The organism is Streptomyces sp. NPDC001941 (genome assembly GCF_040296945.1).
Lineage (GTDB): Bacteria > Actinomycetota > Actinomycetes > Streptomycetales > Streptomycetaceae > Streptomyces.
Genome location: NZ_JBEOYE010000017.1, coordinates 56,115 through 113,785, shown reverse-complemented (window position 1 = coordinate 113,785; position 57,671 = coordinate 56,115). Strand labels below are relative to the sequence as shown.

Here is a 57,671-nt window from a genome sequence, read left to right as displayed (position 1 = left end):
GATCCCGGTGCACTCGGGTGACATCCGGGTGGACGTGCAGTCGGCGCTGGCGATGCTCGCCCCGGTGTGGGGCCTGAAGCCGCTGCTGGACATCGACGAGCGCCAGGCCCGTGACGACCTGGCGCGGGCGGCGGTGATGGCGCTGTCGTACGTGGCGCAGTCGGCGCGCGGCCAGGGGCTCCCGATGGTGCCGCAGGGCGAGATCGACAAGGCGCAGTCGGTGGTGGAGCGGTTCATGATCCGCTGGCGCGGCGAGCCGGACCCGAAGCACGTGAAGGCCGTGGACGCGTACTGGACGTCGGCCGCCGAGCACGGGATGAACGCGTCGACGTTCACCGCCCGGGTCATCGCGTCCACGGGCGCGGACGTGGCGGCGGCGCTGTCGGGCGCGGTGGGCGCGATGTCGGGTCCGCTGCACGGCGGTGCGCCGTCGCGGGTGCTGGGGATGATCGAGGAGATCGAGCGCACGGGTGACGCGACCGCGTACGTGCGCAAGGCCCTGGACAAGGGCGAGCGGCTGATGGGCTTCGGCCACCGGGTGTACCGGGCGGAGGACCCGCGCGCGCGGGTGCTGCGGCGGACGGCGCGGGAGCTGGCGGCGCCGCGCTTCGAGGTGGCGGAGGCGCTGGAGAAGGCGGCGCTGGAGGAGCTGCACGCGCGGCGTCCCGACCGGGTGCTGGCGACGAACGTGGAGTTCTGGGCGGCGATCGTGCTGGACTTCGCGGAGGTCCCGGCGCACATGTTCACGTCGATGTTCACGTGTGCGCGTACGGCGGGCTGGTCGGCGCACATCCTGGAGCAGAAGCGGACGGGGCGCCTGGTGCGTCCTTCGGCGCGCTACACGGGTCCGGGCACCCGGAGCCCGCGCGAGATCGAGGGCTTCGCCGACATCGCCGGCTGAGCGGGCTCGGCCGATCGGGCGCGGCGGGTCCCGCCGCGCCGGAACGATTCGCCATCGGGGTCCGTCGTACGTGGGCGTGCGACGGGCCCCGTTGGCGTTCCCGGCCCCGGGTTCCCGGGCGTCACGCGTCCGCGAGCTGCTCGTGGCGGGCCTCGGTGAGGATCAGGTCGGCGTGCTGGCGGGCGGTGGTGAGCGGGTGGGCCCGCAGCTTGCCCTTGAGCTCGTTGCGGCCGTACTCGGCGAAGAGCGGGTTCTCCGGGTCGGTGGTGACGCCGGGGGCGTGGGCGGCGTACGGGAAGGCGAGGGGTTCCACGCGGGCGTCCAGCCGGGGGTTGTAGAAGAACGGCACCGAGTAGCGCTCGGTGGCGCCGGGCGGGGAGACGACGCGGTGGTTGGTGGCGAGGAGGTAGCCGTCGGTGGCGACTTCGAGGAGCTCGCCGAGGTTGACGACGAACGCGCCGGGCAGCGGGGGCACGTCGTGGAACTCGCCGTCCTCGCGCTGGACCTGGAGCCCGCCGACGGTGTCCTGGTGCAGCAGGGTGAGGAAGCCGTAGTCCTTGTGGGCGCCGACGCCCTGGGCGCTGCCGTCGGCCGAGCTGCCGGGGTAGCGGACGAGCTTGAGGTGGGTGTGGGCGCGGTCGCCGAAGACGTCGTCGTAGAAGTCGGCGGGGGCGCCGATGGCGGCGAGGAGTTCGTGGAGCAGCTTCTCGGCGACGCCGGTGAGGGTGGCGATCCAGTCGAGGGCGGCGGTGCGCAGGGCGGGCAGGGCGGCGGGCCACTGGTTGGGGCCCTGGAGCCACCAGTAGGCGGGTTCGCCGGGGGCGGGGGCGCGGGCGGGGAGTTCGGGGCCGATGTCGAGCTGGTCGCGCCAGTCGCGGGAGCCGCCGGTGCGTTCGTCGCCGGTGCGCGTGTAGCCGCGGAAGTGGGGGGAGTTGACGTTGTCGAGGGCGAGCCGGTCGGCTTCGGGCAGGGCGAAGAAGGCCTTCATGGCGTCGGTGAGGGCGCGGGTGCGCTCCGGGGTGACGCCGTGGCCGGTGAGCTGGAAGAAGCCGACGCCGTGGGCCGCGCTGTGCAGCTGGGCGTGGAGCAGGCGGCGGGCCTGGGGGCCGCGGTCGGCCGCGGAGAGGTCGATGACGGGGAGCTGCGTGTACGACAGGGGCGTGTGCGACATGGGTGCGTCCGCTGGGTGAGTCCCCGGCCTGCGCGGTGTGTGCGCCCGCACCGGGTGCCCGCGCGGGGTGCGGCGGGGTGGGTGCGTGTGGGTCCGGAGTGGTGGAAGGGGTGGCCGGGGTCAGGCGTACGGCTGACAGGCCATGCTCGTGACGCGGACGTAGTCCACGTGGCGACGGCGTACGAGCGGAAGCATGGGGCCAGGATACTGCGCGGACGGCGGGCGCGGTGTGGCGTCCGTCACAGCGGTGGGCGGCCTCGCCGGCTCAGCTGCTCGGCTGCCGGGTCATGCCCCCGGGGGTCACGCCCCGGGTCACCTCCTCGGACGCCGGGTCACGCCCCCCGCATCACGCCCCCCGGTCCGGCTCCCCCAGCGCCCCGTCCAGGATCCGCGTCCACTGGGCGACGACCCGGCGGCGGCGGGCGCGGTCGTCGGTGAGGAGGTTGGCCAGGCCCAGTCCGCGGGCCATGTCGAGGAAGCCCTGGACGGTCTCGCGGGTGCCGGGGCGGGACTCGTCGGCCTTGAGCAGTTCCACGGCCATGCGGTGGGTCTCGCGGCCGACCCGGGCTTCCAGCTCGACGACCCGGGTGCGCAGCTGTTCCTCGTCGGAGGCGGCGACCCACAGGTGCAGGGCGGCGCGGAAGAGCGGGCCGGTGTAGAGGTCGACGAGCGCCTCGACGACGGCGGCGCGGTCGCGGGCCGGGAGGGTGCGCAGGGCCTGGGAGCGTTCCTCGGCGACGTACTCGACGGCGGCGGTGAACAGGCCCTCGCGGGTGGGGAAGTGGTGCTGGGCGGCGCCGCGGGAGACGCCGGCGCGCTCGGCGACCACGGACACCGTCGAGCCCGCCCAGCCGACCTCGGCCAGGCAGGCCACGGCCGCTTCGAGGAGGCGCTGCCGGGTGGCCCGGCTGCGGTCCTGCTTGGGCGACTTGGCGGGTGGTGTCACCACACCCATGCGGGGTCCCGTCGTTCGAGGAAGGCGGTCATCCCCTCGCGCGCCTCGGCGGAGGCGAACAGCGACGCCGACCGCTGTACGAGTTCCTCGGCGTCGCGCTCGAAGGTTTCCAGCACCTTAGCCGTGACCAGGCGCTTGCTGTGGGCCAGGCCCTGCGGGGAGCCGCGCCGCAGGGCGTCGAGGAGCGGGGCGAGGGCGGTGTCGACGTCGGGCGCGGTCTCGGTGACCAGGCCCATGGCGCGGGCCGTGGCGGCGTCGAAGGTCTCGCCGGTGAGGTAGTAGCGTCCGGCGGCGCGCGGGTCGAGGCGGGGCAGCAGCGGCAGGGAGATGACGGCCGGGGCGACCCCGATGCGTACTTCGGTGAACGCGAAGTCGGACTCCTCGGAGGCGATCACGACGTCGCAGGCGCCGAGCAGTCCCAGGCCACCGGCGCGGGTCTTGCCGGTGACGCGGGCGAGGACGGGCTTGGGCAGTTCCACGATCTGCCGCATCAGGTCCACGAAGGCGTACGGGCTGGGCGGCGCCTTGAGGTCGGCGCCCGCGCTGAACACAGCGCCGGTGTGGGTGAGGACGACGGCGCGCACGGCCGGATCCTTGCCGCACCGCTCCAGCGCCCCGGCCAGTTCGGCGACGAGGCGGGCGGAGAGTGCGTTGCGGGCGCGTGGCGCGTCCAGGGTGAGCGTGGTGATGCCCCGGTCCGGCTGGGGCGACACCAAGACCGCCGGTTCCTCCGTCATGCGTCCTCCCGGTCCCTGAGCCTGCGTCGCAGGATCTTTCCCGATGCCGCCCGGGGTACTCCCTGGACGAACTCGACGCGGCGGATCTTCTTGTACGGTGCGACCTTCGCCGCGACGAACGACATCACCGCGTCGGCGTCGAGGTCGGTGGCGCCGGGCTGGCGCACGACGTACGCCTTGGGCACCTCGTTGCCGTCGTCGTCGTAGACGCCGATGACGGCGGCGTCGGCGATGCCCTCGTGGGTGAGCAGCAGCGCCTCCAGTTCGGCGGGGGCGACCTGGAAGCCCTTGTACTTGATGAGTTCCTTGACCCGGTCGACGACGAAGAGCCAGCCGTCCTCGTCGACGCGGCCCACGTCGCCGGTGTGCACCCAGCCGTCGGGGTCGATCATGGCGGCGGTGGCGTCGGGGCGGCCCAGGTAGCCCTTCATCACCTGCGGTCCGCGGAAGGCGAGTTCGCCCTCCTCGCCGGGGGCGGCGTCCTTGCCGGGCGTCTCCAGGGAGAGGACGCGCATCTCGGTGCCGGGGACGAGCTTGCCGACGGTGCCGGGCGGCGGGTCCTGGGCGTCCAGGGGGACGGCGTGGGTGCCGGGAGAGAGTTCCGTCATGCCGTACGCCTGGCGCACGGGCGGCAGTCCGAGCCGGGCGGAGCAGGCCTGGGCGAGGCGCGCGTCGAGCGGCGCGGCGGCGCTGAGCAGGTACCGCAGGGAGCTGAGGTCGTAGCGGGCGACGGCGGGGTGCTTGGCGAGGGCGAGGACGATCGGCGGGGCGACGTACAGGCCGGTGACGCGGTGCTTCTCGATGGCGGCGAGGAACTGGTCGAGTTCGAAGCGGGGCAGGACGACGACGGTGGCACCGTGCCGCAGCGGGGCGTTGAGCAGCGCGGTCATGCCGTAGATGTGGAAGAACGGCAGGACGGCGAGGATGCGGTCGCCGGGGCCCATCGGGATCAGGGGCTGGAGCTGGGCGAGGTTGGTGGCCAGGGAGCGGTGGGTGAGCATGACGCCCTTGGGCTCGCCGGTGGTGCCGGAGGAGTACGGCAGGACGGCGACGTCCTCGGCGGGGTCGATGTCCACCTGCGGCTCGGGCCCGTCGAAGGCCAGCATGTCGAGGACCGAGCGGTGCCCCTCGGCCCGGTCACAGACGAACAACTCCTCGATGCCGCCGACGAGTTCGGCGGCGCGGCGGGCGACTTCCAGGAGCGGGGAGACGGTGACGATCCAGCGGGCCGAGGAGTCATTGAGCTGCTTGGCGAACTCCTCGGCCGTGGCCAGCGGGTGGACGGTGGTGACGCAGGCCCCGGCCCGGGTCGCGGCGTGGAACACGGCCGGGTAGACGACCGAGTTGGGGCTGTGCAGGGCGACCACGTCGCCCTTGCGCACGCCCGCGTCGGCCAGCGCCGCCGCGATGCGCCGGTGGTAGAGGTCCAGCTGGGCGTAGCTGACGGTGGTGCCGGTGATCCCGTCGACCAGTGCGGGCGCGTCACCGTAGTCGGCGGCGGCCCGGCCCAGCACGACGTCGTGGATGGGCTGGGAGACGGCCGGCACGTCCGCGTACTCGCTGTGGTGGATCCCTGACTGCACTGACGAACCTGACGAACCTGACGACCCGGAAGACCCAGACGACATGGCCGGTCCCTTCGACGCGACTCGGTGTGGTGGAGGTCAGAATCTCCCCTGCGCGGGCCGGTTGGGGAGACCCCGGATCCGGTCGGATCCGGGAACACCCCTTGTTCCGTGATGAATTGGGCCTCAGTAGGACTTGGGCAGGCCCAGCGACTGGTGCGAGACGAAGTTCAGGATCATCTCGCGGCTGACCGGGGCGATCCGCGCCACCCGGGCCGCCGTGATGAGCGACGCCAGGCCGAACTCGCGGGTCAGGCCGTTGCCGCCGAGCGTGTGCACCGCCTGGTCGACCGCCTTGACGCACGCCTCGCCCGCCGCGTACTTCGCCATGTTCGCGGCCTCGCCCGCGCCCATGTCGTCGCCCGCGTCGTACAGCAGTGCCGCCTTGCGCATCATCAGGGCCGCCAGTTCCAGGTCGATGTGCGCCTGGGCGAGCGGGTGGGCGATGGCCTGGTGGGCGCCGATGGGGGTCTTCCACACCTGGCGCTCCTTGGCGTACTCCACGGCCCGGCCCAGCGCGTAGCGCCCCATGCCGATCGCGAACGCGGCGGTCATGACGCGCTCGGGGTTGAGGCCGGCGAACAGCTGGAGCAGGCCCGCGTCCTCGTCGCCGACCAGCGCGTCGGCGGGCAGCCGCACCTCGTCCAGGGTCAGCTCCCACTGCTTCTCGTGGGCCTGGAGCTCCATGTCGATCTGGCGGCGCCCGAAGCCCTCGGCGTCGCGCGGGACGACGAACAGGCACGGCTTGAGCCGTCCGGTGCGGGAGTCCTCGGTGCGGCCCACGATCAGGGTGGCGTCGGCGATGTCGACGCCGGAGATGAACACCTTGCGGCCGGTCAGCAGCCAGTCGCCGGTGTCCGGGTCGCGGCGGGCGGTGGTGGTGATGCGGTGCGAGTTGGACCCGGCGTCGGGCTCGGTGATGCCGAACGCCATGGTGCGGGTGCCGTCCGCGAGGCCCGGCAGCCAGCGGCGCTTCTGCTCCTCGGTGCCGAACCGGGCGATGACGGTGCCGCAGATCGCGGGCGAGACGACCATCATCAGCAGCGGACAGCCCGCCGCCCCCAACTCCTCGAGGACGAGGGAGAGTTCGACCATGCCGGAGCCCCCGCCGCCGTACTCCTCGGGGAGGTTCACGCCCAGGTAGCCGAGCTTGCCGGCCTCCGCCCACAGCGCCTCGCGGTCGTAGCCGCGCCCGTGCCGGCGGCCCAGCGCGGCCACGGCGGCGCGCAGGGCCCGCTGCTCCTCGGTCTCGATGACGTTCGTGGTGACGCTGTTCATGGTGTGGCGTCCTCCTTGACGACGGCGAGCAGGGCGCCGACCTCGACCTGGCGGCCGGGGGCGGCGTGCAGTGCGTGGAGCGTGCCGGTGGCGGGAGCGGTGACGCGGTGCTCCATCTTCATCGCCTCCAGCCAGACGAGGGGCTGCCCGGCCGTCACGCGCTCGCCCACGGCGACCCCGGCGACCCGGACGACCGTGCCGGGCATCGGCGCGAGCAGGGAGCCCGGTTCGGCGCCGGACTCCGGCTCGGGGAAGCGGGGGGCCTCGGCCAGCGCCCAGGACCCGGCCGGGGAGTCGACGTGGACGCGCCCGTCCGGGTAGGCGGTGACGTCGTAGTGGCGTACGACGCCGTCGGCTTCGAGGGCCACCCGGTCCGGGGCGACGGCGACCGCGCGGACGCCCTGCGGGGCCCGTACGTCGTAGCCGTCGCGGGTGCGCAGGTAGCGCACCTCGTGCGCGCCGTAGGTCTTGGACTGCGCCGCGGACGGCACGTTGCGCCAGGCCCCGAACCGGCCGCCCCGGCGCGCCGCGTCCGCCAGCGCGGCGGCCACCGCCGCCCGCTCCTCCCCCGCCCCGGGGCCGGTCAGGGCGTCCAGGTGGCGGTCGAAGAAGCCGGTGTCGATCCGGGCCCCGGCGAAGTCGGGGTGGAGCAGGGTGCGGTGCAGCAGGTCGCGGTTGGTGGTCAGGCCGTGCACCCGGGTGCGGGCCAGCGCCCCGGCCAGCCGGCGCACCGCCTCGGCGCGGGTCGGGGCGTGCGCGACGACCTTGGCGAGCATCGGGTCGTAGTGCACGCCGACCGCGTCCCCGGCGGCGAAGCCGGTGTCCACGCGCACGGTGTCCGGCACGTCGAACCGGTCGAGGACCCCGGTCTGCGGCGCCCAGTCGCGCGCCGGGTCCTCCGCGTACAGCCGCACCTCCACCGCGTGGCCGCGCGCGGCCGGCGGCTCCGGGGCCAGGGCGGCCCCTTCGGCGATCCGGATCTGCTCGGCGACCAGGTCGAGGCCGAACACGGCCTCGGTGACGGGGTGTTCGACCTGGAGGCGGGTGTTCATCTCCAGGAAGTGCGCCCGCTCCCCCCGCACCAGGAACTCCACCGTCCCGGCGCCCAGGTAGCCGGTGGCGCGGGCGGCCCGCAGGGCGGAGCCGGCCAGTTCGGCCTGGAGCGCGGCCGAGAGCCCGGGGGCGGGCGCCTCCTCAACGACCTTCTGGTGGCGGCGCTGGAGGGAGCAGTCCCGGGTGCCCAGCGTCCACACCGTGCCGTGCGCGTCGGCGAGGACCTGCACCTCGACGTGGCGGCCGTCCTCCAGGTAGGGCTCGACGAAGACCTCCCCGTCACCGAACGCGCTCAGCGCCTCCGCCCGGGCCGCCGCCAACTCCTCTTCCAGGGCTCCCAGTTCACGTACCACGCGCATGCCGCGGCCGCCGCCGCCCGCCGCCGCCTTCACCAGCACCGGCAGGTCCGCCGCGGTGACCGAGGCGAGCGGGGCGACGCCCATCAGCTCCTTGGCGCGGGTCTTGGACGCCATCGCCTCGATCGCCTCCGGCGGCGGCCCGATCCAGGTCAGGCCCGCGTCCAGGACGGCCCGCGCGAAGCCGGCGTTCTCGGACAGGAAGCCGTAGCCGGGGTGGACCGCGTCCGCGCCCGCCGCGAGCGCCGCCTTCACCACCAGGTCGCCGCGCAGGTACGTGTCCGAGGGCGCCGACCCCGGCAGCCGCACGGCCGCGTCGGCCTCCCGCACGTGCAGCGCGCCCGCGTCGGCGTCCGCGTACACCGCGACCGTCGCGATGCCGAGCTCCCGGCAGGTGCGGAAGACGCGGCAGGCGATCTCGCCCCGGTTGGCGACCAGCAGGGTCCGGATCAGTGCCATGGGCGTACCGCCTCCGTCGTGTGGGTGTCCTTCGCCGCGTCCCGGGCCGCGCCGGGGCCCGTCACATCCGGAAGACGCCGAAGCCACCGCGCGTCCCCTCGACCGGGGCCGTGTGGATCGCCGACAGGCACATCCCCAGGACCGTGCGGGTGTCGCGGGGGTCGATGACCCCGTCGTCGTACAGCCGCCCCGACAGGAACACCGGCAGCGACTCCGCCTCGATCTGCTGCTCCACCACGGCGCGCAGTCCGGCGTCGGCCTCCTCGTCGTAGGGCTGCCCCTTGGCCGCGGCCGAGGCCCTGGCCACGATCGACAGGACGCCCGCGAGCTGCTGGGGGCCCATCACGGCCGACTTGGCGCTGGGCCAGGCGAAGAGGAAGCGGGGGTCGTAGGCGCGCCCGCACATGCCGTAGTGGCCCGCGCCGTAGGAGGCGCCCATCAGGACCGACAGGTGCGGGACCTTCGAGTTGGACACCGCGTTGATCATCATCGCGCCGTGCTTGATGATGCCGCCCTGCTCGTACTCCTTGCCGACCATGTAACCGGTGGTGTTGTGCAGGAAGAGCAGCGGGATGTCCCGCTGGTTGGCGAGCTGGATGAACTGGGCGGCCTTCTGCGACTCGGCGGAGAACAGCACGCCCTGGGCGTTGGCGAGGATGCCGACCGGGTAGCCGTGCAGCCGCGCCCAGCCGGTGGTCAGCGAGGTCCCGTACAGCGGCTTGAACTCGTCGAAGTCCGAGCCGTCGACGATCCGGGCGATCACCTCGCGCGGGTCGAAGGGCTCCTTGAGGTCGCCGGGGACGATGCCGAGCAGCTCCTCGGGGTCGTACTTCGGCGGCTCGGCCGGGCCCGGATCGGCGTGCGCCTTGCGGTGGTTGAGCCGGGCGACGATCCGGCGGGCGGTGCGCAGCGCGTCCCGCTCGTCCAGCGCGTAGTGGTCGGCCAGTCCGGAGGTGCGGGCGTGCATCTCGGCGCCGCCCAGGGACTCGTCGTCGCTCTCCTCGCCGGTGGCCATCTTCACCAGCGGCGGCCCGCCGAGGAAGACCTTGGACCGCTCCTTGATCATCACGGTGTGGTCGGACATCCCGGGGACGTACGCGCCTCCGGCGGTGGAGTTGCCGAACACCACCGCGACCGTGGGGATCCCGGCGGCCGAGAGCCGGGTGATGTCGCGGAAGATGGCGCCGCCCGGGATGAAGATCTCCTTCTGCGAGGGCAGGTCGGCGCCGCCGGACTCGACGAGGCTGACGCAGGGCAGCCGGTTGGCGAGCGCGATCTCGTTGGCGCGCAGGGCCTTCTTCAGGGTCCAGGGGTTGGAGGCGCCGCCGCGCACGGTCGGGTCGTTGGCGGTGACCAGGCACTCCACGCCCTCGATCACGCCGATGCCGGTGACCATGGACGCGCCGACCGGGTAGTCGCTGCCCCAGGCGGCCAGCGGCGACAGCTCCAGGAACGGCGAGTCGGGGTCGAGGAGCAGCTCGATCCGCTCGCGGGCCAGCAGCTTGCCGCGCCGGTGGTGGCGCTCGGTGTACTTCTCGCCGCCGCCCGCGAGGGCCTTGGCGTGCTCGGCCTCCAGGGCGGCGAGCTTGGCGAGCATGGCCTCGCGGTGGGCCAGGTGGTCGGCGTCCCGCGGGTCGAGGGCGCTGCTGAGCACGGTCACGTGAGGTCCTCCGGGGCGTCGTCGAGCAGGGACACCGGTATGTCGAGGTGGCGGGCGCGCAGCCATTCGCCCAGGGCCTTGGCCTGCGGGTCGAAGCGGGCCTGGGAGGCGACGCCCTCGCCGAGGAGCCCGTGGACGGTGAAGTTGAGGGCCCGCAGGTGGGGCAACTGATGACGGACGACTGACAGATGACGGATTTCAGGTAGCAGCTGACGAAGTTGGTCAACGGTCATCTGATGGACCAACCATCGCCATCCGTCATCCGTCCGCGCCCACACCCCCACGTTCGCGTCCCCGCCCTTGTCCCCGCTGCGGGCCCCCGCCACCCGGCCCAGCGGCGCCCGCCGCACCGGCCCCGGCGGCAGCGGCGCGGGCGGCTCGGGCTCCTCGACCGGCTCCAACACCCTTGTCCGTACGGGCTCCCGCACCGCCACCCGCGACCCGTCCGGCACCACCGCGACGTGCTCCACCGCGTCCCTGGGCACGTACCGCGCCTCGAACACCCCGTACGGCGCCCCGCGCCCCGGCGGCGCCGTCACGTGGAAGCCCGGGTAGGAGCCGAGCGCCAGCTCCACCGCCGCGCCGCTCACCGCCCGCCCCACCCGCCCGGCGTCCGCGTCCCGCACCACCAGCCGCAGCAGCGCGCTGGCCGTCTCCTCGGTGTCCGCGTCGGCCCGGTCGGTGCGCGCCAGCTCCCAGCGCACCTCGGCCGGGCGCGCCCCGGCCCGCCCGAAGGCGTCGTCCACCTGCGCCTTGACCAGCTCCGCCTTGGCGTCCACGTCCAGGCCGGTGAGCACGAACACCACCTCGTTGCGCCAGCCGCCGAGCCGGGTGACCCCGGCCTTGAGCGTGGGCGGCGGGGCCTCGCCGCGCACCGGGCCGATCCGCACCCGGTCCGGTCCCTCCCGGGACAGGCGCACCGTGTCCAGGCGGGCGGTGACGTCGGGCCCGGCGTAGCGGGCGCCGCCGGTCTCGTAGAGCAGTTGCGCGGTGACCGTGCCGAGGTCGACCGCGCCGCCGGTGCCGGGGTGCTTGGTGATGACGCAGGAGCCGTCGGCGTGGATCTCGGCGATCGGGAAGCCGGGGCGGCGCGCCCCCTCGCCGGGCAGTTCGCGGAAGAAGGAGTAGTTGCCGCCGGTGGCCTGGGTGCCGCACTCCAGGACGTGCCCGGCGACCACGGCCCCGGCGAGCGCGTCGAGGTCGTCGGGGCCCCAGTCGAAGTGGGCGGCGGCGGGCCCGGTGACCAGGGCGGCGTCGGTGACGCGGCCGGTGACCACGACGTCGGCGCCGGCCCGCAGGCAGGCGGCGATGCCGAAGCCGCCGAGGTAGGCGTTGGCGGTCAGCACGCCGTCCTCGGCGGGGAGCAGATCGCCCTCGACGTGCGCGACGCGCACCGGGACGCCCAGCTTGGCGGCGAGGTCGCGGACGGCGCCGGCCAGGGAAGCGGGGTTGAGGCCGCCCGCGTTGGCGACGATCTTCACGCCCTTGTCGTGGGCGAGGCCGAGGGTGTCCTCCAGCTGGCGCAGGAAGGTCTTGGCGTAGCCGAGGGAGGGGTCCTTGAGGCGGTCGCGGCCGAGGATGAGCAGGGTCAGCTCGGCCAGGTAGTCGCCGGTGAGGACGTCGAGGGGGCCTCCTTCCAGCATCTCGCGGACCGCGTCGAAGCGGTCGCCGTAGAAGCCGGAGGCGTTGCCGATCCGCAGCGGGCCGGTCATCGCTCCCCCTTGCGCGGGCGCCCGTTCCCGGCCGGTCCGGCGAAGGCCTGGGCGATGTCCAGCCAGCGGTCGGCGTCGGGTCCCTCGGCGAGCACGGCCAGGTCGGCGCGGTGGGCGCGCTGGGTGACCAGCAGGCAGAAGTCGAGGGCCGGTCCGGTGACCCGCTGGGCGGCGTCCCAGGGTCCGTACGTCCACAGCTGCCCGTCGGGGCCGGTCAGCTCGACGCGGAACTCCTGTGCGGGCGGCGTGAGTTCGCGTACGAAGTAGGCGTAGTCCCGGGCCCGCACGCCGATCCGGGCGACGTGCCGGAGCCGGTCGGTGGGGGTGCGTACGACTCCGAGGGCGTCGGCGACGTCCTGGCCGTGGGCCCAGGTCTCCATCAGCCGGGCGCTCGCCATGGAGGCGGCCGACATGGCCGGGCCGTACCAGGGCAGCCGGGTGCCCGCGGGGGCGTCGCGCAGGGTCTCCGCGAGCCGGTCCCGCCCGGTGCGCCAGCGGGCGAGCAGCTCGCGGGGCGGGAGCGCGGCGCCCGCAGCGGCGCCCTCGTCGACGAAGGAGTCCGGGGCCTTCAGCGCCTGCTCGACGTGCGCGGCGAAGGCGTCGGGCCGGTGCGCGGCGAGCAGCGCGGCCTCGTCGGTCCAGGCGAGGTGGGCGACCTGGTGGGCGACGCTCCAGCCGGCGGCCGGGGTGGGCGTGGCCCAGGCGGCGTCGGGCACTCCGGCGACCAGGGCGTCGAGCTGGGCGCCCTCGTCGCGGAGGTCGCCGAGCAGGCCGGTCAGGAGTGCGGTGGGGCGGCCGGGCGGGTGGGACACGTTGGTGCTCCCCTCGGGGGGCGGCGGTGTGTCGTTGCGTGGCGAGCATGGCAGCGCCGCGAGAAACAATCAAGCGTGCTTGCTTTGGTTTCCGCGCGGGGTGCGCGGCCGCAACTGTCCCGTGGCGCGGGGGTCTTGGGAGGTGACGAGCGGTCGATCGGCGGGGTCTTGAGGCGTACTGGGCGTACTAGCCGTCGATCGGCGCGGGCCTGCCCGCCTTGGTGGCCGAGCGCACCGCGCCCATGCTGGCCGCGATGACCAGCGCGATCGCCACCGCGTCCCGGGCCGAGAGCACCTGGTCCAGGAGCAGGAAGCCGGCCACCGCGGCGATCGCCGGCTCCAGGCTCATCAGGACCGCGAACGTGGGCGCGGGCAGCCTGCGCAGGGCCAGCAGCTCCAGGGTGTACGGCAGCACCGAGGACATCACGGCCACCCCGAGCGCCAGCAGCACCGTGGACGGGACCACCAGCCGGGAACCGGACTCCACCAGCCCCAGCGGCAGCGTCAGCAGCGCGCCGACCGCCATCGCCAGCGCCAGCCCGTCCGCCTGCGGGAAGCGCCGCCCGGTGCGGGCGCTGAAGACGATGTAGGCCGCCCACATCGCGCCCGCGCCCAGCGCGCACGCCGCGCCCACCGGGTCCAGGCCGCCGCCGAAGCCGCCGCCGCCCAGCAGGGCCACCCCGCCCAGGGCCAGGGCGGCCCAGAGCACGTTCACCAGACGGCGCGAGGCCGCCACCGAGAGGACCAGCGGGCCCAGCACCTCCAGGGTCACCGCGGCGCCCAGCGGGATGCGGTCCACCGCCTGGTAGAAGAGCGCGTTCATGGCGGCCATGGCGGCGCCGAAGACGACCACCGTGCCCCAGTCCGCGCGCGAGTGGCCGCGCAGCCGGGGGCGGCACACCACGAGCAGCACCAGCGCCGCGAGCACCAGGCGCAGGGTCACCACGCCGAAGGCGCCGGCCCTGGGCATCAGCAGGACCGCGACCGCCGCGCCGAACTGGACGGAGAGCCCGCCCGCGAGGACCAGCGCGACCGGCCCGAGCGCGCCGAGGGAACGGCCGGACCCGGGGACGGGGCCGCTTGCGGACGCCGCGGGGTCGGCGGGGTGCGCGGAGGCTGCGGGGCTGCCGTTCTCGGCCGTACGTGCGGTGGTCACCCGGTTCACGGTACGGATCGCGGCGCGCTCTGTGAAATGCGTTCTGCACTGCGGTTATGCTCCGCGCGCATGACATCGTCGATCGAGGTCCGCCACCTGCGCTGCTTCCTCGCCATCGCCCGCGAGGGCGGCGTGACCCGGGCCGCCGAACACCTCGGGATCACCCAGCCCGCCGCCTCCAGGACGCTGGCCGCACTCGAACGCCACCTGGGGACGCGGCTGGTCGACCGCTCCACCCACCACCTGGCCCTCACCGCCGAGGGGCGGGCGCTGCTCGGACCGGCGCGGGCCGCCGTCGCCGCGTTCGACGCGGCGGTCGACCCGGCGGCACTGGCGCACCGGCCGCTGCGGCTCGGGCACGCCTGGTCGGCCTTCGGCCCGTACACGACGCCGCTGCTGCGGCGCTGGCAGCGGGAGCACCCGGGGACGCCGCTGGAACTGCTGCGGGTGGACGACCGCACCGCGGGGCTGCTGCGCGGCGAGGTCGACGCGGCGCTGCTGCGGGGGCCGGTGGACGCGCCGGGCCTGGTGACGGAGGAGCTGCTGGTGGAGCGGCGGGTCGCGGCGGTCGCGGCCGACGGCCCGCTGGCCCGGCGCGCGACCCTGACGCTGGCCGACCTGGCGGCGGAGCCGGTGGTGCTGAACACGGTGTCGGGGACGACCACGGTGGAGCTGTGGCCCGAGGGCGGGCGGCCGTCGGCGACGCTGACGGTGGGCAACACCGACGACTGGCTGGCGGCGATCGCGGCGGGGCGCGGGGTGGGGGTGTCGGCGGCCTCGACGGCGGGGATGCACCCGTACCCGGGCGTGGAGTTCCGCCCCCTGACCGACGCCCCACCGCTCCGGGTGACCCTGGCCTGGCGCGACGGCGACACGCACCCGGCGGTGGGAGCACTGCTGGAGGTGGCGAGGGGGATCGTACGGGGGCGGTAGGGGGGTACGGGTGCGCTCCGGTACGGGGCGCTGGGGCCATTGGGGCGCGGGTGCGGGGCCTTCTACCCCCTCCACGCGCCTATCCCTTGAGTGCGGCCACCTGTCGAATGCGTGGCGCGAGTTCACGTACCGCGCGGACGTTCCTGTGCGGCTTCAGGCGCAGGCGCATGGTGTCGAAGTGCTCGTCTCCGCGGGAAGACGAAATGTGCTCGTAGTCCGCGAGGAAACGCGACCACGACTCGCACGCCGCATCCACATGACCGTGTTCCATTTGCCGTTGCGCCAATACGGCGTTGAAGTGCACACGCCCTTGGCGTTCATGAGGCGGCTGGACCCTGAGCGCCTGCTGCAGTGCGCTGATCGACCCCGGAAGGTCCTTTCCCTCGTGGAGCACGTGGGAGACGTGGAACGAGTAGGCCGCATGGTCGTACCCACCGATCGACTCACGCCTGTTGTCCGCCCGCATCAGGGCGGATTCGGTGGCGGCGAGCAGACCCCGTGCGCGGCGGTGATCCCCGACCATCGAAGCGGCATGCGCTTGTTGACCGGTGAGGAACGCTCGAAGTCGTGGACCCGCTTTCGGCGCCGCTTCGGCGGCGGAGTCCGCCAATTCCAGCGCGAGGGGCCCGTGACCGAGGTGGGAGGCCTGCAGGCTCATGCCCCGAAGCGTCCGGCAGTACGTCACGTGGTCTTCCGCCCGCCCCGCGAGCCGCAGCGCCTTGAGGTAGTAGGTCTGCGCGGTACCGTGGTCCCGCTCGTACATCGCCATCCAGCCGGTCAGGTACACAAAGTCGGACGCGGCGGCCCACATGTCCCTCCGGACGGCGGCTGTTGCTTCCGCGCGCAGCCACGGGACGACGGTGTTGACGAGGAAGGCGGCGGCCATCGGCCGGGCGTGCGCACCACCGAGTTCGTCAAGGATGTCCGCGATCTTGTCCGTCATCCTTCGTACGGACTCGACCTGACCCGCACCGATCCGTACCGTCTTCTTGCCCGACGCCACCGGCGGCTTTTCCGCGGCGTGGGCGATTTCAGCGAAGAGCGGCACGGCCAAGGTGGCGGAGAACAGGCCGGCTGCGGCGATCACACCCCGACGGGACGGGTCCATGTCAGCCCTTCCTAGATCGACGATTTCCTCGACAGTGGCGACCTCCGACGGCGCTTGACCGGACGGCACCATCGGCAGACCTGCTTCCGCGTGTGTGACGGTGCGGTGCAGCTTGCGCGAGAACGCTTCGACGATCAGACGCCTGACCGGCGCGTTCGGCATGGTGCCGCTCACCCAGTGCGACACGGCCGATTGGTCGTACCGAAGGTGCATCCCGGCTTCGGCGCCCATGCGGTTGATGATCGACGCGAACTGCGAGCGCGTCCACCCGGCCTGGTCGAGCAGGCGCGCCAGGTCGGGGTTCGGGGTGCGTGCTCGACTGGCCATGGCCTCAACTCCCGACCTCTGACGTGGCGTTCATGGCTTTCATACTCCGGCCGCCCTTCAACGGTACCGCCGAGTGCCTTCGTGCGGTTGCGTAGAAGAAGGACAGATCGCCAGCCGGACGAGGGCCCTCGTACCGCCGGGGGATCATGCGCCCGGGACGGGACCACTGGATCTCCGTTCGGGCGTTCGAAGAACGGGCTGACAACGGAGGTCGCGCAATGACGAAATGGTGGACCCTCTTCATGGCCGGTAACCCGCAGGACGACAGTGACTCCGGCAACAAGCACGGCGGCGGGGGCAGCGACGAGGGCGGCAATACCAGTGACGGGCAGAACCCGGCGGACGGCAAGTGACCGCGACGGACAACGATCCGGAGGAGGCGGGCCCGCCGCGGCTCGCCTCCGCGCTCATGGAGTCGGGCGCGCTCACGGGTGAATGGCTCCCCGCCTACCGGGCGGTGCCGCGCCACCTGTTCGTCCCCGACACCATCTGGCCCGGGCGCGCGGGGATGAACCGTCAGGACGACCGGGTCACCCTGGACGGCGATCCGGACCTCTGGTGGGACGCCGTGTACCGGGACGCGCCGATCACGACGCAGTGGGACGGCGGCCGGTACACCGGACCCCAGAGGGGGCGGACACCGACGAGTTCGAACAGCATGCCGACGATGGTGTTCACCATGCTCACCGCGCTCGACGTGGCCGAGGGACAGAAGGTGCTGGAGGTCGGCACGGGCACGGGCTGGAACGCCGGGCTCCTGGCACACCGGCTCGGCGGTGACAACATCATGTCGGTCGAGGTCGACCACACGACGGCCGCGGCCGCCCGCGACCGACTGCGTCTCGCGGGCCTGCACCCGAAGGTCATCACCGGGGACGGCGCGGAGGGCTACGCCGACGGCTCACCGTACGATCGCCTGATCGCTACGTGCTCGGTCGGCAGCGTCCCGGCAGCGTGGCGCGAACAGACCGTGGCGGGCGGTCTGATCGTCACTCCGTGGGGACCGGCGTACGGCGGCGAAGCCGTGGCCCGGCTCACCGTGGGCGAGGACGGCACGGCCGAAGGCCCGTTCGTGGCGTCGTCGGCGTTCATGCGCATCAGTACGCAACGCAAGTCGTTCCCCGCGACCGCCCGGTTCCCCAAGGCGGACCGGTGGCCGGACGTCGGCGTGCGCTCGGAGACGACCCTCTCGCCTGATGACGTGGGGGACTGGATCCACATGTTCGCCATCGGTGTTCAGGTACCGGACCTGTTCTGCCGCGTCGAGTGGCTCGACGGCGGCTCCTACCGCCTGTGGCTGCTGAACATGCGGGTCTCGGCCTGGGCGACGGCGGACTACGTCCCGGGACACGAGAAGTTCGGCGTCGTCCAGTTCGGCGCACGCCGGCTCTGGGACGAGCTGGAGCTCGCGTGGCGCTGGTGGGACGCCCAGGGGCGTCCGGGCTTCGAGCGCTTCGGGCTGACCGTGGACGACGACGGCGAACGCGTGTGGCTCGACTCGCCGACGTCCCTCGTGCCTGTCCGGAGGTGATGCGCCGGCCCGTCTGCCCCGGCCCCGGCCACCGGAAGCCCCCCTACCCCAGCCCCTCCGCCAGGACCTCCGCCAAGTGCCTCGCCCGGAGGCCCTCCAGTTGGGACAGTTGCGTGCGGCAGGAGTAGCCGTCCGCCAGGAGTTCCGTGGCCGGGGGTGACTTGCGTACCGACGGAAGCAGTTGGTCCTCCGCGCAGGCCACCGACACCTCGTGGTGGCCCTTCTCGAAGCCGAAGTTCCCCGCCAGGCCGCAGCAGCCGCCGCTGAGCGTGCCGGTGAGGCCCGCGCGGGCGCGCAGGCGGCGTTCGGCCGCGTCGCCCAGGACCGCGTGCTGGTGGCAGTGGGTCTGGCCGGCCACCGGGCGGTCCAGGCGCGGGGGCTGCCAGTGCGGGGCCAGTTCCTCCAGGGCCTGGGCGAAGGTGCGTACGGAGGCGGCCAGTTCACCGGCGCGCGGGTCGTCCCCGAGGAGTTCGGGCAGGTCCGTGCGCAGGGCCGCGGCGCAGCTGGGTTCGAGGACGACGACGGGGCGGCCGTCCAGCGGGCCGAGGGCGTCCAGGGTGCGGCGCATCACCCGGCGCGCGTGGTCGAGCTGGCCGGTGGAGACCAGGGTGAGGCCGCAGCAGACCCGGCCCTGGGGGACCGCCGCCGTGAGGCCCGCCGCGTCGAAGACGGCCAGGGCCGCGCCGCCCACCTGGGGCGACAGGTGCTCGGTGAAGGTGTCCGGCCACAGCAGCAGGTCGGGGGCCTCGGGCTGGGGGCCGCGCGCCGCGCAGGCGTCCCGGAAGGTCTCCGGGGCGAGGCGCGGCAGGTCGCGTTCGGGGGCGAGGCCCGCGGCGCGCTTGGCGAGGGCGGCGAGCGGGGGGACGCGCGCCGCGAGGTTGAGCAGCCGCGCGTGCGGCGCGGCGGCGCGCAGCCAGCGCGGGAGGTGGCCGAGCGCGTAGTGCGCGGCGGGGCGGCGGCGGCCCGCGTAGTGCTGGTGCAGGAACTCGGCCTTGTAGGTGGCCATGTCGACGCCGGTGGGGCAGTCGCTGCGGCACCCCTTGCAGGACAGGCACAGGTCGAGGGCGTCCAGCACCTCCCGCGACCGCCAGCCGTCGGTGACGACCTCGCCCGCGAGCATCTCGTGCAGCAGGCGCGCCCGCCCGCGCGTGGAGTGCGCCTCCTCGCCGGTGGCCCGGTAGGAGGGGCACATCACGGACGGGCCCGAAGCGGGGCCCTGCGTACGGCACTTGGCGACGCCCACGCAGCGGCGGACGGCCGCGCTGAAGTCGCCGCCGTCCTGCGGGTAGCCGAAGGCCACGTCGACGGGCGTACGGGGCAGGACCGCGAAGCGCAGGTCGGCGTCGAGGGGCGCGGGGCGGACCAGGACGCCGGGGTTGAGGCCGCCGTCCGGGTCCCACAGGTCCTTGAACCGGCCGAAGAGGCCGATGAGTTCGGGCCCGTAGATCCTCGGCAGGAGTTCGGCGCGGGCCAGCCCGTCGCCGTGTTCGCCGGACAGCGAGCCGCCGTGCGCGGCGACCAGCTCGGCGGCGTCCTCGGAGAACTCCCGGAAGCGGGCCACCCCCCGGGGCGTGACGAGGTCGAAGTCGACGCGCACGTGGACGCAGCCGTCGCCGAAGTGGCCGTAGGGCGTGCCGCTGAGGCCGTGCCGGGCCAGCAGGGCGCGGAAGTCGCGCAGGTAGGCGCCGAGCCGGGCGGGCGGCACGGCGCAGTCCTCCCAGCCGGGCCAGGCCTCGCCGCCGTCGGGCCCGCGGGTCGCGGTGCCCGCCGCGTCCTCGCGCAGCGCCCACAGGGCGCGCTGCCCGGCGGGGTCGGTGACCACCCGGGCGTCGAGCGGGTCGGCGGCGCGGGCCAGGGCGGCGGCGCGGGCCCGGGCCTCCTCGGGGGTGGCGCCGCCGGCCTCGGCGAACAGCCAGGCGGCGCCGCGCGGCAGGGCGGCCCGGGCGGCCGGGTCGCGCACCAGGTCGGCGGCCATGCCCTCGACGGTGAGCGGGTGGTGCGGCAGGAGTCCGGGGGCGGCGTCGGCGGCGGCGCCCTCGTCGGGGTAGCCGAGGACGGCGAGGGCCCGGGCGGGCGGGGCCTCGACGAGGCGCACGGTGGCCTCGGTGAGGACGGCGAGGGTGCCCTCGCTGCCGCAGTAGGCGCGGGCGAGGTCGGTGCCGTGCTCGGGCAGCAGGGCGTCGATCGCGTACCCGGAGATCCGCCGGGGCAGTCCCCGCGGGTAGCCGGTGCGCAGCGGGGCGAGGTGGGCGGCGACGAGGTCGCTCAGTCCCTCGGGGGCGCCGTCCCAGCCCCGGGCGAGGCGGCGCGGGGTGCCGTCGTAGCCGGTGACGGCGAGGGCGTGGACGTTGTCGGCGGTGGTGCCCCAGGCGACGGAGTGGGAGCCGCAGGCGTTGTTGCCGATCATGCCGCCGAGGGTGCAGCGGCTGTGGGTGGAGGGGTCGGGCCCGAAGGTGAGGCCGTGCGGGGCGGCGCGCTCGCGCAGCCGGTCCAGGACGAGGCCGGGCTGGACGACGGCGGTGCGGGCCTCGGGGTCCAGCTCCAGCAGGGCGTTCATGTGCCGGGTGAAGTCGAGGACGACCCCGGTGCCGGTGGCCTGGCCGGCGATGGAGGTGCCGCCGCCGCGCGGGACGACGGGCACGCCGTGGGCCCGGCAGGCGTCCAGGGCGGCGGCCACGTCGTCGGCGTCGCGCGGGGCGACCGTGCCCAGCGGCACCCGGCGGTAGTTGGAGGCGTCCATGGTGGTCAGGGCCCGGGCGGTGGACCCGAAGTCGACCTCGCCGCGCACAGCGGCGCGCAGGGCCGCCTCCACGGCACGGGCGCGCTCGCCCCCGTCCGCGTCCGGTACGGAACCGACGGGTCCGCCCCCGCCCGGCGGGGAACCACACGGCACGGAACCACCCCGCACGCCACCACCCGGCAGGGAACCACCCGGCACGGAACCAGCACGCCCGCCCCCGCCCGGCAGGGAACCACCCGGCACGGAACCACCCCCTCCGCCCCCGTCCCGCGCGCGCTGCCTCTTCTCCCGCCGTCCCGGCTCGCTCATGGGGGTCAGCATGCCCGACAGGTCCTGGGCGCCCCCGGCGTGCGCCCGTGCCGCTCCCGTCCGCGCGTCTCACCCGACGGACACGGTGCTCGGCCCGCCCCGGGAGGCACTAGGCTCCGGCCCGTGGCTGAGATCCGGATTCCCGCTGACATCAAGCCCGCCGACGGCCGTTTCGGCGCGGGCCCCTCCAAGGTGCGTACGGAGGCGCTGGACGCCCTCGCCGCCACCGGCACCTCCCTGCTGGGCACCTCCCACCGCCAGGCACCGGTCAAGAACCTGGTCGGCGAGGTACGCGACGGCGTGCGCGACCTGTTCTCGCTGCCCGAGGGCTACGAGGTGGTCCTGGGCAACGGCGGGTCCACCGCCTTCTGGGACGTGGCGACGCACGGCCTGATCGAGAACAAGTCCCAGCACCTGTCGTTCGGCGAGTTCTCGTCGAAGTTCGCCAAGGCCGCCAAGCAGGCGCCGTGGCTGGCCGACCCCTCGGTGATCTCCTCGGACCCGGGCACGCACCCGGAGCCGGTCGCCGAGGCCGGGGTGGACGCGTACGCGTTCACGCACAACGAGACCTCCACCGGCGTGGCCGCCCCGATCCGCCGGGTCGCGGGCGCCGACGAGGGCGCGCTGGTCCTGGTGGACGCGACGTCCGGCGCGGGCGGCCTGCCCGTGGACATCGCCGAGACCGACGTGTACTACTTCGCCCCGCAGAAGTCCTTCGCCTCCGACGGCGGCCTGTGGATCGGCGTGTTCTCGCCCGCCGCCCTGGAGCGCGCGGCGCGCGTGCACGCCTCGGGCCGGCACGTGCCGGAGTTCTTCAGCCTGCCGACCGCGATCGACAACTCGCTGAAGAACCAGACGTACAACACCCCGGCGCTGACCACGCTGTTCCTGCTGAACGAGCAGCTGAAGTGGATCAACGGGCAGGGCGGCCTGGCCTGGTCGACGGCCCGCACCAAGGAGTCCTCCCAGGCGCTGTACGGGTGGGCGGAGGAGTCCAAGTACGCCTCGCCGTTCGTCGCGGACGCCGACAAGCGCTCGCAGGTGATCGGCACGATCGACTTCGCGGACGAGGTGGACGCGGCGGCGGTCGCCAAGGTGCTGCGCGCCAACGGGATCGTGGACACCGAGCCGTACCGCAAGCTGGGCCGCAACCAGCTGCGGATCGCGATGTTCCCGGCGGTCGACCCGGCGGACGTGCGCGCGCTGACGGCGTGCGTGGACCACGTGATCGAGAACCTCTGACGGTACGCAGACCTCTGTACGCAGAGCTCTGACGGTACGTACGCGAGGGGCCCCGTCCGGTGTCGGACGGGGCCCCTCGCGCGTGCCCGCGGCCGATAACCGCTCTGGCCGGACGGCTCCGGGTTCCCTAGCATCGCTGGCGGCCCGGTCGCGTCTCCCCCTTCACGACTTGGCATGCACACGCCTCCCCCCGGCCGGGTGGGCCCGTTCTCCCCTCGCGGGCCCACCCTCCGGAAGGACGGCCCCGCCGTCAGTCCCGGCGCAGCATCCGCTTGATCCCCAGGGTCAGCGCCGTCGCCACCGCCAGGACGACCACGCCCAGCGTGAAGTTCCCCTTGCTCTGCCCCCCGCCGCCGTCGCCCTTGCCCGCCTCCCCCGACGGCGAGCCGCCGTCGTTCGAGGGCCGCTCCGCCCCCGGGCGGTCCACCGCGAGCCGTGTCACCCGGCTGCGCACGCCCTCCGCGCCGAACATCAGCGCCGAGCCGTCCGGGGTGTAGGTGACCGACTCCGACTGCCCCTCGAAGCCGATGGCCAGGGCCTCCTCCCCGCCCGGGCGGCCGTCCTTCCAGGGGTACTCCCAGGCGCCGAGGTAGCCGCGCAGCGCCAGGTGCGCGCCGTCGGGCGAGAACGCGCCGTCGGTGACCCAGGGCACCTCGGCCACCCTGCGGAAGGTGTTGGTGCCCCGGGCGGAGAGCTTCGCCGGGCCCTCGTACAGCCCGCCGCCCTGCTTGTTCTTGGAGGCGATGTAGGCCCGGCCGGTCTTCGGGTGGATCATCAGGGACTCGGCGTCGCGCGGCCCGTCGGCGTACTTCACGACGTACTGCACGGCCTTCACCGTCTGGTCGCGCAGCTCCGCCGGCTCCGGGAAGCGGTAGATCCACACGTGGTCCCAGCTGCCGTTGAGGTTGTCGCCGATGTCCCCGACGTACAGGTCGCCGTCCGGGCCGACGGAGACCGCCTCCATGTCGCGGGGCCTGCCGACGCCGCTGAAGGTGACCGTGGCGACCGTCTTCCCGGTACGGGAGTCGACCGCGAACACCCGTGGCTCGTCCTGGTCGTTGTGCGTCCAGTACACGCCGGGGTGGCGGCGGCTGGCCGCCAGGCCGCTGGACTCGTCGATCCTCGGGTCCTCGATGGTGAAGCCGCCGTCGTCCGCGACGGCCGGTGCCCCCGCCAGGAACACGGTCGCGGCGGCCAGGGCCAGGGTCGTCGAACGCAGCGCACGCATGGGTCCAGTGTCCATGGTCACATCGCACGGCAGGGCCCGGGTCGGGGATGATGGCCCCCATGCGCTTCATGTTCGTCGGCGACTCCATGACCATCGGGCGCGCCGGCGACTTCACCTGGCGCTACCGGATGTGGCAGCACCTCAACGCGACCTTCGGCGGCCCGTACCGGATCGTCGGTCCGCGCTGCGAGCTGTACGACACCTCGACGGGCGAGCCCGTCTCGCACCTGTACGGCGACCCCGGCTTCCCCGACCGGGCCCGCAAGCACCTGGCGGGCTGGGGCGAGGGCTGGCAGCACATGGCCCCGCTGATCCGCGGGACGGTGGCCCGGCACAAGCCGGACGTGCTGCTGATCTCGCTGGGCCTGATCGACCTGGGCTTCTACACGACGGCCGAGCAGACCGCCGCGAACGTACGGGAGTTCTTCGCCGAGGCCCGCGCCGCCGACCCGTACCTGCGCGCCGTGCTGCTGCCCGTGATCCCCAACGTGCGGGCCCACTCGGACGCCCCGTTCGCGGCCGAGTGCGAGCGCTTCAACGAACTGCTCGCCAAGGCGGTCGCCGACCTGGACGAGCCCAACTCCCCGGTGCTGCTGGCCTCGCCGCCGCGCGCGTACGACGTCGACACCGACACCTACGACGGCACGCACCCGGGGGTCAGCGGCGAGCACAAGCTGGCGGCGGCCTTCGCGGACGCGATGCACCAGGCGTGGGGGATCGGCGAGCCCTACCCCTTGCCTTGAGCGCACTCCAACCGGGTTCCATGGAACCCATGGAGTACACGCAGCTGGGACGTACGGGACTGAGGGTCAGCCGAGTGGTGCTCGGCACGATGAACTTCGGCGGCGGCGCCGACGAGGCCACGAGCCACGCGATCATGGACTCCGCGCTGGACGCGGGCGTCAACTTCTTCGACACGGCCAACGTGTACGGCGACACCGGGCGCCGGGGCTGGACCGAGGAGATCGTCGGCTCCTGGTTCGCGCGGGGCGGCGGTCGGCGGGACCGGACGGTGCTCGCCACCAAGGTGTACGGGAACATGGCCGAGGGCGAGGCCTGGCCCAACCACGACAAGCTGTCGGCGGTGAACATCCGCCGGGCCGTCGAGGCGAGCCTGAAGCGCCTGAACACCGACTACATCGATCTGTACCAGTTCCACCACGTGGACCGGGACACGCCCTTCGACGAGATCTGGCAGGCGGTCGACGTCCTGGTCCAGCAGGGCAAGGTGCTGTACGCGGGCTCGTCCAACTTCCCCGGGTACAAGATCGCCCAGGCCAACGAGACCGCCGCGCGCACCGGCCGGGTCGGCCTGGTCAGCGAGCAGTGCCTGTACAACCTGTTCGAGCGGCGCGCCGAGATGGAGGTCATCCCGGCCGCGCGGGAGTACGGCGTCGGGGTCATCCCCTGGTCGCCCCTCCAGCAGGGCCTGCTCGGCGGGGCGCTGCGCAAGGAGCGCGAGGGCACGTCGGGCTCGCGCACCTCGGGCGGCCGGGCGGCGCAGGCGCTGAAGGACCCGGTGGTGCGGGCCCAGGTGCAGGCGTACGAGGACCTGCTCGACGAGCACGGCCTGGAGCCGGGCGAGGTGGCGCTGGCCTGGCTGCTGACCCGGCCCGGGGTGACCGGCCCGATCGTCGGCCCGCGCACCCCCGAGCAGTTCGACTCGGCGCTGCGGGCGGCCGGCCTCGAACTGTCGCCCGAGCTGCTGGCGGCGCTGGACGAGGTCTTCCCGGGACCCGGCCCCTCGCCGGAGGCGTTCGCCTGGTGAGCCGCCCGGGGCGCGCCGTCAGACGACGGAGGCCACGGCGATGATGGCGAACATCAGCACGAGCACGCCGGCCATGATGCGGTTACGGGTCTTGGGGTCCACGTTTCGAGCGTAACGCGCCCCGGGACCGGCGCGTGCCCAGGGGCCACGTGCCGACGGCAGCGCGAAGGGCCCGCACCCCACCGGGGCGCGGGCCCTCCTCACGTACGCGCGTGTGCCTAGGCCGCCGTGGTCAGCCGGGCCCGCGGCGTCACCGACACCCGGGGGTGCCCGCCGCGCCAGGCCACCGACAGGCGCAGGCCGCCCGCCCGGGCGAGCACCAGGCCGATCGCGGCCGAGGCGGTCAGCGACACCAGGCCGCCGACGGCGAAGCCGACGCGCGCCCCGTACGTGTCCGTGATCCAACCCACCAGGGGCGCGCCCAGCGGCGTGCCGCCGGCGAACACCATCATGTAGAGGCTCATCACGCGCCCCCGCATCAGCGGGTCGGTCGCCATCTGCACCGTGGAGTTCGCGGTGATGTTGACCGTGAGGCCCACCACCCCGATCGGCACCAGCAGCAGGGCGAACAGCCAGAAGTACGGCGACATCGCCGCCGCCACCTCCAGGGCGCCGAACAGCACCGCGGCGGCCACCAGCATCCGCAGCCGCGAGGTGGCGCGGCGGGCGGCCAGCAGGGCGCCGGCCAGCGAGCCGAGCGCCATCAGCGTGTTCAGGAAGCCGTACACCCCCGGCCCGACGTGGAAGACGTCGGCGGAGAACGCGGTCAGCCAGATCGGGAAGTTGAACCCGAAGGTGCCGATGAAGCCCACCAGGACGATCGGCCAGATCAGGTCGGGACGGCCCGCCACGTACCGCAGGCCCTCCCGCAGCTGGCCCTTGCCGCGCGGCACCCGGGGCACCCGGTGCAGCTCGGCGGGGCGCATCAGGAGCAGTCCGGCCAGCGGCGCCAGGAACGACAGGCCGTTGATCAGGAACGACCAGCCGCTGCCGACCGAGGCGATCATGACGCCGGCGACGGCCGGGCCGACGAGCCGGGCGGACTGGAAGTTCGCCGAGTTCAGGCTCACCGCGTTGGCCAGCTGGGCGGGGCCGACCATCTCGGAGACGAACGACTGCCGGGTCGGGTTGTCGATGACCGTCACCATGCCGAGCAGGAAGGCGATCAGGTAGACGTGCCAGACCTGGACCTGTCCGGTCAGGGTCAGGGCGGCGAGCGCCAGGCCGCACAGTCCCATGGCGCCCTGGCTGATCAGCAGGATCCGGCGCTTGGGGTAGCGGTCGGCGAGCACGCCGCCGTACAGGCCGAACAGCAGCATGGGCAGGAACTGCAGCGCCGTGGTGACGCCGACGGCGGCCGAGGAGCCGGTGAGCTTGAGGACCAGCCAGTCCTGGGTGATGCGGGCCATCCAGGTGCCGGTGTTGGAGACGATGGCACCGGTGAAGAACAGCCGGTAGTTGCGGACCTTGAGCGAGGAGAACGTTCCGCGGTTCGCCTTGCCCGCCGAGGTGCGCGGGGTCTTGCGGTCGTGGTCGGGCTGATGTGCGGGGGCGGAGTCTGCTCCGGATCCCGAACTCAAAAGGGTCGCCTCCTCGGGCCTCGGTCTACAGGTGCGCGAGCTTCTCCAGTACGGGGGCGGCCGCGCGCAGCTTGGCCCACTCGTCCTCGTCCAGACCCTCGGCGAGGGCCGCCAGCCAGGCGTTCCGCTTGCGGCGGCTCTCCTCGAGCATGGCCTCGGCCCGCTCGGTCTGGCTGACGACCTTCTGGCGGCGGTCGTCGGGGTGCGGCTCGAGCCGGACCAGCCCCTTGGCCTCCAGCAGCGCCACGATGCGGGTCATCGACGGCGGCTGCACGTGCTCCTTGCGGGCCAGTTCGCCCGGGGTGGCGGAGCCACAGCGGGCCAGGGTGCCGAGCACCGACATCTCGGTGGGGCTCAGCGACTCGTCGACCCTCTGGTGCTTGAGTCGACGGCCCAGCCGCATGACGGCCGAGCGGAGGGAGTTCACGGCGGCGGCGTTCTGTGCGCTCGCGTCGACGTGGGGCAGGTCAGGCATGTTCGTTAGCATAACTCATTACCCATGCTAAATACCACTCGACCGAAACCGCGTCGGACACCTCACTCGAAGGAGTGAGAGGAATCCGGAAAGTGACACCCGTCGCGGCGGCCCGGGCGACCCTGCAGACATGGGATCGACAGTGCTCAGCCTGCGCATAGACGGTGAGCTGCTCGACCGGCTACGGGGGCATGCCGCCAAACGCGGAATGAGCGTCCAGGACTACGTGGTCCGGACGCTCATTCGCGACGACTTCGACGAACGGTTCAAGACAGCGGTCGACGAGACGGAGAAGTTCTACGGGATGGCGTGAGGCACCTCACGGGGCCCACGGGGGCGGTGCTCAGGTCAGGCCGAGGGCCGGCATCGCGTAGTAGAAGACGAACACCGCGGACACCGCGTACATCGCCACCGGGACCTCGCGGCCGCGGCCGGCGGCCAGGCGCAGCACGGTGAAGGCGATGAAGCCGATGCCGATGCCGTTGGTGATCGAGTAGGTGAACGGCATCATCACCATCGCCAGGAACGCCGGGATCGCGATGGTGAAGTCGCTCCAGTCGATGTCCCTGACCGAACCGGCCAGGATCAGGAAGCCCACCGCGAGCAGCGCGGGGGTGGCCGCCTGGGACGGGACCATCGTGGCGAGCGGCGTGAGGAACAGCGCCACGGAGAACAGCGCGCCGGTGACGACGGAGGCGAGACCCGTACGGGCCCCCTCGCCGACGCCCGCCGTCGACTCCACGAAGCAGGTGGTGGCCGAGGAGGAGGTGGCGCCGCCGGAGGCGACGGCGAGGCCGTCGACGAGCAGCACCTTGTTGATGCCGGGGAAGTTGCCGTCCTTGTCGATCAGCTTGGCCTCGTCGCCGACGCCCAGGATCGTGCCCATGGCGTCGAAGAAGCAGGACAGCAGCACGGTGAAGACGAACAGGACGCCGGTCAGCACGCCGACCTTCTCGAAGCCGCCGAACAGGCTGGCCTTGCCGAGCAGCCCGAAGTCGGGGCTGGAGACCGGGTTGCCGGGCCACTTCGGGGTGGTCAGGCCCCAGGAAGGGACCGTGGCGACGGCGTTGATGACCATCGCGACGACCGTCATCACGACGATGGAGATCAGGATCGCGCCGGGCACCTTGCGCACGAGCAGGGCCAGGGTCAGCAGCACGCCGAGCACGAAGACCAGCACCGGCCAGCCGTTGAGGTGGCCGTCGCCGCCGAGCTGCAGCGGGACGGTGGTGTGGGCGGCGTCCGGGATGCGGGAGACGAAGCCGGAGTCCACCAGGCCGATGAGCATGATGAACAGGCCGATGCCGATCGCGATGCCCTTGCGCAGGCCGACCGGGACGGCGTTCATCACGCGCTCGCGCAGGCCGGTGGCGACGAGCAGCATCACCACGAAGCCCGCGAGGACGACCATGCCCATCGCGTCGGGCCAGGCCATCCGGGGCGCGAGCTGGAGGGCGACGACCGTGTTGACGCCGAGGCCGGCGGCCAGGGCGATCGGGACGTTGCCGATGACGCCCATGAGCAGCGTGGAGAACGCGGCGGTGAGCACGGTGGCGGTGACCAGCTGGCCGCCGTCGAGCTGGTGGCCGTACATGTCCTTCGCGCTGCCCAGGATGATCGGGTTCAGCACGATGATGTAGGCCATCGCGAAGAAGGTGGCGAAGCCGCCGCGGACCTCGCGGGCGACGGTGGAGCCGCGCTCGGAGATCTTGAAGTAGCGGTCGAGGCCGCCGGTGGGCTGCGGGGGCGTCGGCGGTGTGTCGACCGTGGCGGAAGCCGGGGCAGGCATGCGGGATTCCTCAGTCTGTACGGGAAACAAGTCCGGTCGGGTAGTGCTCGAAAACCGGCCGAACTTGTACATTCACACGAACAAATCGAGTCGACCGTAAGCCGTTTCAGTATGAATACATAACGCGAAGATCGCTATCTCCGCGCGTAGAGCCTTGCGGCACTTGGCCCCACGGTCCCCGCCGCCGACCCCTCGGAGCCCCTCCCGGGGGCCGCCTACACTGATCGCATGGCCAAGTGGACCCCCAAGCACGAAGCGCCGGAGCCCCTCGAAGGGCCGGTCGTCGCCACCGTTGTCGGCGGCACGCTCCTCTGGTTCGTCCTCTTCCTGGCCCAGCTCCCCTTCTACGGCTGGTTCGACGACCGCGACCTGACCTGGTGGGTGTGGACCTGCCTGGCCGGCGCCGGACTCGGACTGATCGGCATCTGGTACGTGCGCGGACGCGACGCCGCCATCAAGCGCGACGCCGCCCGCCGCGCCGCCGAGGCCGCGGACGCGGACACCACGGCGCGCTGAGACACGCCGCCGCCCCGTAGGAGCCGCCCCGGCGCCGCGTACTGCCGGGGGACCATTCGCCTCCTCCCCCGGTCTGATCTTCGGGCTCCCCGAGGGGTGGACCGGGCCCTTCGCACGTAACGTCGAAAACATGACTCAGCGGGCGAAGACCGACACCGACGGCCACGACCCCTCGGGCCGGGGCGGCCCGCCCATCGACGCGGGCGCCGAACTGGACCCGGTGCACCCCGTCGCGCCCCCCGGAGCCCCGGCCCCGGCGGCCGGCGCGGACGGGCGCGCCACCGGTCTGAGCACCGCCGAGGTGGCCGAGCGGGTGGCCCGCGGCGAGGTCAACGACGTCCCCCTGCGCAGCAGCCGCTCCACCGCCGACATCGTCCGCGCGAACGTCTTCACCCGCTTCAACGCGATCATCGGCGTGCTCTGGCTGATCATGCTGTTCGTGGCGCCGATCCAGGACAGCCTGTTCGGCTTCGTGATCATCGCCAACACCGGCATCGGCATCATCCAGGAGCTGCGCGCCAAGAAGACCCTGGACGGGCTCGCCGTGATCGGCGAGGCCAAGCCGACCGTGCGCCGCGACGGACGGGCCGGGGAGATCTCCACCTCCGAGATCGTCCTGGGCGACCTCATCGAGATGGGCCCCGGCGACAAGGTCGTGGTCGACGGCGAGGTGGTCGAGGCCGACAGCCTGGAGGTCGACGAGTCGCTGCTGACCGGCGAGGCCGACCCGGTCCTGAAGAAGCCCGGCGACAAGATGATGTCCGGCTCGTTCGTGGTCGCCGGCGGCGGCGCGTTCACCGCCACCAAGGTCGGCCGCGAGGCCTACGCGGCGCAGCTCGCCGAGGAGGCGTCCCGCTTCACCCTGGTCCACTCCGAGCTGCGCACCGGCATCTCCACGATCCTCAAGTACGTGACGTGGATGATGGTCCCGACCGCGATCGGCCTGGTCATCAGCCAGCTCGTGGTCAAGGACAACAACATCAAGGACTCCATCGCCCGCACCGTCGGCGGCATCGTCCCGATGATCCCCGAGGGCCTGGTGCTGCTCACCTCGGTCGCCTTCGCCATCGGCGTGATCCGGCTCGGGCGCAAGCAGTGCCTGGTGCAGGAGCTGCCCGCGATCGAGGGCCTGGCCCGCGTCGACGTGGTCTGCCTGGACAAGACGGGCACGCTGACCGAGGGCGGCATGGACGTCACCGAGCTGCGCCCGCTGGACGGCGCGGACGAGGGGTACGTGCGCAAGGTGCTGGGCGCCCTCGGCGAGTCCGACCCGCGGCCCAACGCGTCCCTGAAGGCGATCATCGACGCCTACCCGGACAGCGAGGACTGGCGGTGCACCGAGTCGCTGCCCTTCTCCTCGGCCCGCAAGTACAGCGGCGCCGCCTTCAGCGAGGGCGACGGCGAGAACTCCACCTGGCTGCTGGGCGCCCCCGACGTGCTGCTCCCGGCCGGGCACCCCGCGCTCGCCGAGACCGAGCAGCTCAACGAGCAGGGCCTGCGGGTGCTGCTCCTCGCCCGCACCCCCCGCGAGCTGGACGACGCACGGGTCGCCGAGGACGCCGAGGCCACCGCGCTGGTGGTCCTGGAGCAGCGGCTGCGCCCGGACGCGGCGGACACCCTGGCCTACTTCGCGGACCAGGGCGTGGCCGCGAAGGTCATCTCCGGCGACAACGCGGTCTCGGTCGGCGCGGTGGCCGGCAAGCTCGGCCTGCCCGGCGCCGAGAACACCGTGGACGCGCGCCAGTTGCCCACCGGCCAGGAGGAGATGGCGAAGGTCCTCGACGACAACGCCGTCTTCGGCCGGGTCACCCCGCAGCAGAAGCGGGACATGGTCGCCGCCCTGCAGTCGCGCGGGCACACGGTCGCGATGACCGGCGACGGCGTCAACGACGTGCTCGCGCTGAAGGACGCCGACATCGGCGTCTCGATGGGCTCGGGCTCCGAGGCCACCCGCGCGGTGGCCCAGATCGTGCTCCTGAACAACAGCTTCGCGACGCTGCCCTCGGTGGTGGGCGAGGGCCGCCGGGTCATCGGCAACATCACCCGGGTCGCCACCCTGTTCCTCACCAAGACCGTGTACTCGGTGCTGCTGGCCGTCCTGGTGGTGATCTGCCAGGTCGAGTACCCCTTCCTGCCGCGCCACCTGACGCTGCTGTCCACGCTGACCATCGGCGTCCCGGCGTTCTTCCTGGCCCTGGCCCCGAACAAGGAGCGCGCCAAGCCGAACTTCGTGCGGCGCGTGATGCGGTACGCGGTCCCCGGCGGCGTCATCGCGGCGGCGGCGACCTTCGTGACGTACCTGATCGCCCGCTCGTACTACACCGGTCCCGACGCCCTGCAGGCCGAGACCAGCGCGGCCACGCTGACGCTGTTCCTGGTCTCCATGTGGGTGCTGGCGATCATCGCCCGGCCCTACACCTGGTGGCGGATCGCCCTGGTCGCGGCGATGGGCGCCGCGTTCCTGCTGGTCCTGGCGGTGCCGTGGCTGCAGCACTTCTTCGCGCTGAAGCTGGTGGGCGCGACGATGCCGTGGGCGGCGGTCGGCATCGCGGTCGCGGCGGCGGCGCTCGTGGAGGTGTCCTGGCGCTGGGTGGACCGCAGGTTCCCGGCGTAGGGACGGAGCGGGGACCCGGCGGGAACGCACCCGGACGGGGCGCCGGGGAAACCATTTGACCTGCCGTTTACTCTGTCACCGCAGCAATAGCTGTGACAGGTGTGAGGGGTGGGGAGGCCGCACATGGTGCGGAGTTCGGGAAGGCCGCGCAGAGCGGTGGTGGGGGCCCTGGCGGGCGTCCTGGCGGCGGGCGGCCTGCTGGCCGCGCCGGGCGGCGCCCAGGCGGCCGGGGAGGCCCCCGGACCGGCGGCGGCCCGGTCGACGACGCTCGCCACGGGCGAGCGCCTGGAACTGGTGGACGACGGCCGGGGCGGGGCGCCCGGCATCCGGGTCACCCCCGCGCCCGGAACGGCGCCGGGCAGCGGCCCCGGCCGGTACGCGTTCGCGTCCGTCGACGGCCAGGTGCGGGCGCTGCCCGGCGGCCCGGCCAAGGCGCCGAAGCCGAGCGCGCTGACCGCGGACCCGGGCGCCCAGGCGGCCGGCGCGGCCACGCGGCGCTCGGCCCTGGCCGCGAGCGCCAACCAGAAGGTCACCTTCAGCGTCGCCAACAAGGAGCGCGACACCGGCGCCCTGATGCACGTCTGGAACCTGTCGACCTGGACGTACTACCCGGTCGACGCCGACCAGTTCCGCCTCCAGGGCACCGCGAGCCTGCCGCCGGGCAAGTACCTGGCGATGGCCCTGTACTCGGCGTTCACCCGGCCCAGCTACCTGCTCGTGCGGGGCTTCACCGTGGCCTCCGCGCCGGTCTCCGTCGCCTTCGACGAGAAGGCCGCCAAGCCGGTCTCGCTGGTCCCGGACGACCCGACGGCGCGCCGCGCGGGCGTCACCGTGTGGGCGGCCACGCCGGGCGGCGGCCTGGTCGGCTTCGCCGGGGGCGGCGCGTCCCCGGTGTACGTCACGCCGTTCACCGTCACCGGCGTCTCGCTGCGCGTGCACGAGAAGCTGGTGAAGAAGGGCAGCGCGCCCACGCCGTACGTCTACGACCTGGTGCACAACTTCGAGCGCAGCGTGCCCGCCGCGCCCAGCGTCCCGGTGCGCACCGCCGACCTGGCGAGGACGGTCACCTCCACCCGCTCCCAGAGCACGGACCCGTACAGCTGGCTGAACAGCTCGCCGCGGTTCGACGAGGACTCCAGCGGCGTGTTCGCCGCCGCCCCCGTCCCCTCGGCGGGCAGCTTCACCGAGTACACGACCCCGGGCCGCTCCTTCAGCCGCTCGCTCGACCACTCCGGCTACAGCGCGTCCCTGCCCGCCCGGACGCTGCCCGCGGGCACGTCCCCGGGCACCACGATCGGCTCGGGACCGCTCTCCCCGGCGCCCGCGCGCTTCTCCCGCACGAGCACGAACATGAACCTGCTCGGCGGCAACGGCTTCACCGACGCCGACGGCGACGTCTTCACCGAGTCCTTCGGCCACCACGCGCTGAAGCTGACCTCGAACGGCGCCACGCTGCTCGACGAGCCCGCCGTGGAGACCCACCGGACCCGGCAGGTGCCGGTGCCCACGGGCCGCGCGCCGTACGCCCTGACGCAGACCGTCGACCGCGACAACGCGGGCCTCGGCGTCTCCACCCGGGCCACCCGCGAGTGGACCTTCACCTCCGCCGCGCCGGCCGGCCGCTCCGAGGGCCTGCCGCTCGTCGACGTCGACTTCGACGCCACGGGCCTGGACGCGCGCAACCGCGCGGCGGCCGGGAAGGTCGCGGTGAGCGCCACCGCCACCACCACGGCCAAGGACGCCACCGCCGAGGTCACCGGCCTGGAGTACTCGCTCGACGAGGGCCGCGGCTGGCTCCCGGTCGAGGACGGCGCCGTCCCGGTGGCCGCCACCGACCGGCACGTCTCGCTGCGCGCCACCGCCAGGGACTCCGCGGGCGGCACCGTCCGCACCACCCTGATGCGCGCCTTCGCGGGCCCGGCCACCACCCCCGCGCCCGACCAGAACACCGGCACCGTCCGCATCGGGACGCCGTCCTTCACCGTCGGCGACAACGGCACCGCCGTGCCCCCGATGGTCGTCCCCGGCGACTACCACGACGGCTGGCTGACCCTGAACACCAGCTTCGAGGTCACCGCCCCCGCCGGCGCGGCCGCGGCGCACATGACGCTCTACAACGGCACGTACGAGAACCCGCGCGCGGTGCTCGACTTCGCCTTCACCCGGTGCGTCCCCAAGACGGCGACCACCGCCACCTGCACCGGGTACACCGGCGTGAGCCCGAAGCGGCTGAACGACGGCTCGCTCACCGGCTTCTGGCACGCCGCCGTGCGCGCCCGCGCGACCGACGGCAGCGGGACGGCGTTCGTGAAGGACGCGGCCACCGTGCGCATCATGCGCCCGACCTACCTGACCGCCACCGACGCGACGCCCGAGCCGGTCAAGAAGGGCGCCACGCTGACCGCGAAGGCCACCTTCACGGTCTCCGACTGGGCGACCGGCGCCAAGGTCGCCTACCCGGGCCAGAAGCTCACCCTGGAGTTCCGCCAGGCCGGGACCACCGCCTGGAAGCCCACCACCCAGGTGGTCACCGACAGCGCGGGCCGCGCGACGGCCTCCGTGAAGGCCACCGCCACCGGCGACTGGCGCTTCACCTCCGGCACCACGGACGGCACCACGCGCGCGGTGTCGGCGCAGGACAACGTGGTGGTGAAGTAGCGCGGTTCGGGACGGGGACCCATGACGGGAAGTCCGTCAGGGGGATCCATTACGCGGAAGGGCCCGCCGGTCGTCACGACCGGCGGGCCCTTCCGCGCGTGTCCCCGCGGCCGGGTTCAGTCGAACCAGCGGTCCCTGGCCAGTTCCTCCGTCCGGGACGGGTCCTCCAGGAGCGCGGCCACCTCGAAGCGGCGGGGCCACTGGCCCGCGGCCCAGGCCAGGGCGGCGGCGACGCCCTCCAGGGTGGCCGCGTGCAGGCGGCCGTCCGGGGTGCGGCGCCAGTCCAGCTCGACGCCCGCCACCACCAGCTCCTCGTGCTCCACGTACGTCGCCGGGGTGGCCGGGCCCAGCAGGGCGTGCACCGGGGGCGGCACCTCGTGCTCCTCGCCCTCGCCGGTCACCTCCGCCACGAGCGCCTCGCTCAGGCGCCGCACCTGGAACAGCTCCGCCAGCTCCGCCGCCCGCGCCGGGGCCACCGGGAGCAGCGGCAGTCCGGCCGCCAGCGGCAGCAGGTCCGGGGCGTCGGCGACGACCGCGTCGGCCGCGTCCACCACGACCGGGACGCCGTCCACGACCGCCCGCAGGTCGTCGGGGAGGGTGACCTGCTCCGGGTCGAGGTCGGCCAGCGCCGTGTACAGGGCGTGCAGCTGGGCGCCGCCCACCTCGCGGTCCGGGTCGGCCAGCCGGGCCAGCAGCTCGGCCGCGCCGCCGGGCTCGTCCAGGAGGGCCGCCACCGAGGTGCGCACGCCCAGCGCCCGCAGCACCTGGGCGTCCTCGAAGCCGGTGGTGTCGACGGAGTCGTACAGGCCCTCGAGGAGCGGGTCCGCGCCCGCCGCGCGCAGGCCCGCCGGGCGGCGGCCGTCGAGCACCGGGTGGTCGCGCAGCCACCAGGCCGTGTAAGGGCGGACGTTCTCGGTGGTGCCGTCGGGCAGCAGCACCCGCACCGGCTGGGTCAGCGCGTCCCGCAGCGGCGGCCTGGCCAGCATCGCCAGCGCCCGCGGCCAGTGGTCGTCGTCGACCAGGTCCAGGTCGCGCACCGCGACCAGCTCGGTGGCGACCGGCGGCACCGGGCCCTCGGGCAGCCGGTCCAGCACGTCCTCGCACCACACGTCGACGGCGTCGAGCAGCCCGGCGTCGTCGGGCTCGGCGAAGTCGCCCTCTCGCGGCTCCAGTTCGTCCGGGTCCAGGACCACGTCGGTGGCCCGCACCAGCGCGAACGTCGCCAGCACCCCACAGGCGGCCAGCGGCTGCTCGCCCCAGCGGTCCGCCAGCTCCGCGTCGACCAGGGCGAGCTCGTCCTCGCGCATCACCGAGGCGAACGCGCTTCCGGGCAGCACCAGTTCGCCCGCCGGGGACAGCTCGCCGTCCTCGTCGGGCAGCGCCAGCGCGCCCAGCCACGGCTCGTCGCCCGGCTCCAGGCCCGCGTCGCGCACCAGCGCGAGCACGGTCTCCGCCAGCTCCTCGGCGTCCGGCGCGTCCTCGTCCCACACCTCGGCGTCGTCCAGCGAGGCCGCCACCGCCGCCCGCACCTGAGGGGTCGTCAGCACGGCCCGGGGGGTGGCCGGGAGGGCGCCCAGCTTCTCCAGGAGCGGGTGCGCGGCGTCCGGGTGCGCCACCTTCAGGCCGAGCCGGGCCAGGTCGGCGGGGGTCTTCGCGAGCGGGAGCAGCACCTGGCGGGGGCCGATGGTGGTACGACCGGAGGCCAGCGGCACCGGAAGGCCCGTCAGCCGGTCGGGGTCGACGCCCGCCAGCGAGTCGTACAGCCGCCGCCACCAGCCGGGCTCGCGCTCCAGACCGGCCAGCCGGTCGATCGCGTCGGCCAGCGCGAGCCGGCCCACCCCCAGGGTGCGCAGCTCGGCGCGGCGCTCCAGGCCGGCGGGCAGCAGGGTCGGCAGGACCTCCGCCAGGACCCGTACGGTGTCGGACCCGGCGCCCTCCACGACCTCCGCCTCGACCGGGCGCAACGCCGGGAGCTCCTCGGTGGGGGCGGCCGGGGCGAGGAAGGCGAGCCGGGGCAGCCGCCGCAGCACCGCCTCGCGCAGCGCCCCGTCCAGCGGCCCCTTGCCCAGCGGGCCCGGCACCAGGTCGAGGGTCCCGGTGCTCACCGGAGCCCAGCCGCCGAGCAGTTCGGCGTAGGCGTCCGCGGCGCGCTCGACCAGGAAGTCCAGGAGCGGGCCGGGGGCCGGGTGGCGGCGGGTGGTGTCCAGCGGCAGCGAGGCGATGAGCAGGGCGGGGATGCCGGACGGCTCGTCGGTGGGGGTGGGGGCGTGCACCACGGGGGCGGTACGCGGCCGCTCCGGGGCGCCGTCCGCGTCCACCGGGACGGCCCAGGTCACCGCCCAGTGCGGCCGCAGCCGCTCCTCGACCGGACGGTCCTTGAGCAGGGCGGGGTCCAGCGGGCCACGGTGGCTGACGGTGCGCCAGCGGGTGGTGCCGTGCGCGGAGTCGTGCACGTGGACGTACGCGTCGGGGGTCTCCCGGCTGAGCGTCCGGACGCCCTCCGGGGTCTCCACGACCACCTCGGCCAGGCCCGGCAGGGTGAGCAGCAGGGCGTCGTCGACGGCGCCGAGCAGCTGCTCGGCCAGCGCCTCGGCGGCGGGGTCGCGCAGCGGCAGCACCACGACGGTGTCGTAGCCGTCGGGGGCGGTGCCCTCGGCGGGCAGCGGCAGGCGCAGCAGCGGTACGTGGCCGTCGCGGCGGCGCAGCTCGTCCCCGAGGCCGGGGCTGCCCACGGCGGCGTCGGCGGCCATCGCCCTGGCCTCGGCGAGCGACCAGCGCACGCCGCCGTGCCGGCCGAGGACGGCGGGCTCGTCGCTGACGGCGAGGACGGCCGCGAAGCCGACGCCGAACCGGCCGACGGCGCCCTGGTCGTCCTCCCGCTTGGCGGAGGCCCGCAGGGTGCTCAGCGACTCCACGCCGGTGGCGTCCAGCGGGGCCCCGGTGTTGGCGGCGACGAGGACGCCCTGCCGCAGGGTCAGCCGCAGCCGCCCGGCCACGCCCGCGCGCCCGGCGGCGTCGGCGGCGTTCTGGGCGAGCTCGACGACGAGCCGGTCGCGGTAGCCTCCGAGGGCGAGGTCCTCCTCGGCGTTGGCGTCCTCCCGGAACCGCGCGGGCCCGGCACCCCAGGCATCCAGCACCCCGCGCCGCAGCCGGGCGGTACCGAACGGATCGGCGCCTTCGGTGTGGGTGAGGCTCACGGTGCTGCTCCGCTCTGTCGGGACCACGTGCGGCCCTGAAGGTACCGCTTCCGGTGGAGGCGGAATTCATGGGCGGGGGGGGCGGCAGGCTGGGGGTGGTGGGTGCGGGGGCAGGCTGCGGGTGGTGGGTGCGGGCGCGGGGGTGGGTGCGGGGCCAGGCGTGCCTCGACCGGGACGCGGTGTGCCTGCGGGGTTACGGGTACGGGTGCGGGGCCAGGCGTGCCTCGACCCGGACGCGGGTGCGGTGTACCAGCGGGGCGCAGGGGCGCAGCCCCGCCCGGGGCCGGGGCGGAGCCCCGAGAAACCGCACCTCGTGGGCCCGCACCAGACGGTGCCGGGTGACCTACCGGGGGGCGCAGGGGCGCAGCCCCGCCGGGGGCCGGGGCGGGGCCCCGGGAACTCTCTTCGTGTCCCGCACCAACGGTGCCGCCCCCTACCGCCGGAGGCTTTCGGGAAGGGGCGGGTCGGGGACCCCCAGGCCCGGCGCCACAGGGGCCGGACCCATATCACGTACGGGCCACCCCGGGTGCGGCCACGGACAGGCCCTCCAGAGCCGGGCAGCTCGTCAGCCACCGGGCCCCGGCAAAGGGGCCCCGCAAGGCCCCCCGCCCCACGTCTCCTACGAGTGCCCCAGGTCCGCCGACGCCGGATCATCCGTCTCCGGCAGGCTGTTCTCCGGCGAAGGCCGCAGCGGGAACGCGTCCGCCGTCATCGAGTCCATCACCGGCTCCGACGGCCCCGACGGCTTCGGCATCACGGCCGCCTCCGAGTGCCCCCCGCAGCCGTACGTCAGGGACACCACGCGCCCGTCCGCCGGGCCGAACTCGTTCGCGCACACGCCGAAGGCCTGCTTCAGCGAGCCCGCCAGCGGCACCAGGAAGGCGCAGGACACGCAGGAGGCGGGGGCCGCCTGGGCCATCGGGGTCTTGGCCCCGTAGGCCTCCTCCCAGCGGTCCGCGGCCACGTGCAGTCCGTACCGCGACAGCACCCGCGCCCGGCGCATGCCGAGCTCCTCGGCGACCGCCGTGATGGCGCCGCGGGCCGGGGCGGGGGTCACGAGCTCCGCAGGGGCGTCCTCCGCAGGGGCAGGGGCGCCCTCCGCGACATCCACGCCCACGGCCGCCGCAGCGTCCGCCGCCTCCACCGCCTCACGCGACACCACCGAGTTCGGCGGCGCCTCGTCCTCCCCGGACCAGCCCGGCTCCAGGCGCAGGTCGTCCGCCTCGGTGGGCAGCAGGTCGCCGGGGCCCATGTCGCCGGGGCGCAGGCGCTCGCTCCAGGGCACCCACTCGGGGGCGAGGAGGGCGTCCGGTCCCGGCAGCAGGACCGACTCGTCGAGGGTCACCAGCTTCGAGCGGGAGGCACGGGCCACGGTGACGCCCCAGCGCCAGCCCCGGTAGCCGGGCTCCTTGCACTCGAAGAAGTGCGTGACGACGCGGTCGCCCTCGGCGACCACCTCGACGTGCTCACCGACGACGCCCGGCGCGGCCGCCTCCTCGGCGGCCTCCCTGGCGAGGTCTACCGCCTCGGCGCACAGGCGGTCGGGGGTACGGCTTCGCGTCGTCGCAGCACTCACAGGTCTCGCTTCTCTCCTACGCCGTCTCACGGGTGCGCCGTACCGTCTGACGGACGTACGGGCGGCGGGCGGAGCGGACCAGGGGGCCGCATCGACGTCCGCGCCCGGCCGGCTCCCGGGCGCACCTCTCGCATCCATTCTGCGGGATGACGAAGAGGCGCGCGGCCGAGAACTTCCGCCGGTGGCGCGCTACGCACGCTACCCCCTTCGCCGCCCGCCGCCCACCAGCACGTCGGAATCGCGGTCGGGGGCGCGTTCCTACGGTGGGGCTTGGGGCACTATGACGGGGTGGCTGCCGCACGCTCGTCCGATGCCTCCGGGCCGCTCCGCAGGGCGGGCCGGGCGGTCGGGCGCGCCCTGCACTTCCCGTTCACGGCGCCCGCGCGGGGCATCCGCCGGGCCACGCACGCGCACGGCGCGGGCGAGTCGGGGCTCGGCAAGCTGATCGAGCTGCACGCGGTCAACGGCGCGGGCGACGTGATGATCACCGTGGCGCTGGCGTCCACGGTGTTCTTCTCGGTGCCCACGGACGAGGCCCGCGGCCGGGTCGCCCTGTACCTGGCGATCACGATGGCGCCTTTCACCCTGCTGGCCCCGGTGATCGGCCCGCTGCTCGACCGGTTGCCGCACGGACGGCGGGCGGCGATGGCGGGCGCCATGCTGACGCGGGCGGTGCTGGCGCTGACGATGTCGGGCGCGGTGGCGACCGGCGGCCTGGAGCTCTACCCGGCCGCGCTGGGCGTGCTGGTGGCCTCCAAGGCGTACGGGGTGGTCAGATCGGCGGTCGTGCCCCGGCTGCTGCCCACCCGCTTCTCGCTGGTGAAGGCGAACTCGCGGGTGACGCTCGCGGGCCTGCTGGCCACCGGGGCCGCCGCACCGGTCGCGGCCGGGCTCCAGCGCATCGGGCCCGGCTGGCCGCTGTACGGGGCGTGCGCGCTGTTCGTCGCGGGGACGTTCCTGTCGGTGTCGATGCCGCCGAAGGTGGACTCGGCCAAGGGCGAGCGCAAGGCGCACATGCTCACCCACGGCGAGAAGAAGCCCAGCCTGCGCACGGTGGGCCCGTCGGTGCTGCACGGCCTCCAGGCGAACGCGGCGCTCAAGGCGCTGTCCGGGTTCCTGATCTTCTTCCTGGCGTTCCTGCTGCGGGAGCACCCGATGGCCGGGCAGAGCGCCGCGGTGTCGCTGGGCATCGTGGGCGTGGCGGCCGGCGTGGGCAACGCGTGCGGCACGGCGGTGGGCTCCTGGCTGCGCAAGGCGCGCGGCCCTGAGGTGATCATCGCCACGATGATCCTGGTGGAGCTGGGCGCTGCGGTGTGCACGGCGGCGTTCTTCAGCCCGGTGCTGGTGGCCGTGCTCGGCGGGGTCGCCGGGCTGTCCCAGGCGCTGGCGAAGCTGTCGCTGGACGCGCTGATCCAGCGGGACGTGCCCGAACTGGTGCGCACCTCGGCGTTCGCCCGTTCGGAGACCCTGCTGCAGGTGGCGTGGGTGGTGGGCGGCGCGATCGGCATCGCCCTGCCGCTGCACGAGGTGCTCGGCATGGGCGTGGCGGCGGCGATCCTGGCGCTGGGCGCGGCCCTGTCGGTGCGCGGACTGTTCGCCGCCGCCCGCACCGCGGGCCGCCCCCGGCTGGCCTGACGCGCGCCACACGGCGCCCCGCATGAGGTCCTGCGGTGGCGGACCGATAGCCTTCGGGCCATGACCGTTGCGTACTTCTCCGGCAAGCGCCGCCGGGCCGCCGCCGCTCTCGGCGCCGTCTCCGCCGGACTCCTCGTACTCTCCGCCTGCGACAAGCCGACCCCGGTGGCGACCCTGACGGTCGGCTCGGACTCGGTGAACACCGAGGCGTCCTGCTACGGCAAGCAGCTGGGCCAGGCCGAGCTGTCGAAGTGCCTCAACGGCAAGGACGCCAAGACCGTCAAGGTGGACGTCGACAAGACCCTGCGCTTCGGCGTCGACCCGAAGATCGCCGACGCTGGCTGGCTGCTCTTCGTCAACGGCCAGCAGGCCGAGCAGGCGCCGATCAAGAAGACCTACCGCGAGCTGCCCGCCTCCAGCTTCTTCTCGGAGCAGATCGGCTCCAACGGCAAGACCACGAAGATCGCCATCGTGTCCGGCAGCGGCAAGTCCACCGGCATCTGGCAGTTCACGCTCGAGAAGGACTCCTGAGCCGTCCCGGCCCGCTCGTGCGCGTCCTGGTGGTGACCGCCGTCGCGGCGGAGGCCGAAGCGGTCTCCGCCGGGCTGGCTCCCGGTGCGGGGAGCCGGGTCCTGGTCGGCGGGGTCGGCCCGGCCGCCGTCGCCGCGGCCACCGCCACCGCGCTCGCCCGTGACCCGTACGACCTGGTGGTCTCCGCGGGCATCGCCGGCGGCTTCGCGCCCCGCGCCCCGATCGGCTCGCTGGTCGTCGCCGACGCCATCGTCGCCGCCGACCTGGGCGCCGAGACCCCCGAGGGCTTCCTGCCGGTCGAGGAGCTCGGCTTCGGCCGCTCCCGGCACCCGGTGCCCCTCGCGCTCGCCCGGCGCCTCAGCGCCGCCTCAGGGGCCCTCCTGGGCCCCGTCCTGACCGTCTCCACCGTGACCGGCTCCGCGGCCCGCGCCCGCGAGCTGGCCGAGCGCCACCCCGGCGCCGCCGCCGAGGCGATGGAGGGCTTCGGAGTCGCCGAGGCCGCCGCCGCCCACGGCCTGCCCGCCGCCGAGGTGCGCGCCGTGTCCAACGCGGTAGGCCCCCGCGACCGCGCCGCCTGGCGCATCGGGGACGCCCTGGCCGCCCTGCGCGACGGCTTCCACCGCATCAGCCCCGTGCTCGCCACGCCCTGGGAAGGAGCACCGTGAACACCACACGCACCGAGAACACGGCCGACGCACTGCGCATCGCCTACTCCCCCTGCCCCAACGACACCTTCGTCTTCGACGCCTGGGCCCACGGCCGCGTGCCGGACGCCCCCGCGCTCGACGTGACCTTCGCCGACATCGACGTCACCAACGGCATGGCCCAGCGCGGCGAGCTCGACGTGCTGAAGGTGTCGTACGCGGTGCTGCCCTGGGTCCTCGACGAGTACGCGCTGCTGCCCTGCGGCGGCGCGCTGGGCCGGGGCTGCGGCCCGCTGGTGCTCAGCCGGGAGCCGGACCTGGACCTGACGGGCCGGACCGTGGCGGTGCCGAGCGAGCGCTCGACGGCCTACCTGCTGTTCCGGCTGTGGGCCGCGGACGTGGTGCCCGGCGGGGTCGGCGAGGTCGTCGTGATGCCCTTCCACGAGATCATGCCCGCCGTGCGCGACGGCAAGGTGGACGCGGGCCTGGTCATCCACGAGGCCCGGTTCACCTACCGCGACTACGGCCTGCACTGCCTGGCCGACATGGGCGAGCACTGGGAGGCCACCACCGGCCTGCCGATCCCGCTCGGCGCGATCATCGCCAAGCGCTCGCTGGGCGAGGAGGCGCTGCGCCGCCTCGCCGCGTCGGCGCGCGCCTCGGTGCGGATGGCCTGGGACGACCCGGAGGCCTCCCGTCCGTACGTACGCGAGCACGCCCAGGAGATGGACCCGGCGGTGGCCGATCAGCACATCGGCCTCTACGTCAACGAGTTCACGGCCGACCTCGGCGAGGACGGCTACGCGGCGGTGCGCGGCCTGCTCACGCGCGCCGCGGCCGAGGGCCTGGTGCCCGCCCTCGGCCCCGGGGCGCTCGACTTCCCCTGAGGCGCTGGTCTCCTGAGGCGATGGTCCCCCGGGGGCTCCGGGCTCCTGGGGGCTCGGGGCCTCCTGGGGGCTCCGCTCAGACGTCCAGCTGGTCGGCGACCGCGCGCAGCAGGCCCGCGATCTTCTTGCCGTGGACCTTGTCGGGGTAGCGGCCGCGCTCCAGCATCGGCGTGATGTTCTCGAGGAGGGTGGTCAGGTCCTGCACGATGGACGCCAGTTCGTCGGGCTTGCGGCGCTGGGCCGCCGCGACCGAGGGCGTCGGGTCGAGGACCGTCACGGAGAGGGCCTGGTCACCGCGCTGACCGGCGACGACGCCGAACTCGACGCGCTGGCCGGGCTTGAGCGAGTCGATCCCGGCGGGGAGCACCGACGAGTGGACGAAGACGTCACCGCCGTCGTCGCGGGAGAGAAAGCCGAAGCCCTTCTCGCTGTTGAACCACTTGACCTTGCCGGTAGGCACGTCTGTCCTCGTCCTCGTACTCGATGGGTCGCGCACGGCGTGCGCCGGGATGGGGAGGAGCCGCGCTGAAAAGGGCTCCGGATAGCACTACAGCGGGTCGCCCGACCCGCCTGCACCAAGGCTAATGGTCCAGGGGCTGGTGACAAGACGTCACCTGGTTTGTTCCTCCGGCCTGGGAACTACCCTGGCCGAATGCGTAGTGAAACCCGCTCGGACGCCCCCGCCCCCGGCGACGGCCTGGTGCGCTTCGGCGCCGTCGTCTTCATCGTCGGCGCGGTGGCCACTCTGGTCACCGTGGCCCCGCTCTTCCTCGGCACGGACCCCTTCCCGCCCGTCGCCTACGCCGTGTGCATGCTGATGGGCGTCGGCTTCGTCGTCGCCGCCGCCGGGGTGCTGCGCTCGGTCGCTGCCCAGCGGCGTCAGGCCCGGGAGTCGGCCGGGGCCGCGTAGCCCCGCAGCCAGGCGGGGAACGCGGTCAGATCGGCCAGGACGACGTCCGCGCCGGCCGCCCGCAGCTCGGCCGCGTCGCACGGCCCGGTGGTGACCCCCACCGAGAGCGCGCCCGCGGCGCGCGCCCCGCGCACGTCCCCGGTGTGGTCGCCCACGTACACGCCCGCGCCGTGCTCGCGCAGCGCCTCCGCCTTGCCCTCGGCCCACAGCGAACCGACCAGCGCGTCGGGCTCGATGCCCAGGTGCTTCAGGTGCAGGGCGGCGTTCGGACCGTGCTTGGCGGTCACCACGAGCGCGCGCCCGCCCGCGTCGCGAACGGCTTGAATCGCATCCTTCGCGCCGGGCATGGCGGGGGACGGCTCGATCGCGTACTCCGGGTACATCGCCCGGTAGCGCTCGGCCGTCGCCGCGACCTCCTCCGCCGGGAACCAGTGCGCGAGCTCCTGCTCCAGCGGCGGCCCGAGCCGGGTGACCGCGAGGTCCGCGTCGACCGGGACGCCGGTCTCGGCGCTGAGGGCGACGAAGCAGGCGTGGATGCCGGGGCGGGAGTCGATCAGCGTCATGTCGAGGTCGAAGCCGATGACGGGGGTGGTGGGCTGGGCCTGGTCCTGAATACGCATGCCCCCATTCTCCCGCCGGCCGTGATCACCCGGGGGCCGGGGCCAAGGGGCCTCCCAGGCCGGGAGCCGGGGTGGCCCGAACCCAAGAGACCGGCCCGAGTCGCAGGCTCCGGGGTCCGGGGCGCGATCCCCGGGGTCAGTTCGGGCGGTGGCGGGCGCGCCACAGCAGGTAGCCCGCCGACACCACCGCCGCCCCCCTCAACACCCATGGCCACGTCTCCGAGAGCGCCGCCCCCATCGCCGTACCGCCGGGCGCTATCGGGTCGCCCCACTTGGCGTTCACCCGCCCCCACAGCCACACCGCCCCGCCCGCCGCCACCAGGCCCGGCAGCCCGAAGACCGCCCACTTCGCCTGCGGGCGCGTCAGCCTGCGCGAGAGGTACGCCAGCAGCCACCCCAGGCCCAGCGGCAGCGGAGAGCGCATCACCGCCCCGGCCACCAGGAGCACCGCGGCGAGGACCAGCAGCGGGTGGTCGAAGCGGGGCGTGCGCAGGGCCAGCCGCCCGCGCCAGCCGCGCGCCGGGACCACCACGGCCTCCGTGACCGGGGCCCCGGGCGGCCCGGGCGGCTCCGCGGCCCCCTTCACCAGGTCCGCCGCCGGGGCGGCGGCCTCCGGCTCCGGCTCCCCGGGCGGTCGGGGCGGCCGCAGCATCTCGGGCACCTCGACCCCGCCGACGAACCCCGGCACGCCGGTCCCGGGCGCCTGGGTGCGCCACCAGTCGGGCTCCGGCGCATACGCCCCGGTGCCGATCTCGTCCTCGCCCAGCAGGTGCGGCGGGGTGGCCCCGCTCACCGAGGAGGGGGCGGAGGGGGACGACGCGCGCGGACGCGGGATGTGCACGTCCGGGGCCGACCCGCCCGGCGCGCCCGCCGCCGCGACCAGCTCCGCGGGGCTGCCCAGGCGGTCCAGGATGCGGCGCACCGCGGCCGGGCTGTCCTCGGCGCCGGGCCCGCCGCGCGCCGCGTCGATCTCCCGTCGCAGGTCCGTCACCAGGCGCATCCGGGTGCCCGAGGGCAGTTGGTGCTGCTGGGCCAGGTCGCCGACCCGGCTCAGGTAGTCGAAGACCAGCTGGTCGCTCTCGATGCCCACAGTGCCCCTCCGCGCCCCGGGCCGCCCCACCGCCGCCGCCCTGTCCCGACGTTAGCGCCTGCGCAGGGGCTAACGTGGGGCGGATGGCGACCGGTGAGCTGGATCGGGAGGCGCACGTGCCCCAGGAGAACGGCGGTACGGCCCCGCGCACGCTCGCGGAGTCCCTGCGCGGGCGGGGGGACGAGGGCCTCGCGGCGCTGCTGCGCGCCCGGCCCGACCTGCTCACGCCGGTGCCCGGCGACCTGACGCAGCTGGCGACCCGGGCGGGCACCCGCGGTTCGGTGGTGCGCGCGCTGGAGCGGCTGGACGCGTTCGCGCTGCAGGTGGCGCAGGCGCTCGCGGTGGCGCCGGACCCGGCGCCGTACGACGTGCTGCTCGGGCTGCTGACCGGGGACGACGGCGACCCGGTGATCGCGGGCGCGCTGCCGGACACCCTGGCGCGGCTGCGCGAACAGGCCCTGGTGTGGGGCCCGGACGACCGGCTGCGGCTGGTGCGCACCGCCCGCGAGCTGCTCGCCCCCAGCCCCCAGCACCCGTCCGCGACCGGCCTCGGCCCGACCGCGGCGGAGACGGCCGCCGGGATGTCGCCGACCCGGCTGCAGGAGATCCTGGCGGCGGCCGGCCTGCGCGGCACGCACGACCCGGTGTCGGCGGCCTCCGCGCTGACCGGCCTGTTCACCGACCGGGAGCGGATGGGGCGGCTCCTGGACGAGGCGCCGCCGGAGGCCCTGTCGGTCCTGGACCGGCTGGTGTGGGGCCCGCCGTACGGCGAGGTGACGGCGAACCCGACGCCGCCGGTGCGCTGGCTGCGCGACCGCGGCCTGCTGCTGCCCGCGTCGCCGCGCACCGTGGTGCTGCCGCGCGAGGTGGCGCTGCACCTGCGGGCGGGCCGCGCGCACCGGCTGCCGGAGCCGCTGCCGCCCGCCGTGGGCGTGCAGCGCGACCATCGTCCACAGGTTGTGGACAGTACGGCGGCGGGCCAGGCCCACACCGCGCTGGCCACCCTGGAGGAACTGCTCAAGGCCTGGAACGAGGGCGGGCCCGCCGTGCTGCGCGCCGGGGGCCTGGCCGTACGGGACCTCAAGCGCGTCGCCACCGCCCTGGACCTCACCGAGCAGAACGCCGCGTTCTGGCTGGAGCTGGCCTTCGGCGCCGGGCTGCTGGCCTCCGACGGCGAGGCCGACGAGCGGTACGCGCCGACGCCCGAGTACGACGAGTGGGCGGCCCGCCCCGCCGCCGAGCGCTGGGCCTCGCTGGCCGCCACCTGGCTCGCCGCGACCCGCACCCCCGGCCTGATCGGCGGCCAGGACGCCAAGGGCCGCACCCTGTCCGCCCTCGGCCCCGACCTGGACCGGGCCGCCGCCCCCGAGGTGCGCGCCCGGGTCCTCGCGCTGATCGGCTCGCTCCCGGCGGGCGCCTCCGCCGACCCGGACACCGTGCTGGCCCGGCTCCGCTGGGAGCGCCCGCTGCGCACCGGCGCCCCGGCCGGGGACCTGCGCTCGCGGATCGCCGCCTGGACCCTGGCCGAGGCCGAACTGCTCGGCGTCACCGGCCGGGGCGCCCTCTCCGGGCACGCCCGCGCCCTGCTGGGCCTGCCCGCCCCGCAGCCGGAGGATCCCGACGACGACGCCGACTCCCCCAGCGCCCGCCTCCCGGTGCACCACCGCCGCGCCCAGGACGCCACCGGGAAGCTCCCCGCGCCCGCCCGGCACCAGGCCGACCGCGACGCGGCCACCGCCGCCGCGCACGGCTCCCCGGTCCTGGCCGCGCGGGCCCTCGCCCCGCTGCTGCCCGAACCCCTCGACCACGTACTGCTCCAGGCCGACCTCACGGCCGTCGCCCCCGGCCCACTGGAGCGCCCGCTGGCCGAGGCGCTCTCGGTGCTCGCCGACGTGGAGTCCAAGGGCGGCGCCACCGTCTACCGCTTCACGCCCGCCTCGGTGCGCCGCGCCCTGGACGCCGGGCAGAGCGCGGCGGGCCTGCACGACTTCCTGCGCACCCACTCGCGCACCCCGGTGCCGCAGCCGCTCGCGTACCTGATCGACGACGTCGCCCGCAAGCACGGCCACCTGCGCATCGGCGCCGCCTCCGCCTACGTGCGCTGCGACGACGACACGGTGCTCGGCGAGATCCTGGCCGACAAGCGGGCCCTCTCGCTGCGCCTGCGCCGGCTGGCGCCCACTGTGCTGGCCGCGCAGAGCGACCCGAAGACGCTGCTCGACGGGCTGCGCTCGATGGGGTACGCGCCGGCCGCCGAGTCCGCCGACGGCGACGTGCTCGTCACCCGGGCCCGCGCCCACCGCACCCCGGCCCGCACCGCGCCCGCCCCCGTCCCCGACGGCCCGCCCGCACCGGACGACACCCTGCTCGGCGCGGCGGTGAAGGCGGTCCGCGCGGGCGACGCGGCGGCCACCGCCGTACGCAAGGAGCCCGCCGAGGAGTCCGCCGCGCCCCGCGACGGCGAACTGCCCCGCACCTCCCCCGCCGAGACCCTGGCCACCGTCCAGGCCGCCGCGCTCACCGGCTCCGCCGTCTGGATCGGCTACGTCAACGCGGAGGGCGCCGCCAGCCAGCGCGTCATCGCCCCCGTCCGGGTGGAGGGCGGCTTCGTCACCGGCTACGACCACACGGCCGACGAGGTCCGCACCTACCCGCTGCACCGGATCACGGGGGTCGCAGAACTGGCGGACGACCCGGCCTGAGGCGGGCGGGACACGGGAGGGACCCGGGAGGGGCCCGGCGGGAACGCGCGCCGATGCGGCAGACTGGAAGTTTGGCCGCCCACGTCCGGGCGGCCGTCTGCGGGAAGGACCCAAGGCGTTGAACGGACCCCTCATCGTCCAGAGCGACAAGACGCTCCTGCTGGAGGTCGACCACGAGCAGGCCGAGGCGTGCCGCCGCGCCATCGCGCCGTTCGCGGAGCTGGAGCGGGCGCCCGAGCACATCCACACCTACCGGGTCACCCCGCTGGGCCTGTGGAACGCCCGCGCCGCCGGGCACGACGCCGAGCAGGTCGTGGACGCGCTCGTCGAGTACTCCCGCTACCCCGTGCCGCACGCGCTGCTCGTGGACGTCGCGGAGACGATGGCCCGCTACGGCCGCCTCACGCTCTCCAAGCACCCGGTCCACGGCCTCGTGCTGACCAGCACCGACCGGCCGGTCCTTGAGGAGATCCTGCGCTCCAAGAAGGTCCAGCCGCTGGTCGGCCAGCGCATCGACCCCGACACGGTCGCCGTGCACCCCTCCGAGCGCGGCCAGATCAAGCAGACGCTGCTCAAGCTGGGCTGGCCCGCCGAGGACCTCGCCGGGTACGTGGACGGCGAGGCGCACCCCATCGACCTGGAGGAGAACGGCTGGTCCCTGCGCCCCTACCAGCGGCAGGCCGTCGACGGCTTCTGGCACGGCGGCTCCGGCGTCGTCGTGCTCCCCTGCGGCGCGGGCAAGACGCTGGTCGGGGCGGGCGCCATGGCCGAGGCCAAGGCGACCACGCTGATCCTGGTCACCAACACCGTCTCGGCCCGCCAGTGGAAGGCCGAGCTGGTCAAGCGCACCTCGCTGACCGAGGACGAGATCGGCGAGTACAGCGGTACGAAGAAGGAGATCCGCCCGGTCACCATCGCCACCTACCAGGTGCTGACGACCCGGCGGAAGGGCGTCTACCCGCACCTGGAGCTCTTCGACTCCCGCGACTGGGGCCTGATCCTCTACGACGAGGTGCACCTGCTGCCCGCGCCCGTCTTCAAGTTCACCGCCGACCTCCAGGCCCGCCGCAGGCTCGGCCTGACGGCGACGCTGGTGCGCGAGGACGGCCGCGAGTCCGACGTCTTCTCGCTCATCGGCCCCAAGCGCTTCGACGCGCCGTGGAAGGAGATCGAGGCCCAGGGGTACATCGCCCCGGCGGACTGCGTGGAGGTGCGGGTCAACCTCACCGACTCGGAGCGGCTGGCGTACGCGACGGCCGAGGCGGAGGAGAAGTACCGCTTCTGCGCCACCACCGCGACCAAGCGCAAGGTGACGGAGGCGCTGGTCAGGAAGTTCGCCGGCCAGCAGATCCTGGTCATCGGCCAGTACATCGACCAGCTGGACGAGCTGGGCGAGCACCTGGACGCGCCGGTGATCAAGGGCGAGACGTCCAACGCGCAGCGCGAGAAGCTCTTCGGCGCGTTCCGCAACGGCGAGATCAGCGTGCTGGTGGTCTCCAAGGTCGCGAACTTCTCCATCGACCTGCCGGAGGCGACGGTCGCGATCCAGGTCTCGGGCACCTTCGGCTCGCGCCAGGAGGAGGCCCAGCGCCTGGGCCGCGTGCTGCGCCCGAAGGCGGACGGGCACCAGGCGCACTTCTACTCGGTGGTGGCGAGGGACACGATCGACCAGGACTTCGCGGCCCACCGCCAGCGCTTCCTGGCGGAACAGGGGTACGCGTACCGGATCGTGGACGCGGACGAACTGCTGGAGGACCAGGGCCCCACGAGCCCGTCCGGCGCTTGAGGACGGACCCGGAGCCCGGACCCGGAGGGGCTCAGCGGCGGCGGACGCCGGCGTCCTCGGCGTACTCCCCGAGGACGGCCACGCTGACGACGGCGCCGGCGAAGACCTTGACGGCCCGCAGCGCGTTGCCGACGCGGTGCGGGGAGTGGGCGGCGGCACCGGAAGCCGTGGCGCCGCCTGCGCGGCGCTGCCGGCCCGGTACCCGGGTGCTGGGGTGGAGGGTCGTTGCGCTCATGTCTCCATGATGGATTCCGGGCATTCCCTCCACATCGACCTGCGGAGGTAACCCTGGTCGCCCGGAGGTACGACCAGAGGCATAGGGGGTCCCCTACGGGAGGGACAGAGGTCCCGGACCGGTCCCGGCCCGGGACAGGGCCCCGGAGGCCCCGAGACCCCGGCGGCCCCCGCCCCCGGGTGAAAAACAGTTGGCCCCCTCCCCCGCCCCCTGGCTAGAATCCCGCACCTTGCCCGCGCCCCCCTGGGGGAGGCGCCGCCACCCGGCCGGTAACCGGAGGCCCCAGCACCGCACCCACCGCATCGCACCGCCACACGCACGCATCCGGAGGCCCCCCGTGCCCGCGCACGCCCCGACCCACCCCGAAGAACCCCTGGACGACCCCCTCGCCCGCGAGCGCGCCCACCTCTCCGAGTCCCGCGCCGCCCTGCGCACCATGCGCGAGGACGTCGAGGCCCTGGACATCAAGGACGTCACCGCGAACTGGGTGAACGCCGCCGTCCTCGGCGCCCAGATCGAGGAGCGCATCAAGTCGCTCGCCGACCTCTCGCACACCCCGCTGTTCTTCGGCCGCCTCGACTACCTGCACACCACGCAGGAGGGCCAGCGCTTCTACATCGGCCGGCGCCACGTGCACGACGGGCACGGCGACCCGATGGTGGTGGACTGGCGCGCCCCCGTCTCCCAGCCCTTCTACCGCGCCTCCCGCAAGGACCCGCAGGACGTCGGGCTGCGGCGCCGGTTCGGCTACACGGGCGGCGAGCTGACCGCGTACGAGGACGAGCACCTGTCCGACCCGGCCGAGCTGGAGCGCACCTCGCGGCTGCTCCAGGCGGAGATCGAGCGCCCGCGCGTGGGCCCGATGCGCGACATCGTGGCGACGATCCAGCCGGAGCAGGACGAGATCGTACGGTCCGGGCTCTCCGGCACCGTCTGCGTGCAGGGCGGCCCGGGCACCGGCAAGACGGCGGTGGGCCTGCACCGGGTGGCGTACCTGCTGTACGCGCACCGGGAGCGGCTGGCCCGCACGGGCACGCTGGTCATCGGCCCGAACCGCTCGTTCCTGCACTACATCGAGCAGGTGCTGCCCGCGCTGGGCGAGCTGGAGGTGAAGCAGGCCACCGTCGACGACCTGGTGGCGCACGTGGAGGTGCGCGGCGCGGACCGGGCGACGGCGGCCGTGGTCAAGGGCGACGCCCGGATGGCGGCGGTGCTGCGGCGCGCGGTGCGCTCGCACGTGACGATGCCCACCGAGGCCCTGGTGGTGGTGCGGGGTTCGCGGCGCTGGCGGGTCCCGGCGTACGAACTGGAGGAGCTGGTCCAGGAGTTGCTGGACCGGGACATGCGCTACGGCGCCGCCCGCGAGGCGCTGCCGCAGCGGATCGCGCACAGCGTGCTCGTCCGCATGGAGCAGTCGGGCGAGGCCCCGGACGACCGGGTGCAGGACGCGGTGGCGCGCAACGCGGCGGTGAAGGCCGCGGTGAAGCAGATGTGGCCGCCGGTGGACCCGGCGAAGCTGGTCCTGCGCCTGCTGTCGGACGCCGGGGTCCTGGCCGAGCACGCGGAGGGCGTGCTGAGCGCGGAGGAACAGGCCGAGATCCTCTGGGAGAAGCCCGCGCGCTCGGTGAAGTCGGCGAAGTGGTCGCTCGCGGACGCGGTGCTGATCGACGAGGCGTACGACCTGGTGGAGCGCACGCACTCGCTGGGCCACGTGGTCCTGGACGAGGCGCAGGACCTCTCGCCGATGCAGTACCGGGCGGTGGGCCGGCGCTGCACCACGGGCTCGGCCACCGTGCTCGGCGACCTGGCGCAGGGCACCACGCCCTGGGCGACCGCGAGTTGGGCGGACGCGCTGACGCACCTGGGGAAGCCGGACGCGCTGGTGGAGGAGCTGACGGCGGGCTTCCGCGTGCCGCGCGAGGTGATCGCGTACGCCTCGCGCCTGCTGCCCCACATGTCGCCGGGCCTCGCGGAGGTCAAGTCGGTGCGCGAGAACCCGGGTTCGCTGGTGCTGCGCGAGGTCCCGGACGCGTCCGACGTCGACGGGGCGGTGGTGGCGGCGTGCGAGGAGGCGCTGGCGCACGAGGGCTCGACGGGCCTGATCGCGGCGGACGCGCGGATCCCGGCGCTGGAGAAGGCGCTGGAGGCGGCGGGCCTGTCCTGGCTGTCCCCGGGCGAGGAGACGACGCTGGAGTCCCGCCTCACCTTGGTGCCCGCCTCGCTGGCGAAGGGCCTGGAGTACGACTACGTGGTCCTGGACGAGCCGTCGGCGGTGGTCGCGGGAGAGCCGGACGAGCGGACGGGGCTGCGGCGGCTGTACGTGGCGCTGACGCGTGCGGTGTCGGGGCTGACGGTGGTGCACGGGGAGGCGTTGCCGGGGCAGTTGGGCTGACCTGGCGTACAGGTGGCCTAGAGGTGCCCCCGCACGAGGAGCAGGATCACGGTGGCGGTGATCCAGGCGGCGGAGAGGGTGAGCGCGAGGGCGTGACGGCGGGGTCGCCGGGTCATGGGTGGGGGTGGGCTTGGGCCTGGGGGTGGGCTTGGGCCTGGGGGTGGGCCTGGGCCTGGGGGTGGGCCTGGGGGTGGGCCTGGGGGTGGGCCTGGGGGTGGGCCTGGGCGTGGGCCTGGGCGTGGGCCTGGGCGTGGGCCTGGGCGTGGGCCTGGGCGTGGGCCGGGTGCTGCCGCAGGGTGGTGTTGCAGAGGGCTGCGTGTACGGAGTGCCCGGCGGCCCGCGCACCTTGGCGGCGCTCGTGCGCGGACCGGCAGGTGGGGCAGCCGGGGGCGGGGACGGGCTCGGGCGGGACGGTCCAGGGGGCGTACGGGAGCGGGCGCGGGGACGGGTTGGGGGCGGGAGCGGGGGCCGGAGTGGGGCTGGGGGCGGTCACTGGAACCGCTCCCAGGAGCGCTTGTTGGCGAGGGCGTTGAGGGTCTCGATCTCGGTGGCGGGCTCGATGGCGTCGGGGTCGGTGTGCCAGACGTCGGGGGTGGGGCCGAGCCCCCGGAGGATGACCCGCCCGTCGCGGTACTCCTGGACTTGCCCGAGACGCCCGCCGCCGTCGCGGACGATGAGGCCGGCTTCGTAGAAGCGTTGGGGGTGGGGGCGGGGGTTGGACATGAGGCGGTTTCTCCTTGTGGAGAGGGGTGCGGTCGAGCGAACAACTCACAGTCTGATCAGCGGAGTTCTACGCTGGGTAGCCGGACGGCGGGGTTGTCCAGCGCTGTCAGAGGCCGATTCGGCGGCCGAGGAGCGCTGTCGCAGCGCGTCTTGAAGTCAGGGGACGGCACAGGGAGAGTGGCTGTTGAGCAGCAACGACAAACAAGACACGACCCCTGTGGATCTTCAAGGTCTGCGCAATAGGATCTTCGGGGCCCAGCAGCGGCGGCTACGGGAGGCAGCGCGCGTGAGCCTTCAAGCACTGGCCACAGAAGTCGGGTACACGGCCGACTACCTTCGGAAAATCGAGTCCGGTGCGCGCAGGGCACGACCTGAGTACATCACTCAGGTCGACGCGTTCCTGAACACCGGTGGTGTGCTGGCCATCTGCAACCAGGAGCTCATGCAGGCCGACAGCACTCAGTGGTGGATCGACGAGTACTTGGAGGAAGAGAAGAAGGCTCAGCGCATCGACAGGTACGACCCGATCGCCGTGCCGGGGATGCTCCAGACCGAGGCGTACGCGTGGGCCATCCTTCAGCAGCACTACCCGCCCCTGGACGACGACGCTCTGGCCGAGCGCGTACGTAAGCGGCTGGACCGGCAGCAACTGCTCACGCGCCTCCCCATGGCGTCCTTCACGTTCGTGATCGAAGAGTGCGTCCTCCGCCGCCGCGTGGGCGGCGCGGCAGCAACGCGAGACCAGCTGAACCAGATCCTGCGCCTGTCCGAGCTGCGCAACGTGTCAGTGCAGATCATGGACAGCACCACGGCCAAAGCGGGCCTGTTCCACGCCTTCATCCTGTTGGAAACAGACGTCGGGCGGCGCATCGGCTACACGGAGACCGAGGTCGGAAGCCAGTGGGTGACCGACGTGTCCGACGTCAACCGGCTCGAAGGCCGCTACAGCAAGATTCGCGGTCACGCACTGAACGAAGAAGCCTCAGTGGAGCTGATCAGAAAGCTGATCCGGGATCTAGGAGATTCATGATCTATCCGCCCGACACTACGAAGTCGCTTTGGAGGAAGTCCAGCTACAGCTCCAGCACCGGCGAGTGCGTCGAGTTCACCCCGATAGCAGCCGCCCTCGGCGTCATTCTCATACGGGACAGCAAGGCTCCCGAGGGGCCCATCCTCGCCCCCACCCCCGCCTCGTGGACGACGTTCATAAACGGCCTCAAGTACTGACCCACCCCGGGGAGCGGCACCACCGCGGCGCGTCCTGCGCTGTCGGGTGCCGTCGCGCGGGGGCCTGGGGCGGGGCCCGAGAGCCCGCGCCGAATGGGCCCCGGTACGCGGAGCCGGACGCCCTACCCGGGGTGCAGGGGCGCAGCCCCGCAGGGGGTCCGGGGGCGAAGCCCCCGGGAACCCTTCCCCCTTCCCGCCGCCGGAGGCTTTCGGGAAGGGGCGGGGAGGGGTACGTGTCTTGGGCTCGGGCCCTCGCCTTCGGGCCGGGTCCCGCCACCCCGAGGGCCTCGGGCCCCAGACACACCCCCACGCGGCGTGCAGCCGATCCCCGTGCGGCCCAAGGCCCGCACTGTCCGGGGTGGCTCGGCCCGGAGAGGGGTCTGGGGGCCTTGCCCCCAGGCCAGGAACCGGGGATGGGTGGCTGTCGCGTGTGATGCGGGGGGTGGTGCCGGTCTTTTCTCCAGCCCCGCCGGCGGTTGAGGCGTGGCACCGGGTGACTGTCCGGTCATCGTGGCGACAATCAGCCTCTCCGGCGTGTGAGGAGCGGGGGTCTGGGGGCTGGCCCCCAGTGCCCACCATCGCCTGACGCGCCCCGGGCCGCCCGCACGGAACTGCCCCTCCGGCAGCAAGGTGGTCGTGCCCGTACCGGGCGTGGGGTGCGGGCCCGGGCCACGAGGGCGGCGCCCACGCGTGGGTCCCGTCGCACGGGGTGCGGGCCTTGGGGGTCCCCTCCCCACCCCTTCCCGAAAGCCTCCGGCGGTTACCGGCCCAGGTCCTGGGGGCCAGCCCCCAGACCCCCGCTCCTCAAACGCCGGAGGGGCTGGAAAGACGGGGTGAACCAGCTCCGTAGGGGCTGGAATCAGGGGTCGGGCGGCTCCGAACGGCGAGCAACCACGGACCCGGCTGCGAGGCCCCCCGAGGTACCGGAGCCGAATGACCGCCCTCAGACCCCCCTCCGGGCCGAGCCACCCCGGACAGTGCGGGTCTTGGGCCGCACGGGGATCGGCTGCACGCCGCGTGGGGGTGTGTCTGGGGCCCGAGGCCCGCGGGGTGGCGGCACCGGGCCCGGGCAAGGTGATCCGGGAAGGACGGTGGCCCCGGGGCGAGGCGCACCCGGGTGCCCTCGGGTTCTCGTGGCGCGGGCCCAGGACACGTACCCCACCCCACCCCTTCCCGAAAGCCTCCGGCGGTTGTAGGCGCAGGTTCCTGGGGCTCCGCCCCAGACCCCGCTCCTCAAGCGCCGGAGGGGCTGGAAAGACGGGGTGAACCGGCTCCGGAGGGGCTGGAATCAGGGGTCGGACGGCTCCGAACGGTGCGGGCCCCGGGTCGCACGGTGATCGGCCGCACGCCACGTGGGGGTGTGCTCGGGCCCGCACCTGGCGGGGTGGCGGGCCCCAGGCCCGAGGGCCAGGTGACCCGGAAAGCACGGCAGCCCCAGGCAGGGACCCGAGGTCAGGTGACCCAGAAGCCTCGGCGCCCCCGCTGTGAGGCGTAACCCACACCCGGCACCCCCACCGATACCCCCTCCCCGTATCCATACCGAAGGCCCCCCAGCCCCCCGTGGGGAAAGAGCGGGGAAAGAGAGGGCGGGGAACGTGCGTACGGCTGCCTTCGCGGGGCGCGGCCATTAGTCTGGTGGGGTCATTGGACTAGACCTGTAGCCGTAGACACCCGCACAGCTGTACTCGTCTCCCGTAGACGTCCCGACACCCGGAGGAATGGGGTCCCATGAGCAAGCGCGCACTCCTGGAGGTGATCGCCCTCGACGCCGAGGACGCGATCGCCGCCCAGTCCGGAGGAGCGGACCGGCTCGAACTGGTCACCGACATGGCGGCCGACGGCCTCACCCCGTCCCGAGAGACCTTCGGGCGCATCAGGGCCGCCGTGGACATCCCGCTGCGCGTGATGCTGCGGCTGGCCGACGGCTTCGCCGCCGGTGACGTGGACCGCCTGGTGAAGGCCGCGCGCGAGCTGCGGGCGGAGGGCGCGGACGAGTTCGTGCTCGGCTTCCTGGACTCCGTGGGCAACGTCGACCTGGTCGCCGTCGAGCGGCTGGTCGCCGAGCTCGAAGGGTGCCGCTGGACCTTCCACCGCGCCATCGACCGCGCCGCCGACCGCGACGCCCTGCGCAAGTCCCTCGCGGACCTGCCCGGTCTGGACACCTACCTCACCGCCGGGTCCGCCGACGGTGTGGACGCGGGCCTGGACACCCTGCTGACCGAGGCCGCGCGCGCGGGCGAGCCCGGTTACGGGGCCCGCATCCTGGTCGGCGGCGGGCTCCGGCTCCAGCACCTGCCGCAGCTGAAGGCGGCCGGGGTGGACGCGTTCCACATCGGTGGCGCCGCCCGCCCGCGCGGCTGGGACGCGCCGGTGTCGCCGGTGGCCGTCCAGGAGTGGCGCCGGGCCCTCGACGCGTAACCCCTGGCCCTCCGGCCGTGGGCGCCACCTCTCAGGGGCGGCGCCCACGGTAGGTGGGCCGCCAGGGTGGCGCGGGGCACGGCTATCGTCGTCGCATGGCCGACCATCACGTGCTGCGGGCCCGCTTCTCCCAGGCCCTGGAGGCCGCCCGCCAGGGCGGGGGCCCCGACCCCCTCCCGTACGCCGACAACCTCCTCGCCCGCTGGGCCGAGCCCCAGCGCCGGTACCACACCACCGCGCACCTCACCGCGGTCCTCGACCACGTCGACACCCTGGCCGGCCACGCCGAGGACCTCCAGCTGGTCCGGCTCGCCGCCTGGTTCCACGACGCGGTCTACCGCCCGGACCGCTCCGAGAACGAGGAGCGCAGCGCCGCCCTGGCCGAACGGGCCCTGCCCGAGGCCG

The 57,671-nt window shown here is 74.2% G+C and carries 47 protein-coding genes (2 of these 47 cut by a window edge); 23 read left to right on the top strand and 24 right to left on the bottom strand.

From position 1 onward, the window contains the following. On the top strand, positions 1-901 hold the 3' portion of the coding sequence (locus tag ABT160_RS15120; RefSeq protein ID WP_351647579.1) for a citrate synthase 2. The gene continues 200 nt to the left of window position 1, outside the view; only the last 901 of its 1,101 coding nucleotides appear in the window; its start codon lies beyond the left edge, outside the window; it ends in the stop codon at positions 899-901. A gap of 121 nt (positions 902-1,022) precedes the next feature. On the opposite strand, the gene ABT160_RS15115 is transcribed toward ABT160_RS15120, so the two are convergent. The 10 genes from ABT160_RS15115 to ABT160_RS15070 form a co-directional block, all read right to left on the bottom strand. After that, a complete protein-coding gene (locus ABT160_RS15115) occupies positions 1,023-2,072 on the bottom strand; it encodes an isopenicillin N synthase family dioxygenase (RefSeq protein WP_351647577.1) in 1,050 nt (349 codons plus the stop codon). A 346-nt stretch (positions 2,073-2,418) separates the two neighbouring features. Further along, positions 2,419-3,027, bottom strand: coding sequence for a TetR/AcrR family transcriptional regulator (locus ABT160_RS15110; RefSeq protein WP_351647575.1), 609 nt, complete (start codon positions 3,025-3,027; stop codon positions 2,419-2,421). Continuing rightward, entirely contained in the window at positions 3,015-3,764 is a 750-nt protein-coding gene (locus ABT160_RS15105; protein WP_351647573.1) for an enoyl-CoA hydratase family protein, read from the bottom strand. Before ABT160_RS15105 ends, ABT160_RS15110 begins: the two co-directional genes overlap by 13 nt. After that, positions 3,761-5,335 (bottom strand): 4-coumarate--CoA ligase family protein, encoded by a 1,575-nt coding sequence (locus tag ABT160_RS15100; protein ID WP_351647594.1) that lies wholly within the window; start codon positions 5,333-5,335, stop codon positions 3,761-3,763. Before ABT160_RS15100 ends, ABT160_RS15105 begins: the two co-directional genes overlap by 4 nt. Before the next feature lie 180 nt (positions 5,336-5,515). Next, complete coding sequence (locus ABT160_RS15095) at positions 5,516-6,667, bottom strand: acyl-CoA dehydrogenase family protein (RefSeq protein WP_351647571.1); 1,152 nt, start codon at positions 6,665-6,667, stop codon at positions 5,516-5,518. Next, the gene (locus ABT160_RS15090; protein ID WP_351647592.1) at positions 6,664-8,529 is read right to left on the bottom strand and encodes an acetyl/propionyl/methylcrotonyl-CoA carboxylase subunit alpha; all 1,866 of its coding nucleotides are present in this window, start codon (positions 8,527-8,529) and stop codon (positions 6,664-6,666) included. The genes ABT160_RS15095 and ABT160_RS15090 overlap by 4 nt, the downstream gene beginning before the upstream one ends. Before the next feature lie 67 nt (positions 8,530-8,596). Then, on the bottom strand, positions 8,597-10,195 hold the full coding sequence (locus ABT160_RS15085) for an acyl-CoA carboxylase subunit beta (RefSeq protein ID WP_351647569.1): 1,599 nt from the start codon (positions 10,193-10,195) through the stop codon (positions 8,597-8,599). Beyond that, positions 10,192-11,907 carry an acyclic terpene utilization AtuA family protein gene (locus tag ABT160_RS15080; protein ID WP_351647568.1) on the bottom strand — a complete coding sequence of 572 codons (1,716 nt, stop codon included), beginning with the start codon at positions 11,905-11,907 and terminating at the stop codon, positions 10,192-10,194. Before ABT160_RS15080 ends, ABT160_RS15085 begins: the two co-directional genes overlap by 4 nt. After that, the gene (locus ABT160_RS15075; protein ID WP_351647566.1) at positions 11,904-12,719 is read right to left on the bottom strand and encodes a TIGR03084 family metal-binding protein; all 816 of its coding nucleotides are present in this window, start codon (positions 12,717-12,719) and stop codon (positions 11,904-11,906) included. Before ABT160_RS15075 ends, ABT160_RS15080 begins: the two co-directional genes overlap by 4 nt. A gap of 187 nt (positions 12,720-12,906) precedes the next feature. Then, positions 12,907-13,884, bottom strand: a complete 978-nt coding sequence (locus ABT160_RS15070; RefSeq protein WP_502984229.1) for an EamA family transporter — start codon at positions 13,882-13,884, stop codon at positions 12,907-12,909. A gap of 60 nt (positions 13,885-13,944) precedes the next feature. Here ABT160_RS15070 and ABT160_RS15065 point away from each other — a divergent pair, with 60 nt between their 5' ends. Then, positions 13,945-14,808 (top strand): LysR family transcriptional regulator, encoded by an 864-nt coding sequence (locus ABT160_RS15065; protein ID WP_351647564.1) that lies wholly within the window; start codon positions 13,945-13,947, stop codon positions 14,806-14,808. 79 nt (positions 14,809-14,887) lie between these two features. Here ABT160_RS15065 and ABT160_RS15060 read toward each other — a convergent pair whose 3' ends face one another. Then, a complete protein-coding gene (locus tag ABT160_RS15060) occupies positions 14,888-16,243 on the bottom strand; it encodes an NsdA family TPR-like regulatory protein (protein ID WP_351647562.1) in 1,356 nt (451 codons plus the stop codon). Between the two features lie 218 nt (positions 16,244-16,461). Between ABT160_RS15060 and ABT160_RS15055 the strand changes: the two genes are divergently transcribed. Together ABT160_RS15055 and ABT160_RS15050 are read left to right on the top strand one after the other, a co-directional pair. Next, on the top strand, positions 16,462-16,596 hold the full coding sequence (locus tag ABT160_RS15055) for a hypothetical protein (RefSeq protein ID WP_351647560.1): 135 nt from the start codon (positions 16,462-16,464) through the stop codon (positions 16,594-16,596). Continuing rightward, complete coding sequence (locus ABT160_RS15050) at positions 16,593-17,774, top strand: methyltransferase domain-containing protein (RefSeq protein WP_351647559.1); 1,182 nt, start codon at positions 16,593-16,595, stop codon at positions 17,772-17,774. Before ABT160_RS15055 ends, ABT160_RS15050 begins: the two co-directional genes overlap by 4 nt. A 43-nt stretch (positions 17,775-17,817) precedes the next feature. Here ABT160_RS15050 and ABT160_RS15045 read toward each other — a convergent pair whose 3' ends face one another. After that, complete coding sequence (locus tag ABT160_RS15045; protein WP_351647588.1) at positions 17,818-20,586, bottom strand: FAD-binding and (Fe-S)-binding domain-containing protein; 2,769 nt, start codon at positions 20,584-20,586, stop codon at positions 17,818-17,820. Between the two features lie 360 nt (positions 20,587-20,946). Here ABT160_RS15045 and serC point away from each other — a divergent pair, with 360 nt between their 5' ends. Then, positions 20,947-22,065, top strand: coding sequence for a phosphoserine transaminase (gene serC, locus ABT160_RS15040; RefSeq protein WP_351647557.1), 1,119 nt, complete (start codon positions 20,947-20,949; stop codon positions 22,063-22,065). 250 nt (positions 22,066-22,315) lie between these two features. Here the strand turns inward: serC and ABT160_RS15035 are convergent, their stop codons facing one another. Beyond that, on the bottom strand, positions 22,316-23,293 hold the full coding sequence (locus ABT160_RS15035) for a WD40 repeat domain-containing protein (protein ID WP_351647555.1): 978 nt from the start codon (positions 23,291-23,293) through the stop codon (positions 22,316-22,318). Between the two features lie 59 nt (positions 23,294-23,352). Here ABT160_RS15035 and ABT160_RS15030 point away from each other — a divergent pair, with 59 nt between their 5' ends. Then, complete coding sequence (locus ABT160_RS15030; RefSeq protein WP_351647554.1) at positions 23,353-24,036, top strand: GDSL-type esterase/lipase family protein; 684 nt, start codon at positions 23,353-23,355, stop codon at positions 24,034-24,036. A gap of 29 nt (positions 24,037-24,065) precedes the next feature. Continuing rightward, positions 24,066-25,061 carry an aldo/keto reductase gene (locus tag ABT160_RS15025; RefSeq protein ID WP_351647552.1) on the top strand — a complete coding sequence of 332 codons (996 nt, stop codon included), beginning with the start codon at positions 24,066-24,068 and terminating at the stop codon, positions 25,059-25,061. A 218-nt stretch (positions 25,062-25,279) separates the two neighbouring features. On the opposite strand, the gene ABT160_RS15020 is transcribed toward ABT160_RS15025, so the two are convergent. Both ABT160_RS15020 and ABT160_RS15015 read right to left on the bottom strand, forming a co-directional pair. Then, the gene (locus ABT160_RS15020) at positions 25,280-26,641 is read right to left on the bottom strand and encodes an MFS transporter (RefSeq protein ID WP_351647550.1); all 1,362 of its coding nucleotides are present in this window, start codon (positions 26,639-26,641) and stop codon (positions 25,280-25,282) included. A 25-nt stretch (positions 26,642-26,666) separates the two neighbouring features. Continuing rightward, positions 26,667-27,116, bottom strand: coding sequence for a MarR family winged helix-turn-helix transcriptional regulator (locus ABT160_RS15015; RefSeq protein ID WP_351647548.1), 450 nt, complete (start codon positions 27,114-27,116; stop codon positions 26,667-26,669). 130 nt (positions 27,117-27,246) lie between these two features. Here ABT160_RS15015 and ABT160_RS15010 point away from each other — a divergent pair, with 130 nt between their 5' ends. Then, positions 27,247-27,429: a ribbon-helix-helix protein, CopG family gene (locus tag ABT160_RS15010; protein ID WP_351647546.1), complete on the top strand. Its 183-nt coding sequence runs from the start codon at positions 27,247-27,249 to the stop codon at positions 27,427-27,429. A 30-nt stretch (positions 27,430-27,459) separates the two neighbouring features. Here ABT160_RS15010 and ABT160_RS15005 read toward each other — a convergent pair whose 3' ends face one another. After that, positions 27,460-28,905 (bottom strand): NCS2 family permease, encoded by a 1,446-nt coding sequence (locus ABT160_RS15005; protein ID WP_351647545.1) that lies wholly within the window; start codon positions 28,903-28,905, stop codon positions 27,460-27,462. 228 nt (positions 28,906-29,133) lie between these two features. Between ABT160_RS15005 and ABT160_RS15000 the strand changes: the two genes are divergently transcribed. The 3 genes from ABT160_RS15000 (at position 29,134) to ABT160_RS14990 (ending at position 34,693) form a co-directional block, all read left to right on the top strand. Further along, positions 29,134-29,421, top strand: a complete 288-nt coding sequence (locus ABT160_RS15000; protein WP_351647544.1) for a DUF2530 domain-containing protein — start codon at positions 29,134-29,136, stop codon at positions 29,419-29,421. Positions 29,422-29,551: 130 nt separating this feature from the next. Continuing rightward, positions 29,552-32,035, top strand: a complete 2,484-nt coding sequence (locus tag ABT160_RS14995; protein WP_351647542.1) for a cation-translocating P-type ATPase — start codon at positions 29,552-29,554, stop codon at positions 32,033-32,035. A 123-nt stretch (positions 32,036-32,158) separates the two neighbouring features. Next, entirely contained in the window at positions 32,159-34,693 is a 2,535-nt protein-coding gene (locus ABT160_RS14990) for a hypothetical protein (RefSeq protein WP_351647540.1), read from the top strand. Positions 34,694-34,809: 116 nt separating this feature from the next. On the opposite strand, the gene ABT160_RS14985 is transcribed toward ABT160_RS14990, so the two are convergent. Both ABT160_RS14985 and ABT160_RS14980 read right to left on the bottom strand, forming a co-directional pair. Further along, positions 34,810-37,890 carry a sacsin N-terminal ATP-binding-like domain-containing protein gene (locus tag ABT160_RS14985; protein ID WP_351647539.1) on the bottom strand — a complete coding sequence of 1,027 codons (3,081 nt, stop codon included), beginning with the start codon at positions 37,888-37,890 and terminating at the stop codon, positions 34,810-34,812. Positions 37,891-38,509: 619 nt separating this feature from the next. Then, positions 38,510-39,466: a DUF3027 domain-containing protein gene (locus ABT160_RS14980; protein WP_351647537.1), complete on the bottom strand. Its 957-nt coding sequence runs from the start codon at positions 39,464-39,466 to the stop codon at positions 38,510-38,512. A gap of 288 nt (positions 39,467-39,754) precedes the next feature. Between ABT160_RS14980 and ABT160_RS14975 the strand changes: the two genes are divergently transcribed. Genes ABT160_RS14975 through ABT160_RS14960 form a run of 4 tightly spaced genes read left to right on the top strand, consistent with a single transcriptional unit; the run spans position 39,755 to position 43,163 of the window. Then, the gene (locus ABT160_RS14975) at positions 39,755-41,101 is read left to right on the top strand and encodes an MFS transporter (protein WP_351647535.1); all 1,347 of its coding nucleotides are present in this window, start codon (positions 39,755-39,757) and stop codon (positions 41,099-41,101) included. Positions 41,102-41,161: 60 nt separating this feature from the next. Beyond that, complete coding sequence (locus ABT160_RS14970; RefSeq protein WP_351647533.1) at positions 41,162-41,632, top strand: DUF2771 domain-containing protein; 471 nt, start codon at positions 41,162-41,164, stop codon at positions 41,630-41,632. A gap of 17 nt (positions 41,633-41,649) precedes the next feature. After that, complete coding sequence (locus ABT160_RS14965) at positions 41,650-42,297, top strand: futalosine hydrolase (RefSeq protein ID WP_351647532.1); 648 nt, start codon at positions 41,650-41,652, stop codon at positions 42,295-42,297. Then, positions 42,294-43,163, top strand: coding sequence for a 1,4-dihydroxy-6-naphtoate synthase (locus ABT160_RS14960; protein ID WP_351647530.1), 870 nt, complete (start codon positions 42,294-42,296; stop codon positions 43,161-43,163). Before ABT160_RS14965 ends, ABT160_RS14960 begins: the two co-directional genes overlap by 4 nt. 76 nt (positions 43,164-43,239) lie before the next feature. Here ABT160_RS14960 and ABT160_RS14955 read toward each other — a convergent pair whose 3' ends face one another. Beyond that, positions 43,240-43,623 (bottom strand): cold-shock protein, encoded by a 384-nt coding sequence (locus ABT160_RS14955; protein WP_351647529.1) that lies wholly within the window; start codon positions 43,621-43,623, stop codon positions 43,240-43,242. Between the two features lie 192 nt (positions 43,624-43,815). Between ABT160_RS14955 and ABT160_RS14950 the strand changes: the two genes are divergently transcribed. Next, positions 43,816-44,073, top strand: coding sequence for a hypothetical protein (locus ABT160_RS14950; RefSeq protein ID WP_351647527.1), 258 nt, complete (start codon positions 43,816-43,818; stop codon positions 44,071-44,073). Here ABT160_RS14950 and ABT160_RS14945 read toward each other — a convergent pair. Then, positions 44,043-44,693, bottom strand: a complete 651-nt coding sequence (locus ABT160_RS14945) for an HAD family hydrolase (protein WP_351647525.1) — start codon at positions 44,691-44,693, stop codon at positions 44,043-44,045. The genes ABT160_RS14950 and ABT160_RS14945 overlap by 31 nt on opposite strands. A gap of 136 nt (positions 44,694-44,829) precedes the next feature. After that, positions 44,830-45,783, bottom strand: coding sequence for a hypothetical protein (locus ABT160_RS14940; RefSeq protein WP_351647524.1), 954 nt, complete (start codon positions 45,781-45,783; stop codon positions 44,830-44,832). Positions 45,784-45,866: 83 nt separating this feature from the next. Here ABT160_RS14940 and ABT160_RS14935 point away from each other — a divergent pair, with 83 nt between their 5' ends. Further along, a complete protein-coding gene (locus ABT160_RS14935) occupies positions 45,867-48,485 on the top strand; it encodes a helicase-associated domain-containing protein (protein ID WP_351647522.1) in 2,619 nt (872 codons plus the stop codon). A 118-nt stretch (positions 48,486-48,603) separates the two neighbouring features. Further along, complete coding sequence (locus ABT160_RS14930; protein WP_351647520.1) at positions 48,604-50,271, top strand: DNA repair helicase XPB; 1,668 nt, start codon at positions 48,604-48,606, stop codon at positions 50,269-50,271. 31 nt (positions 50,272-50,302) lie between these two features. Here the strand turns inward: ABT160_RS14930 and ABT160_RS14925 are convergent, their stop codons facing one another. Next, positions 50,303-50,506: a hypothetical protein gene (locus ABT160_RS14925; RefSeq protein WP_351647518.1), complete on the bottom strand. Its 204-nt coding sequence runs from the start codon at positions 50,504-50,506 to the stop codon at positions 50,303-50,305. Between the two features lie 337 nt (positions 50,507-50,843). Here ABT160_RS14925 and ABT160_RS14920 point away from each other — a divergent pair, with 337 nt between their 5' ends. Beyond that, complete coding sequence (locus ABT160_RS14920) at positions 50,844-52,898, top strand: HelD family protein (protein WP_351647516.1); 2,055 nt, start codon at positions 50,844-50,846, stop codon at positions 52,896-52,898. A 112-nt stretch (positions 52,899-53,010) separates the two neighbouring features. On the opposite strand, the gene ABT160_RS14915 is transcribed toward ABT160_RS14920, so the two are convergent. Next, on the bottom strand, positions 53,011-53,391 hold the full coding sequence (locus tag ABT160_RS14915; protein WP_351647514.1) for a hypothetical protein: 381 nt from the start codon (positions 53,389-53,391) through the stop codon (positions 53,011-53,013). Next, the gene (locus ABT160_RS14910; RefSeq protein WP_351647512.1) at positions 53,388-53,621 is read right to left on the bottom strand and encodes a hypothetical protein; all 234 of its coding nucleotides are present in this window, start codon (positions 53,619-53,621) and stop codon (positions 53,388-53,390) included. The genes ABT160_RS14915 and ABT160_RS14910 overlap by 4 nt, the downstream gene beginning before the upstream one ends. 184 nt (positions 53,622-53,805) lie before the next feature. Here ABT160_RS14910 and ABT160_RS14905 point away from each other — a divergent pair, with 184 nt between their 5' ends. The 4 genes from ABT160_RS14905 to ABT160_RS14890 all read left to right on the top strand — a co-directional run. Next, entirely contained in the window at positions 53,806-54,651 is an 846-nt protein-coding gene (locus ABT160_RS14905; protein WP_351647510.1) for a helix-turn-helix domain-containing protein, read from the top strand. After that, complete coding sequence (locus ABT160_RS14900) at positions 54,648-54,848, top strand: DUF397 domain-containing protein (protein WP_351647508.1); 201 nt, start codon at positions 54,648-54,650, stop codon at positions 54,846-54,848. The genes ABT160_RS14905 and ABT160_RS14900 overlap by 4 nt, the downstream gene beginning before the upstream one ends. Positions 54,849-56,576: 1,728 nt before the next feature. Next, the gene (locus tag ABT160_RS14895) at positions 56,577-57,266 is read left to right on the top strand and encodes a copper homeostasis protein CutC (protein ID WP_351647506.1); all 690 of its coding nucleotides are present in this window, start codon (positions 56,577-56,579) and stop codon (positions 57,264-57,266) included. A 95-nt stretch (positions 57,267-57,361) separates the two neighbouring features. Then, positions 57,362-57,671, top strand: the beginning of a protein-coding gene (locus ABT160_RS14890) for an HD domain-containing protein (RefSeq protein WP_351647505.1). Its footprint extends 332 nt past the window's final position; the window shows 310 of its 642 coding nt (coding positions 1-310); it begins with the start codon at positions 57,362-57,364; its stop codon lies beyond the right edge, outside the window.

What these genes read in the sequence shown, in the direction of transcription:
- ABT160_RS15115 (WP_351647577.1), bottom strand. Translation starts at nt 2,072, where the DNA reads ATGTCGCACACGCCCCTGTCGTACACGCAGCTCCCCGTCATCGACCTC.
- ABT160_RS15110 (WP_351647575.1), bottom strand. Translation starts at nt 3,027, where the DNA reads ATGGGTGTGGTGACACCACCCGCCAAGTCGCCCAAGCAGGACCGCAGC.
- ABT160_RS15105 (WP_351647573.1), bottom strand. Translation starts at nt 3,764, where the DNA reads ATGACGGAGGAACCGGCGGTCTTGGTGTCGCCCCAGCCGGACCGGGGC.
- ABT160_RS15095 (WP_351647571.1), bottom strand. Translation starts at nt 6,667, where the DNA reads ATGAACAGCGTCACCACGAACGTCATCGAGACCGAGGAGCAGCGGGCC.
- ABT160_RS15080 (WP_351647568.1), bottom strand. Translation starts at nt 11,907, where the DNA reads ATGACCGGCCCGCTGCGGATCGGCAACGCCTCCGGCTTCTACGGCGAC.
- ABT160_RS15065 (WP_351647564.1), top strand. Translation starts at nt 13,945, where the DNA reads ATGACATCGTCGATCGAGGTCCGCCACCTGCGCTGCTTCCTCGCCATC.
- ABT160_RS15060 (WP_351647562.1), bottom strand. Translation starts at nt 16,243, where the DNA reads ATGGCCAGTCGAGCACGCACCCCGAACCCCGACCTGGCGCGCCTGCTC.
- ABT160_RS15055 (WP_351647560.1), top strand. Translation starts at nt 16,462, where the DNA reads ATGACGAAATGGTGGACCCTCTTCATGGCCGGTAACCCGCAGGACGAC.
- ABT160_RS15035 (WP_351647555.1), bottom strand. Translation starts at nt 23,293, where the DNA reads ATGCGTGCGCTGCGTTCGACGACCCTGGCCCTGGCCGCCGCGACCGTG.
- ABT160_RS15030 (WP_351647554.1), top strand. Translation starts at nt 23,353, where the DNA reads ATGCGCTTCATGTTCGTCGGCGACTCCATGACCATCGGGCGCGCCGGC.
- ABT160_RS15025 (WP_351647552.1), top strand. Translation starts at nt 24,066, where the DNA reads ATGGAGTACACGCAGCTGGGACGTACGGGACTGAGGGTCAGCCGAGTG.
- ABT160_RS15015 (WP_351647548.1), bottom strand. Translation starts at nt 27,116, where the DNA reads ATGCCTGACCTGCCCCACGTCGACGCGAGCGCACAGAACGCCGCCGCC.
- ABT160_RS15010 (WP_351647546.1), top strand. Translation starts at nt 27,247, where the DNA reads ATGGGATCGACAGTGCTCAGCCTGCGCATAGACGGTGAGCTGCTCGAC.
- ABT160_RS15005 (WP_351647545.1), bottom strand. Translation starts at nt 28,905, where the DNA reads ATGCCTGCCCCGGCTTCCGCCACGGTCGACACACCGCCGACGCCCCCG.
- ABT160_RS15000 (WP_351647544.1), top strand. Translation starts at nt 29,134, where the DNA reads ATGGCCAAGTGGACCCCCAAGCACGAAGCGCCGGAGCCCCTCGAAGGG.
- ABT160_RS14995 (WP_351647542.1), top strand. Translation starts at nt 29,552, where the DNA reads ATGACTCAGCGGGCGAAGACCGACACCGACGGCCACGACCCCTCGGGC.
- ABT160_RS14990 (WP_351647540.1), top strand. Translation starts at nt 32,159, where the DNA reads ATGGTGCGGAGTTCGGGAAGGCCGCGCAGAGCGGTGGTGGGGGCCCTG.
- ABT160_RS14970 (WP_351647533.1), top strand. Translation starts at nt 41,162, where the DNA reads ATGACCGTTGCGTACTTCTCCGGCAAGCGCCGCCGGGCCGCCGCCGCT.
- ABT160_RS14950 (WP_351647527.1), top strand. Translation starts at nt 43,816, where the DNA reads ATGCGTAGTGAAACCCGCTCGGACGCCCCCGCCCCCGGCGACGGCCTG.
- ABT160_RS14945 (WP_351647525.1), bottom strand. Translation starts at nt 44,693, where the DNA reads ATGCGTATTCAGGACCAGGCCCAGCCCACCACCCCCGTCATCGGCTTC.
- ABT160_RS14935 (WP_351647522.1), top strand. Translation starts at nt 45,867, where the DNA reads ATGGCGACCGGTGAGCTGGATCGGGAGGCGCACGTGCCCCAGGAGAAC.
- ABT160_RS14925 (WP_351647518.1), bottom strand. Translation starts at nt 50,506, where the DNA reads ATGAGCGCAACGACCCTCCACCCCAGCACCCGGGTACCGGGCCGGCAG.
- ABT160_RS14910 (WP_351647512.1), bottom strand. Translation starts at nt 53,621, where the DNA reads ATGTCCAACCCCCGCCCCCACCCCCAACGCTTCTACGAAGCCGGCCTC.
- ABT160_RS14900 (WP_351647508.1), top strand. Translation starts at nt 54,648, where the DNA reads ATGATCTATCCGCCCGACACTACGAAGTCGCTTTGGAGGAAGTCCAGC.
- ABT160_RS14895 (WP_351647506.1), top strand. Translation starts at nt 56,577, where the DNA reads ATGAGCAAGCGCGCACTCCTGGAGGTGATCGCCCTCGACGCCGAGGAC.